Raw genomic sequence first — 57,671 nt, forward strand, 5'->3', positions numbered from 1 at the left:
TTTTTTGTGTCCGAAAGCGCTAACGCTTATCGGATCTACTCACATATACCCAAAGGATTTCAAATCACAGCAAGGCGGCAAGCTTGAGGAAGTCCTGGGAGCATAGATAACTATGTGACCAGGATTCGAAAGCGCAGCCAACACCGCTGTGGGTTGAAAGACGAAGGGTATTAGTGGCAACCGCAGCCGCCGCCGTTACCTTTACCGCCACCGCCGCAGCAGCCTTCGCCGCCGTGCTCGTGACCATGGTCGTGGCCGTGTCCACCGCAGCAACCGTCATGACCGTGGTCATGATCGTGGTCGTGACCGTGCGCACCGTGAACGTGGCCGTGAGCCAGTTCTTCTTCGGTCGCTTCGCGGATAGCAACAACTTCTACGTTGAATTTCAGATTCTGGCCAGCCAGCATGTGGTTACCGTCAACCACAACGTGGTCGTCTTCCACTTCGGTAATTTCTACCGGTACTGGACCCTGGTCAGTTTCAGCCAGGAAACGCATGCCAACCTGCAGTTCGTCAACGCCCATGAAGACGTCTTTAGGAACGCGCTGCACCAGGTTTTCGTCGTACTGACCGTATGCGTCGTTTGCGCCAACAGCAACATCGAATTTGTCGCCAACTTCATGACCGTCCAGCGCTGTTTCCAGGCCAGAAATCAGGGAACCGTGACCATGCAGGTAGTCCAGCGGTGCACTCACCGGAGACTCATCAACCAACACACCGTCTTCTGTACGTACCTGATAGGCCAGGCTGACCACCAGGTCCTTTGCTACTTTCATGATATCTCCTGAGCATGGAAAGAATAGTGGCGCAGATTGTAGCGGAATTCTGCACCCGTGTACCCTCTAGCTTAAAAAAAGCTGCGCCATATCGCTAGTCCGGATGAAAAATCCCGATCACTTGCTCTTCTTTGCGAACGTGCTCGCGCGCCTCTTTATCGGCTTCCCGCATCTGATGACCGCACTTAACACACTCAACAATATCGATATTATTTTCGCGCCACATCGCCAGCGTATCCTGCGACTGGCAGGACGGACATTTTGCGCCTGCGATAAAACGTTTACGAATTGCCATGATTATCCTCTACTCAAATTCATCCCAGCCATCCAGCTGACGTCGCTCTTGCTGCATCTCTCGTTGGAAAATTTCCTCCAGCTCGCGCCGGGCTTCCCTGGCTCGAGAGATTTGTACCGTATCTGTATGCATGGGGATCAGTTCCCGCAGCATGCGCATATCCAGCCGACGAAAATGCAGCTGAGCACGCTGTGCCTGGTGCGGATGCATCCCCAGTGTAACCAGCGTTTTACGCCCCAACTCCAGCGCACTGGAGAACGTTTCGCGGGAAAACTGCGTCACACCGGCCTGTAATAACTCATGCGCCTCTACACGTCCGCGCGCTCGCGCAAGAATATGCAAATGCGGAAAATACTGTTGGCACAGTTCCACCAGTTTCATTGTGTCTTCTGGCTCATTACAGGTAATAACAATAGACTGTGCCGCCTCTGCCCCTGCGGAGCGCAACAGTTCCACCTGAGTGGCGTCACCGTAGTAGACCTTGTAGCCATATTTGCGCATCAGATTCACCGCGCTGATATCTCGCTCCAGGACGGTAATACGCATTTTATTGGCCATCAACAGGCGACCAATAACCTGACCAAAACGCCCAAACCCCACCACAATCACCTGCGGTTTATCATCTTCCACCCAGGGTTTTTCGTCTTCCTCATCCGTGCCGTTAAACTGGCGGGAGAGCCATTTATCAATCAGCTTCATCACCAGCGGCGTGGTCATCATCGACAGCGTGACGGCCACCAGCAGCAACGCCATTTGGTCGCCCTGAAACAGCCGTTGCGAGGATGCCGTTGAAAACAGTACGAAAGCGAATTCACCGCCCTGACTTAAAACCCCGGCAAATTGCATCCGTTCAGAGCTTCTCATGCCGTTAAGACGCGCCAGTACATACAGCACCAGCATTTTTACGACCACCAGCACGATCACGCTCGCTGCCACCCACAGAATATGGGTGTAGAGCACGCCGAGATTGAGCGACATGCCCACGGAGATAAAAAACAGCCCGAGCAACAGACCTTTAAACGGATCGATTGCCGTTTCCAGCTCATGTCGGTATTCGCTTTCCGCCAGCAGCACACCCGCGATAAACGTTCCCAGCGCCATTGACAGCCCCAGCGCATCCATAAATAAAGCAGAACCCAGCACCAACAGCAGCGTGGCGGCGGTGAACACTTCCCGCACGCCAGAATCCGCAATAAAGCGGAAAACCGGACGCAGCAAATAGCGCCCGCCAATCAGCATACCGGCAAAGGCCAGCACCTTCATTCCCACTTTAATCCAGTCAAAATGTTCGTCAGCAGAACCCGCCAGCAGCGGAACCAGCGCCAGCGCAGGGATCACCGCCAGATCCTGAAACAGCAGCACCGAAAAACCCAACTGCCCGGATTCACTGCGGTTCATGCCTTTTTCGCGCATCAACTGTAGCGCCATCGCGGTCGATGACATCGCCAGACCAATGCCGCCAACCACTGCCGCCTGCCAGGAGAACGCAGTGAGCATCAATAACCCGGCCAGCACCACCGCGCTCAGCATCACCTGCGCGGCGCCGACGCCAAATATTGAACGCCGCAGTTGCCACAGTTTGGCCGGATTAAGTTCCAGCCCAATAATGAACATCAGAAACACCACGCCCAGCTCGGAAAAGTGCAGGATTTCATCCACATCGCTGATGAACCCTAATCCCCACGGGCCGATGGCAATACCCGCCAGCAAATATCCTAACACCGGGCCGATACCCAACCTGGACGCCAACGGCACCGCCGCCACCGCCGCGAAGAGAAACAACACTCCGGCTGTCAACAAATCTGAACCTTCCATCAGCGGCCTCCCACAGGGATCGGATTCGCCAGCCAGTCACCATACGCTTTCGCATGGCTGTCCAGCTCCTGCTTCGTTTGCCTTCTGGCCCAGTAAACGATAATAGGGCTCATCCAGTGCATGCGGCACATACCGGCCGTCAGCTCGAAAGGGCGCAGCACATCGCTCATTGGATAACGGTTTAGCGCGTCATAGCGGTAGGCACTTTCCGGTTCTCCGGTAGTGATAACGCTACGCCAGTACTTTCCCGCCAGTTGATTCCCTCCGGGACCGCTGGCAAATCCGCGGCTCAGTACGCGGTCAAGCCACTCCTTTAACAGCGCCGGACAGCTATAGGTATAGAGTGGGTGCTGAAAAACAATCACATCATGCTCACGCAGCAGCGCCTGTTCATGCGGAATATCGATAAAAAAATCAGGATAGTGCGCGTAAAGGTCGTGCACGGTAACATTGCTGAGCTGCATGGCCGGTTTAAGCAGAACACGGTTCGCGACCGAGTCCTGAGATTCCGGATGGGCATACAGCAGCAAGACTTTCGCTGGCTGGAACATCATCCCCCTCCCGGTTTTGTCTTTTGTCTATTTTCGACGTTTTGGGCTACCATTGCGCCTCGGTGCGGCAAACGGCCCGCACATTACATTATCATAATGATAAATTAACATAGTCTGAACATACGGCGCCTTATGATTGTTTTCTCATCGTTACAAATTCGTCGCGGCGTGCGCGTCTTGCTGGACAATGCCACGGCCACCATTAATCCAGGGCAGAAGGTTGGCCTGGTGGGTAAAAATGGCTGTGGTAAATCTACCCTGCTGGCATTGCTGAAAAATGAACTCAGCGCCGACGCTGGAGGATTTACCTATCCGGGAAACTGGCAGCTCGCGTGGGTGAATCAGGAAACGCCTGCGTTGCCACAGCCCGCGCTGGAGTACGTCATTGACGGCGACCGCGAATATCGTCAACTGGAAGCGCAGTTGAACGACGCCAACGAACGTAACGATGGACATGCCATTGCCACTGTCCATGGCAAGCTGGATGCCATCGATGCCTGGACCGTGCGTTCACGCGCCGCCAGCCTGCTGCATGGCCTCGGTTTCTCCAACGAACAGCTTGAACGGCCGGTCAGCGACTTCTCCGGTGGCTGGCGTATGCGCCTCAACCTGGCCCAGGCGCTGATTTGCCGTTCAGACCTGCTGCTGCTCGATGAACCTACCAACCACCTCGATCTCGACGCGGTGATCTGGCTGGAAAGATGGCTGAAAAGCTATCAGGGCACGCTGATCTTGATCTCCCACGACCGCGACTTTCTCGATCCGGTGGTGGATAAAATTATTCATATCGAACAGCAAACCATGTTCGAGTACACCGGCAACTACAGCGCGTTTGAAATCCAGCGTGCGACCCGCCTCGCGCAGCAACAGGCAATGTACGAAAGCCAGCAGGAGCGCGTGGCACATCTGCAAAGCTATATCGATCGTTTCCGCGCTAAAGCAACGAAAGCAAAACAGGCGCAGAGTCGTATCAAAATGCTGGAACGCATGGAGCTGATTGCCCCTGCGCACGTGGACAACCCGTTCCACTTCAGCTTCCGTGAACCGGAAAGCCTGCCAAACCCGCTGCTGAAGATGGAAAAGGTCAGCGCTGGCTACGGCGATCGCACAATCCTCGACTCCATCAAACTGAATCTGGTGCCGGGTTCTCGCATCGGCCTGTTAGGCCGCAACGGTGCGGGTAAATCAACGCTGATTAAGCTGCTGGCCGGCGAACTGGCCCCCATCAGCGGCGAGATTGGCCTGGCGAAAGGCATCAAGCTGGGCTACTTCGCTCAGCACCAGCTGGAGTTTTTACGCGCCGATGAATCGCCTATCCAGCACCTGGCGCGCATGGCGCCGCAGGAGCTTGAGCAGAAACTGCGAGACTACCTCGGCGGATTCGGCTTCCAGGGCGATAAAGTCAGCGAAGAAACCCGTCGCTTCTCCGGTGGCGAAAAAGCGCGTCTGGTGCTGGCGTTGATCGTCTGGCAGCGCCCGAACCTACTGCTGCTCGATGAACCGACCAACCACCTGGATTTAGATATGCGTCAGGCGCTGACCGAAGCGCTGATCGATTTCGAAGGCGCGCTGGTCGTGGTTTCGCACGACCGTCACCTGATTCGCTCCACCACCGACGACCTCTATCTGGTACACGACAAGAAAGTCGAGCCGTTTGACGGCGATCTGGAGGATTATCAGCAGTGGCTGAGCGATGTGCAAAAACAGGAAAGCCAGGGCGACGAACCGGCGAAAGAGAGCGTTAACAGCGCCCAGGCGCGTAAAGACCAGAAGCGTCGCGAAGCGGAGCTGCGCACCCTGACGCAACCGCTGCGTAAAGAGATTACTCGTCTGGAAAAAGAGATGGAGAAACTGCACGCACAGCTGGCACAGGCGGAAGAGAAACTCGGCGACAGCGAACTGTACGACCAAAGCCGTAAAGCTGAGCTCACGGCATGTCTGCAACAACAGGCAAGCGCGAAGTCCGGGCTGGAAGAGTGTGAGATGGCCTGGCTGGATGCGCAGGAACAGCTTGAGCAGATGCTGGCCGAGTAGCCCTGCCGGATAAAGCGAAGCTGCCATCCGTCACCGGAGCCGAAAATGCCTGATGGCGACGTTCGCGCGTCTTATCAGGCCTACGTTTCGGTCCTGGCTCGCGTAACCTGCTGACTGACTGGCGACAAAATCACATATTGGCTAACCCGCACGCGCTGTGCGCGGTATAGTTATTCTTTCCGATTATTAATTGCTCCGGTGTTATGGTTGAAATCACGTCCACAGAAATGACCCCACCTACCGACGATTCGCGAGAATTCCGCCCGATGCGCGGTATCAGTAACCGCCATCTGCAGACGATGCTGCCGCGATTAATTCGCCGTAAGGTGAAGTTCGACGCCCACTGGCAGCGTCTGGAATTGCCCGACGGTGATTTCGTCGATCTGGCGTGGAGTGAAGATCCGCAACAGGCGAAACACAAACCGCGCCTGGTGGTTTTTCACGGTCTGGAAGGTAGTCTGAACAGCCCGTACGCCCACGGCCTGATTGAAGCAGCACAAAAGCGCGGCTGGCTGGGCGTGGTAATGCATTTTCGCGGTTGCAGTGGTGAGCCCAATCGTTTGAACCGTATTTATCACTCCGGTGAAACAGAAGATGGCACCTGGTTTTTACACTGGCTGGAGCGTGAGTTCGGTCGTGTACCCACCGCTGCGGTTGGCTATTCGCTCGGTGGAAACATGCTGGCCTGCCTGCTGGCAAAAGAAGGGAACACGATCCCCATTGATGCCGCGGTTATCGTCTCCGCGCCTTTCGTGCTGGAAGCCTGTAGTTACCATATGGACAAAGGATTCTCCAAGGTCTATCAGCGCTACCTGCTTAACCTGTTGAAAGCCAATGCCTCGCGTAAGCTTGAGGCTTATCCTGGCTCGCTGCCGGTGAGTCTGGCCCAGTTGAAATCTTTGCGCCGCATTCGCGATTTTGACGATCTGATCACCGCCAAAATCCACGGTTTCGCCGATGCTATAGACTATTACCGCCAGTGCAGCGCCATGCCGTTGCTCAATCGGATCGCCAAACCAACGCTGATTATCCATGCTAAAGACGATCCGTTTATGGATCATCACGTGATCCCGAAACCGGAAAATCTGCCTTCGCAGGTGGAATATCAGCTGACTGAACATGGCGGCCACGTCGGATTTATTGGTGGCACAGTGCGCCGTCCTGAGATGTGGCTGGAATCAAGAATCCCGGACTGGCTGACAACGTATCTGGAGGCGTCATCATGATTATCCCATGGCAAGATATCTCTCCGGACGCGCTGGACAATCTGATTGAAAGCTTTGTCTTGCGTGAAGGCACCGATTACGGTGAACATGAACGCTCGCTCGAACAAAAAGTCGCCGACGTCAAACGCCAACTACAATCAGGTGAAGCCGTGCTGGTGTGGTCCGAACTGCATGAAACGGTCAACATTATGCCGAGGAAGCAGATTCACGAGTAATCCGTTGCCGCCGGCCGACTTTACTATAATTACAACCATTTCATGGAGTTGTTATGTCTGCCAAACATCCGGTGATTGCGGTAACAGGATCCAGCGGCGCGGGGACCACCACCACCAGCCTCGCGTTTCGTAAAATTTTCGCGCAGTTAAACCTGCGCGCCGCCGAGGTGGAAGGTGACAGTTTTCACCGCTATACCCGTCCGGAAATGGACATGGCGATTCGCAAAGCACGCGATGCCGGGCGGCATATCAGCTATTTCGGCCCCGAAGCTAACGACTTCGGTCTGCTGGAGCAAACCTTCATTGAATACGGCCAGACGGGCAAAGGTCAGTCGCGTAAATACCTGCACACCTACGATGAGGCCGTACCGTGGAATCAGGTTCCGGGGACATTTACGCCCTGGCAGCCGCTGCCTGAACCGACGGATGTCCTGTTCTATGAGGGACTGCACGGTGGCGTTGTCACCCCACAGCAAAACGTGGCCCGGCATGTCGATCTGCTGGTTGGCGTGGTGCCGATCGTAAACCTGGAGTGGATCCAGAAGCTGACCCGCGATACCAGCGAACGCGGGCATTCACGTGAAGCGGTAATGGACTCGGTGGTGCGCTCAATGGACGATTACATCAATTACATCACCCCACAGTTTTCCCGCACGCATATTAACTTCCAACGCGTACCGACCGTCGATACCTCTAATCCCTTTGCCGCCAGGAGCATTCCGTCACTGGATGAAAGCTTTGTCGTGATTCATTTTCGTAATCTGGAAGGCATCGATTATCCCTGGCTACTGGCCATGCTGCAGGGCTCATTCATTTCGCATATCAATACGTTGGTCGTGCCGGGCGGCAAGATGGGTCTGGCGATGGAATTGATTATGCTACCGCTGGTCCAGCGACTGATGGAAGGTAAAAAGATAGAGTGATATGTGGAAAGCGCCGGATGGCGCTTCGCTTATCCGGCCTACGACTCAACATCATCCTGTAGGCCGGATAAGGCAACGCCGCCATCCGGCATCAGCAATTACGCGGCAACGACTTCATAAGAATGGGTAATGTTCACCGCCTTTTCCAGCATCAGCGCTACGGAACAATACTTCTCCGCCGAGAGGTCAACTGCGCGAGACACAGACGCATCTTTCAGGTCGTTACCCGTTACAATGAAATGCAGGTTGATATGGGTGAACAGGCGCGGCGCTTCATCACGACGCTCGGAGGTCAGCTTCACTTCGCAGTTGGTCACATCCTGACGCCCCTTTTGCAGGATCGACACCACATCAATTGCGCTGCAACCGCCCGCAGCCATTAAGACCATTTCCATCGGGCTCGGCGCTTTATCACCAGAGTTACCGTCCATCAAAATTTGGTGGCCTGAGGCGGACTCACCGAGGAAGGTTAACCCCTCAACCCACTTTACACGCGCTTGCATATTTCGTAACTCCAATGTTTCAATTTTCCTGACAGATTACGCGTACATAACAATTCTCGCAATGGAAGGCGACCTGCGTCATGCTGAAGCGAGACACCAGGAGACACACGGCGAAAGCTATGCTAAAACAGTCAGGATGCTACAGTAATACATTGACGTACTGCATGTATGCAGAGGACATCACATTACAGGCCGTCGCACGTATTGACAGCCCCCTTCCCAGGTAGCGGGAAGCACATTTTTGCAAACCCAGAGACAGGTTGTTTTTTGGCTCTGGAGACAGCTTATAACAGAGGATAACCGCGCATGGTGCTTGGCAAACCGCAAACAGACCCGACTCTCGAATGGTTCTTGTCTCATTGCCATATTCATAAGTACCCATCGAAGAGCACGCTGATTCACCAGGGTGAAAAAGCGGAAACGTTGTATTACATCGTTAAAGGCTCAGTGGCAGTGCTGATCAAAGATGAAGAAGGGAAAGAAATGATCCTCTCTTATCTGAATCAGGGCGATTTTATTGGTGAATTAGGCCTCTTCGAAGAAGGCCAGGAACGTAGCGCCTGGGTACGTGCCAAAACCGCATGTGAAGTCGCTGAAATTTCCTACAAAAAATTTCGCCAATTAATCCAGGTCAACCCAGATATTCTGATGCGTCTGTCTTCTCAGATGGCTCGTCGTCTGCAGGTAACGTCTGAAAAAGTAGGCAACCTTGCCTTCCTCGACGTAACTGGTCGTATCGCCCAGACTCTGCTGAATCTGGCGAAACAGCCTGACGCAATGACTCACCCGGACGGCATGCAGATTAAAATTACCCGCCAGGAAATTGGCCAGATCGTTGGCTGTTCCCGTGAAACCGTTGGTCGTATCCTGAAAATGCTGGAAGATCAGAATCTGATCTCCGCGCATGGTAAGACCATCGTCGTCTACGGCACGCGTTAATCCCATCGACATGGCGTGTTACGTAGTAATGCGCCATTTTTGTTTGCTCCGATGTGGCGAAGACTGATTTATCACCCCGAGATCAACTACGCACTACGACAGACGCTGGTGCTATGTTTACCTGTGGCTGTCGGCCTTATCATTGGTCAGCTTCATCTGGGGCTCTTATTCTCCCTCGTCCCTGCCTGCTGCAATATTGCCGGTCTTGATACCCCGCATAAGCGCTTTTTCAAACGCTTAGTGATTGGCGCGTCTTTGTTTGCCGGATGCAGTCTGATCATGCAGTTACTGCTGGCAAAAGATATACCGCTGCCGCTGATCCTCACCGGCCTGACGCTGATTCTTGGTGTAACCGCAGAATTAGGCCCTCTGCATGCGCGACTACTACCTGCCTCGCTTATCGCGGCAATTTTCACGCTCAGCCTGGCCGGGAACATGCCCGTCTGGGAGCCACTGCTGATCTACGCGCTGGGCACATTGTGGTACGGCCTGTTCAACTGGTTCTGGTTCTGGATGTGGCGCGAGCAGCCGCTGCGTGAATCGCTCAGTTTGTTGTACCGCGAATTAGCCGATTACTGTGAGGCCAAGTACAGCATGCTGACCCAGCATGCCGATCCCGAAAAAGCGCTTCCTCCCCTGCTGGTGCGCCAACAAAAAGCGGTGGATTTAATTACCCAGTGCTATCAGCAAATGCATATGCTGTCGGCGCATCGCAACAACGATTATAAGCGCCTGCTACGTGCCTTTCAGGAGGCGCTCGATTTACAGGAACATATCTCCGTTAGCCTCCACCAGCCGGAAGAGGTGCAAAAGCTGGTTGAACGTAGCCACGCCGAACAGGTGATTCGCTGGAATGCGCGCACCGTCGCCGAACGCCTTCGCGTTCTGGCCGATGACATTTTGTATCACCGCTTACCGACCCGTTTCTCAATGGAAAAGCAGATTGGCACGCTGGAGAAAATCGCCAACCAGCATCCGGACAATCCGGTAGGACAGTTTTGCTACTGGCACTTCAGCCGTATTGCCCGCGTGCTACGCACCCAGCGACCACTGTATGCCCGTGATTTAATGGCTGACAAGCAGCGTCGGCTGCCGCTGATCCCTGCCCTGAAAAGCTATCTGTCGTTGAAATCCCCGGCGCTGCGTAATGCCGGACGCATCAGCGTCATGTTGAGCATTGCCAGCCTGATGGGCAGCGCCTTACACCTGCCAAAACCCTACTGGATTTTGATGACAATCCTGTTCGTCACGCAAAATGGCTATGGGGCGACCCGGGTACGTATTTTACACCGTTCAGTAGGGACGCTCGTCGGCCTGGTGATCGCCGGCGTCACACTGCACTTTCATATTCAGGAAGGTTACACGCTGGCAGGCATGCTGCTGATAACCCTGGTGAGTTATCTGACCATCCGCAAAAACTACGGCTGGGCTACCGTCGGCTTTACGGTCACCGCGGTATATACCCTGCAACTGCTGACGCTGAACGGGGAACAGTTTATCGTGCCGCGGTTTATCGATACGGTCACTGGCTGCCTGATCGCCTTTGGCGGAATGCTCTGGCTGTGGCCGCAGTGGCAGAGCGGTTTGCTGCGTAAAAACGCCCACGATGCGTTAGAAGCCGATCAGGAGGCTATTCGCCTGATCCTGAGCAACGATCCCCAGGCCACACCGCTGGCGTATCAACGCATGCGGGTCAACCAGGCGCATAACACGCTGTTCAACTCACTTAACCAGGCGATGCAGGAGCCTGGTTTCAACTCGCACTATCTGGCGGACATGAAACTGTGGGTTACGCATAGCCAGTTCATCGTCGAACACATCAACGCAATGACTACGCTGGCAAGGGAACATACGATGCTGACGCCGGATTTGGCGCAGCGGTATCTGGAATCCTGCGAAATTGCGATCCAGCGCTGCCAGCAGCGGCTGGAATATGACGGCCCCGGAAGCTCCGGCGATGTGAATATTCTCGAGGCGCCAGAGATGCTGTCCCATGGGCCTTTAAGCACCCTTGAGCAGCACCTACAGCGGATATTGGGGCATCTGAATACCATGCACACCATTTCGTCGGTAGCATGGCGTCAGCGACCGCATCACGGGATCTGGCTGAGCCGCCGACTGCGGGATATGAAGGGTTAAGAGAGTTGCCGGATGGCGGCGTAACGCCTTATCCGGCCTACGGGGTAAGGTGTGATTCGTAGGCCGGATAAGCGTAGCGCCATCCGGCAATCCATCAACCCACCACTTTCGCCACGGCCTGCGCGAAGCGCTGCATCCCTTCATCAATATCAGCCTGCTCCACCACCAGCGACGGTGCAAAACGCATCACGTCCGGCCCGGCATTCAGTACCATCACGCCTTCATTCGCCGCGGCGTACAAGAAATCACGCGCCCGGCCTTTAAACTGCGGCTTCAGTTCGGCGCCGATCAGCAGTCCCATACCGCGAATGTCGCTGAAAATGTCAAACTGCTGGTCAATTTTCTGCAAATGCTGAACAAACGCCTGGCGTTTGGCCTGAATACCTTCCAGCACTTCCGGCGTGTTGATGATATCAAACGCCGCTCCCGCAACCGCGCAGGCCAGCGGGTTACCGCCGTAAGTGGATCCATGCGAGCCCACGTGGAACGCCGAGGCAATCTCCTGGGTGGTCAGTACCGCGCTCACCGGGAAGCCGCCGCCGAGCGCCTTGGCGCTGGTCAGGATATCCGGCGTCACGCCGTAGTGCATATAGGCAAACAGTGAGCCGGTTCGCCCCATTCCGCTCTGTACTTCATCAAATACCAACAATGCCTGGTGCTGATCACAAAGTTCACGCAAACCTTGCAGGAATGCCGGCGTTGCCGCAGTAACGCCACCCTCGCCCTGAATAGGTTCGATCACCACCGCACAGGTATGATCGTCCATCACCGCTTTGACCGCATGCAGATCGTTAAACGGTACATGGATGATATCCGCCGGTTTGGGTCCAAAGCCGTCGGAGTATTTCGGCTGCCCGCCGACGGATACGGTAAACAGCGAACGACCGTGAAACGCGTTATGGAAGGCAATAATCTTGGTTTTGAACGGGCTATGGCGCACGCAGGCATAGTGGCGCGCCAGCTTAAAGGCGGTTTCGTTAGCTTCGGTACCGGAGTTCATGAACAGTACGCGTTCGGCGAAGGTTGCATCAATGATTTTACGGCCTAAGCGCAACGCCGGTTCGTTGGTAAAAACATTGCTGGTATGCCACAGGGTTTCGCCCTGAGTTTTTAACGCCTCAACCAGCGCCGGATGGCAATGCCCTAACGCGGTAACTGCAATACCACCCGCGAAATCAACGTACTCTTTACCCTGTTGATCCCATACTCGACTCCCTTTCCCTTTTACAGGGATAAACTCAGCCGGTGCATAAATCGGCAGAATCACTTCATCGAATGTCGCGCGTGTAATTGCAGTTTGTTCAGTTGCCATGTCATTACCACCCTGTTAAGCAGAAATGCCAGTGAAATTATAATCACAAAATATGAATAAAAAATCACTGAATAGCAACCACAAATCACCGGTTGAGGAAATTAGCCAGCAGCTGATGCCCCTGTTCGCTGAGAATACTCTCCGGGTGAAACTGCACCCCTTCCATATCCCACTCCCGGTGGCGAATACCCATGATCTCCTGCGTTTCACTCCAGGCGGTCACCTCAAAGCACTCAGGCAACGTCTCAGGTGCGACCACCAACGAATGGTAGCGCGTTACCGTTAATGGATTGGCGAGCCCCTGAAAAACGCCCTGCCCGTTATGCGTAATCGGCGACGTTTTACCATGCATCACTTTCGCCGCCCGCACAACGGTCGCGCCAAAGGCCTGCGCCATCGCCTGATGGCCCAGACAAACACCCAGCAGAGGGATCTTCCCTGCGAAATAGCGAATAACCTCCAGCGAAATACCGGCGTCATCCGGCGTACAGGGTCCCGGGGAAATCACTATTTTCTGCGGATTCAGCGCATCAATTTGCGCCAGCGTCAGCGCGTCGTTGCGCCTGACAAGGACATCTGCGCCCAGTTCGCAGAAGTATTGATACAGGTTCCAGGTAAAAGAATCGTAGTTATCGATAAGCAGGATCATGGCGGCTCCGGTACAGAAGAACCGCGCTATTCTACTCAGTTTCCAGGGCTTCGCTTACCACTTTACGAAATATCGCCTGCAGTGCGGACAGGTCCCCCATGGCACCGCTTTGATTTGCCTGGTTCCACTCCTCAACCTTGATGCCCTCCCAGTTGAGTATATACCCGGCATGAATCGCCAACTGTTCGAAGAAAATACGCTGCGCCAGACCACTGCCGATGCGAAACGGGTGCAGCACATTAATTTCACAGTAGTAGTGTGCGAGGCGGTCGACAAACTTTTCTTGCGACAACCCCACCAGCCAGGACTCGTCTTCCAGGTCCTGCATCAGCGCATTGCCCTCTTTCTCGATATAAGCGAAATGGCAAAAGCGGGTATCGCCCTGGTAGATATCGACTTCTCGCAGATGTCCCGCCCAGTCAAAAATATCCTGATAGAGTTGGCGATGAATAGCACACAGATGCGGCAAACCCCGTTTAAGCGGGCCCAATTCGATAGTCGCCGCACGCAGCGCCGTCAGTTCATAAGCCGCCTGCGCCAGACGCTGCGCCTGATGAATCCCCAGCCGGTTACGCATGACATTCAGGCCCGGATATAAATAGGGGTCACGTCCATCACCGAATTTATCGCTCATAGTGCCTCCGCAATTCTTCAAGACGCGCCAGGGCGTCTTCAGCGCTCAGAGTAACCCGTGGAATATCCACGCCTTCCAGTCGCCGGCTTGCCTGGAAATTGGCATTTCGCCGCTGTTCCCACAGCCTGGACTTTTGTTTATCGGTGAGTTTTTTCACGTGACCTCCCTGAATGAGCCGACACTTGCCACAAGTATAAGCAGCAATTTCGGGTTACGCAGAGAGAGGGGTGAACGCGGGCAAGAACTACCCGCGCGAGATACGATTACGGCAGAACTTTAGCAGAAAGGATAACAATCGGTTTTGACGGAACATTCTGGTAAGGACCGACATCGTGGGTCTGAACCTGAGAGATCTTATCCGCGACATCCATACCTTTCACAACTTTGCCGAAGACAGCATAGCCAAAGTCGCGCTGGCCGTGATCGAGGAAAGCGTTGTCTGCAATGTTGATAAAGAACTGGCTGGTTGCGCTGTCTTTATCCGCTGTACGCGCCATAGCAATCGTGCCGCGGGTGTTACGCAGTCCGTTATCGGCTTCATTCTTGATTGGCGGGTTAGGTTTCTTCTGCTGCATCTGCTCGGTAAAACCACCACCCTGCACCATAAATCCAGGGATCACACGGTGGAACGTGGTGTTGTTATAGAAACCGCTGTTGACATAATCGACAAAGTTTTGCACTGAAACCGGGGCTTTCTGACTGTTCAGCTCCAGCTCAATGTTACCGGCAGAAGTTGTCAGCAGGACATGCGGATCCCCTTTCGCTGCCAGCGCTGCGGGAGAGAGAGCAGAAAGAGCGAGAACAGCTGCAACAGCCGCCAGAGTCGATTTGAGCATGAGAATTCCTTAACAAGAGCAGAAATGAAGCAAGTGGATTGATTCTAAAGAGCCTTCATGAACAAGGCCATCCCTTTACCTAATTTTACGTACTTGAAACAAATGTAACCTCATAGCCGTAAATGTCTATGTGATCACGATCACATACAAAAATGTAACAGGCTCAGTAATTACCAAAAAACATTTAAATACATCACTAAAACGCCTAAAATCTGCCCGCTCACGGCGCCGTTAATGCGCCTTACACTTCTATACAGGCCAGTCATGACTAACAGCAATCGCATTAAGCTCACATGGATTAGCTTTCTCTCCTACGCCCTGACAGGTGCGTTGGTCATTGTCACCGGGATGGTGATGGGAAACATCGCAGACTATTTCCATTTGCCCGTTTCCAGTATGAGTAACACTTTCACCTTCCTGAATGCAGGTATCCTGATCTCTATTTTTCTGAATGCCTGGCTGATGGAAATCGTGCCGCTGAAAACGCAATTGCGTTTTGGCTTCATCCTGATGGTCCTGGCGGTCGCCGGACTGATGCTCAGCCACAGCCTGGCCTTGTTCTCTGCGGCCATGTTTGTGCTGGGTGTGGTGAGTGGTATCACCATGTCGATTGGTACATTCCTGGTGACCCAGATGTACGAAGGTCGCCAGCGCGGTTCCCGCCTGCTGTTTACTGACTCCTTCTTCAGCATGGCGGGGATGATTTTCCCGATGGTGGCAGCGTATCTGTTAGCACGCAGCATCGAATGGTATTGGGTCTATGCCTGCATCGGCCTGGTCTACGTCGCCATTTTCCTGCTGACCTTTGGCTGCGAATTCCCGGCGCTGGGTAAACACGCGCAGCAACCGGACGCCCCGGTAGTGAAAGAAAAATGGGGTATTGGCGTGCTGTTCCTGGCGATCGCCGCGCTGTGCTACATCCTCGGTCAGTTGGGCTTTATCTCCTGGGTACCGGAATACGCCAAAAGCCTGGGCATGAGCCTGAACGATGCGGGTAAACTGGTCAGCGACTTCTGGATGTCTTATATGGTTGGCATGTGGGCGTTTAGCTTTATCCTGCGATTCTTCGATCTGCAGCGCATCCTGACCGTACTGGCAGGTCTGGCCACCGTTCTGATGTATCTGTTCATCACCGGCACGCCGGAACATATGCCGTGGTTCATTCTGACGCTGGGCTTCTTCTCCAGCGCGATTTATACCACCATTATTACCCTCGGCTCACAGCAGACGAAGGTCGCCTCACCAAAACTGGTTAACTTCGTTCTGACCTGCGGCACCATCGGTACTATGCTCACCTTCGTGGTCACCGGTCCTATTGTGGCGCACAGCGGCCCGCTGGCGGCATTGCAGACGGCGAACGGTTTGTATGCCGTCGTATTCGTGATGTGCTTTATTCTTGGGTTCGTCACGCGTCATCGCCAGCATAACGCGCCAGCCACGCATTAATCTCACTGCCGGATGGTATCTGTGCTATCCGGCACACTCTCGCGCCCTCTTCCTTTCACTGGTCATGTAGGCCAATTCTTACAAAAACCCCTTAAATTGTGCGCTTTTTATACAAACACGAAAAGCCAGTTAATTCCGTAACTTATAAAAATGCAGTTAAATCAGTCATATACCCCTTAAGGAGTATATAAGGCCGAATTTGATTTGTATCAATAAGTGCGGTTGCTGAATCGTTAAGGTAGGCAGTAATAGAAAAGAAATCGAGGCAAAAATGAGCAAAGTCAGACTCGCTATTATCGGTAATGGTATGGTCGGCCATCGCTTTATTGAGGATCTTCTTGATAAATCCGACGCTGCCAATTTTGATATTACCGTCTTCTGTGAAGAACCCCGCAAAGCGTACGACCGTGTACACCTGTCTTCCTACTTCTCCCACCACACCGCCGAAGAGCTTTCTCTGGTGCGTGAAGGATTCTATGAGAAGCACGGCGTTAAGGTGTTAGTGGGCGAACGCGCAATTACCATCAACCGCCAGGAGAAAGTAATCCACTCCAGCGCGGGTCGTACGGTCTATTACGATAAGCTGATCATGGCGACGGGCTCTTACCCGTGGATCCCACCGATTAAAGGTTCGGAAACCCAGGACTGCTTCGTTTACCGTACCATTGAAGACCTCAACGCCATTGAATCTTGCGCGCGCCGTAGCAAACGCGGCGCCGTTGTCGGTGGCGGCCTGCTGGGTCTGGAAGCCGCCGGTGCCCTGAAAAACCTCGGCGTTGAAACTCACGTCATTGAATTCGCCCCGATGCTGATGGCTGAACAGCTGGATCATATGGGTGGCGAGCAGTTACGTCGCAAAATTGAAAGCATGGGCGTGCGTGTGCACACCAGCAAAAACACCAAAGAGATCGTCCAGGAAGGCACCGAAGCGCGCAAAACCATGCGTTTTGCCGACGGTAGCGAACTGGAAGTTGATTTCATCGTCTTCTCTACCGGTATTCGTCCACGCGACAAACTGGCAACTCAGTGCGGCCTGGACGTCGCGCCGCGCGGCGGGATCGTGATCAACGATTCTTGCCAGACCTCTGACCCGGATATCTATGCGATTGGCGAATGCGCCAGTTGGAACAACCGCGTGTATGGTCTGGTGGCCCCGGGCTACAAAATGGCACAGGTTGCCGTTGACCATATTCTCGAAACCGAAAACGCTTTTGAAGGCGCGGACCTGAGCGCCAAGCTGAAGCTGCTCGGCGTGGATGTCGGCGGGATTGGCGATGCGCACGGTCGTACACCGGGAGCGCGTAGCTATGTTTACCTCGACGAAAGCAAAGAAGTCTACAAACGCCTCATCGTTAGTGAAGATAACAAAACCCTGCTCGGTGCGGTTCTGGTCGGTGATACCAGCGATTACGGCAACCTGCTACAGCTGGTGCTGAACGCCATCGAACTGCCAGAAAACCCGGACTCACTGATTCTGCCAGCACACGCGGGCAGCGGTAAGCCGTCTATCGGCGTGGATAAACTGCCGGACAGCGCGCAGATTTGTTCCTGTTTTGACGTCACCAAAGGCATGCTGATTGCCGCTATCAACAAAGGTTGTCACACCGTTGCGGCGCTGAAAGCCGAAACCAAAGCCGGTACCGGCTGCGGCGGTTGTATCCCGCTGGTGACGCAGGTTCTGAACGCCGAACTGGCGAAACAGGGGATCGAAGTGAATAACAACCTGTGTGAACACTTCCCGTATTCACGTCAGGAACTGTTCCACCTGATCCGCGTAGAAGGCATTAAAACTTTCGAAGAGTTGCTGGCTAAACACGGTAAAGGTTACGGCTGTGAAGTGTGCAAACCTACCGTCGGTTCCCTGCTGGCGTCCTGCTGGAATGAGTACATCCTCAAACCACAGCACACGCCGCTGCAGGATACCAACGACAACTTCCTGGCGAACATCCAGAAAGACGGTACTTACTCCGTGATCCCGCGCTCTGCGGGCGGTGAAATTACCCCGGAAGGCCTGGTAGCTGTCGGTCGTATCGCGCGCGAATTTAACCTGTACACCAAAATTACCGGTTCTCAGCGTATCGGCCTGTTCGGCGCGCAGAAAGATGACCTGCCGGAAATCTGGCGTCAGCTGATTGAAGCCGGTTTTGAAACCGGTCACGCGTATGCCAAAGCGCTGCGTATGGCGAAAACCTGCGTAGGTAGCACCTGGTGCCGTTACGGCGTCGGCGATAGCGTCGGTTTCGGCGTGGAGCTGGAAAATCGCTACAAAGGCATTCGTACCCCGCACAAAATGAAATTCGGCGTCTCCGGTTGTACCCGCGAATGTGCGGAAGCTCAGGGCAAAGACGTGGGTATCATCGCCACTGAGAAAGGCTGGAACCTGTACGTTTGTGGTAACGGCGGGATGAAACCGCGTCATGCAGACCTGCTGGCGGCCGATGTCGATCGTGAAACGCTGCTCAAGTACCTTGACCGCTTTATGATGTTCTACATCCGTACTGCGGACAAACTGACCCGTACTGCACCGTGGTTAGATAACCTGGAAGGTGGCATCGAGTATCTGAAATCAGTCATCATCGACGACAAACTGGGGTTGAACCAGCACCTGGAAGAAGAGATGGCTCGTCTGCGTGAAGCGGTGGTCTGCGAGTGGACAGAAACCGTTAACACCCCATCCGCACAGGTTCGCTTTAAACACTTTATCAACAGCGATCAACGCGATCCGAATGTTCAGGTTGTACCTGAGCGCGAACAACATCGTCCGGCTACGCCTTATGAGCGTATTCCGGTGACTCTGGTGGAGGAAAACGCATGAGCCAGTGGAAAAACATCTGCAAAATCGATGACATTCTGCCTGCGACAGGCGTCTGCGCCCTGTTAGGTACTGAGCAGGTTGCTATTTTCCGCCCGTATCACAGCGATCAGGTGTTTGCGATCAGCAATATCGACCCATTCTTTGAGTCCAGCGTACTGTCGCGTGGGTTGATTGCTGAACATCAGGGCGAATTGTGGGTCGCCAGTCCGCTGAAGAAACAACGCTTTCGTTTAAGCGATGGGCTGTGCATGGAAGACGAACAATTCTCCGTGAAACATTACGAAGCGCGAGTGAAAGACGGCACGGTACAACTGCGCGGTTAATTAATTTTTGGGAGGCGCAACGCCTCCCCTTTTTTGTATTTTTTTCATTGTAATTGTTATCACAAAATCATTTGTGCTGCATCGCGGCGGCAACTGAGCAAACCCCCAGGAGCATAGTTCACTATGTGACTGGGGTGAGCGACAAATCTGTCAGGAACAGATTTGAACGTCGCACAGCGACGGCCCGTAAGGGCGAGTCTCAGGACGAGACGAGTAACTCAGTAGCCAACAAAGACGCAGTGCAAAGGATGAAGTGAGAAAAGGATAATCAACACATGTTCACAGACACTATCAATAAGTGTGCAGCTAACGCTGCGCGCATCGCACGCCTGTCGGCAAATAACCCGCTCGGATTCTGGGTCAGTTCGGCAATGGCGGGGGCCTACGTTGGCCTCGGCATCATTCTTATTTTTACGCTCGGTAATCTGCTTGACCCGTCCGTGCGTCCGCTGGTGATGGGTGCAACCTTTGGTATCGCCTTAACGCTGGTGATTATTGCCGGTTCAGAGCTGTTTACCGGTCACACCATGTTCCTGACGCTCGGCGTCAAAGCAGGCACCATCAGCCACGGTCAGATGTGGGCAATTCTGCCACAAACCTGGCTGGGTAACCTGGTCGGTTCCGTGTTTGTCGCCCTGCTGTACAGCTGGGGTGGCGGCAGCCTGTTGCCGGTTGATACCAGCATTGTCCATTCGGTCGCGCTGGCGAAAACCACCGCACCTGCAACGGTACTGTTCTTTAAAGGCGCGCTATGTAACTGGTTGGTTTGTCTGGCAATCTGGATGGCAATCCGCACCGAAGGCGCGGCAAAATTCCTCGCTATCTGGTGGTGTCTGCTGGCGTTTATCGCGTCCGGCTATGAACACTCCGTTGCCAATATGACGCTGTTTGCCCTTTCCTGGTTCGGTCATCACAGCGAAGCTTATACCCTGTCCGGAATTGGTCATAACCTTCTGTGGGTGACACTCGGTAATACTTTGTCCGGTGTCGTATTCATGGGATTGGGTTATTGGTATGCTACGCCAAAATCGGAGCGTCCGGCTCCGGCAAAAATCAATCAAGCTGAAAATCTTGCCCAGTAGGCGTATTCGATGCAGGCAGTTTGAACACGGACAGCGCGGAACAACCGGAACGTACATGCAGTACGTGAGGATTGTGAGCACTGCCCAGGGGCAAACTGACAAATAAGATAGCCTAATGGGTAGATTCTGAGGCTGCTGCCAATAATTAATTAAGGGGTAATGTCGTGGACCATTTGCCTATATTTTGTCAACTACGTGACCGCGACTGCTTGATCGTCGGCGGTGGTGATGTCGCAGAACGCAAAGCGCGGTTACTGCTGGAAGCTGGCGCCCGTTTAACGGTTAATGCGCTGGCGTTTATTCCGCAGTTCACCGTATGGGCAAATGAAGGCATGCTGACGCTGGTTGAGGGGCCATTCGATGAAGCCCTGCTCGACTCTTGCTGGCTGGCTATCGCCGCTACTGACGACGATGCCGTCAACCAAAGCGTCAGCACCGCCGCGGAGTCACGCCGTATCTTCTGCAACGTGGTCGACGCGCCAAAAGCGGCCAGTTTTATCATGCCCTCCATTATCGACCGCTCTCCGCTGATGGTGGCGGTCTCCTCTGGCGGGACATCCCCTGTTCTTGCCCGCCTGCTGCGTGAAAGACTCGAATCCGTGTTGCCTCAGCATTTGGGCCAGGTCGCACAATATGCCGGCAAGTTGCGCTCCCGGGTGAAGCAACAGTTTGCCAGCATGGGTGAACGTCGCCGCTTCTGGGAAAAATTGTTCGTTAACGACCGCCTGGCGCAGTCGCTTGCGAATAGCGATCAGAAAGCCATCGAGGAAACCACCGAGCAGTTGCTCAGTGAACCTCTGGACCATCGTGGTGAAGTGGTGCTGGTTGGCGCCGGTCCTGGCGATGCCGGCCTGCTGACGCTGAAAGGGCTACAGCAGATCCAGCAAGCTGATGTTGTGGTATATGACCGTCTGGTTTCTGACGACATCATGAACCTCGTACGCCGCGATGCAGATCGTGTGTTCGTAGGCAAACGTGCGGGTTATCACTGCGTTCCGCAGGAAGAGATCAACCAGATCCTGCTGCGTGAAGCGCAACAAGGCAAGCGCGTGGTGCGACTGAAAGGCGGTGACCCATTCATCTTTGGCCGCGGTGGCGAAGAGCTGGAAACCCTGTGTCATGCCGGTATTCCATTCTCTGTCGTGCCAGGCATTACAGCGGCTTCTGGCTGTTCTGCTTATTCCGGTATCCCACTGACTCATCGCGATTATGCGCAGAGCGTACGCCTGGTCACCGGGCACCTGAAAACAGGCGGTGAGCTGGACTGGGAGAACCTGGCAGCAGAGAAACAAACGTTGGTGTTCTATATGGGACTGAATCAGGCGGCAACGATTCAGGAAAAACTCATCGAGTTTGGTATGCAAGCCGATATGCCGGTTGCTCTGGTCGAGAATGGTACTGCCGTAACACAGCGCGTCGTCAGTGGTGTGCTGACACAGCTCGGTGAACTGGCAAAACAGGTTGAAAGCCCGGCGCTGATTATCGTGGGTCGTGTAGTGGGATTACGCGATAAGCTGAACTGGTTCTCGAACCATTGATTCACATCAGCGAAATAACCAACGGTATACCGTTCTGAAATCGTTCCGCTAATTAACACAAACGGCAGTCCTGGAATCTCTTTCCTGACTGCCGTTTTTATTTCTCACCTGTTTTTCAAAGCATATTTCCTTGTCTTTGAGTAGTCCTTATCTGGACTACCTCCTTGTTCCATTACTTGATATTTTCACCGGCGGAAAATGGATTTTTTCCATTTTTTTCATATATATAAATAGTTATATCTACAAGGATTTCGTTATGCTTAAGATTGCAAAAATTGCCCTTGTGGCAGGGATTCTGACGACGTTGACCGCTTGTACGGGTCATATTGAAAACCGTAATAAAACCTGCTCGTATGATTACCTGCTGCACCCGGCAATTTCAATTTCTAAAATGATTGGCGGTTGCGGCGCAGTGGCTGAATAATCAATAAATCTCTTTGCGCAGATACAAAAAAACCGGGAAATTCCCGGTTTTTTCAGCAATGCAAAAAGTATTACGGCTTGGCAACAAAGCCAATAGCCTCATACACGGCTTTCAGCGTAACAGAGGCACGCGCGCTGGCTTTTTCCGCGCCCTCTTTCATCACTTTCTGCAGGAAGGCTTCATCGTTACGGAAACGGTGATAGCGCTCCTGAAGCTCCGTCAGCATGCCGGAGACAGCTTCTGCGACTTCACCTTTCAGATGACCATACATTTTGCCTTCAAAGTGCTGTTCCAGCTCAGGAATGCTCTGGCCAGTAACGGCAGAGAGGATATCCAGCAGGTTGGAGACGCCCGCTTTTTCTTTCACATCGTAACGAACAACAGGCGGATCTTCCGAGTCGGTCATCGCGCGTTTGATTTTCTTAACCACTGATTTCGGATCTTCCAGCAAGCCGATCACGTTATTGCGGTTGTCATCCGACTTGGACATTTTCTTCGTCGGCTCCAACAGCGACATGACGCGCGCACCGGATTTCGGAATAAACGGCTCAGGCACTTTAAAGATATCGCCGTACAGGGCGTTAAAACGTTGAGCGATATCACGGCTCAGTTCCAGATGCTGTTTCTGATCTTCACCAACCGGTACCTGGTTGGTCTGATACAACAGAATATCCGCCGCCATCAGCACCGGGTAATCAAACAGCCCGGCGTTGATGTTCTCCGCATAGCGTGCGGATTTATCTTTGAACTGGGTCATACGGCTCAGCTCACCGAAATAGGTGTAGCAGTTCAGCGCCCAACCTAACTGTGCGTGTTCCGGCACATGAGACTGGACGAAAATGGTGCTTTTTTCAGGATCGATACCGCATGCCAGGTACAGCGCCAGCGTATCCAGCGTTGCTTTACGCAACTGCTGAGCGTCCTGACGAACGGTGATAGCATGTTGGTCAACGATGCAGTAGATGCAATGGTAGTCATCCTGCATGCTCACCCACTGACGCAGCGCACCCATATAGTTGCCAATGGTCAATTCACCTGAGGGCTGTGCGCCACTAAAAACGATGGGCTTAGTCATTTTTTGATTCCTGATTTTCGCTATGCGGAAGCCCGAGAGCGGGCAGTAGTTCATTAATACGGTCGTAAATAACGTCGGGCTGGCTCAGCGCGATCGACTCACCGTAGTTGTAGCCATAGGTCAGGCCAACGGACGGACAGCCAGCAGCTTTTGCCGCCTGAATATCATTGCGTGAATCCCCTACGAAGAGCATTTGCTCAGGCTTGATGCCAAGCTTGCTTGCCACCAGCAGCAGCGGATCCGGATGCGGTTTTTTGTTCTGTACGTCATCACCACCGATGACCACGCTAAAATATTTGGCAATATCCAGCGCATCAAGCAATGGCGCGACAAACGGCGTCGGTTTGTTGGTTACCAGACCCAGCGGTAATCCTTTCGCATGCAGCGCGCCCAGCGTGTCGGCAACATCAGGGAACAGGAATGTCCCCTCTTCTGCGACATCGCCGTAGTATCTGTCGAACAGCTTGCGCAAAATACGCACCTGTTCCTCGGCGGGAATATCATCATCAACGGGCGGTTTACCCATCGTTTTGCGTAAGGTCGCGCGCTCCTGACGAGACCACGCCAGCGCGCGCTCCATCAGTACGTCTGCGCCATTGCCAATCCAGGTGATAACGCGTTCTTCACCGGCTACCGGCAGTTCCAGCGCATACAGCGCCATATCCACCGCTGCGGCTAATCCCGGCGCACTGTCAACCAGCGTACCGTCGAGGTCAAATGCTACGCCCCGAATGTCCTGAAATTTATCCATGACTTACCTTCGCCAGTTCATTGCGCATTTCATCAATGACTTTTTTGTAGTCTGGTTGGTCGAAAATAGCAGAGCCTGCGACAAACATATCCGCACCGGCAGCCGCGATTTCACCAATGTTGTTCACCTTAACGCCGCCGTCCACTTCCAGACGGATGTCATAGCCAGATTCATCAATGCGACGGCGCACTTCGCGCAGCTTATCCAGCGTTTGCGGGATAAAGGACTGTCCACCAAAGCCTGGGTTAACGGACATCAGCAGGATCACGTCGAGCTTATCCATGACGTAGTCCAGATAACTCAGCGGTGTTGCCGGGTTGAACACCAGCCCCGCTTTACAGCCATGCTCTTTGATCAGCTGTAAAGTGCGATCAACATGCTCGGAGGCTTCCGGGTGAAAAGTAATGATGCTGGCGCCAGCGGCGGCGAAGTCCGGGACAATACGATCAACGGGCTTCACCATCAGATGAACATCAATCGGAGCGGTGATGCCATATTTACGCAGCGATTTCAGTACCATCGGGCCGATGGTCAGGTTCGGCACGTAGTGGTTGTCCATGACGTCAAAGTGAACGACATCAGCACCCGCGGTCAGCGCTTTCGCGGTGTCCTCACCCAGGCGGGCAAAATCAGCCGACAGAATTGAGGGGGCAATCAAATACTGTTTCATCCGCTTCTCCTTGAGAATTATTTTTTCGCAGGCGTTGCGACTCCTGGTTTGTATAGTGCCAGCAGTTCGTTCACCTTTTTACGTGTGCCGCCGTTGCTGCTTATACTGCGCCGCACTTTGACCTGAAAATGTTTCGCCGCTCGATACCATTCGCGGGTATCCGGCGTGTCATGATTCGAAATTAACACCGGGATCTGCTTACTGACCAGCTTTTCTGCCATCTCGGCCAGATGCGCCTGCTCTTTCGGGCTAAAGCTGTTGGTATGATACGCGGTGAAATTTGCCGTCGCCGAGAGCGGTGCATATGGCGGGTCACAGTAGACCACAGAGTTGCTATCCGCGCGATCCATGCACTCTTCATAGGAGAGGCAATGGAACTCTGCATTTTGCGCTTTTTCAGCAAAATGGTACAACTCGGCTTCCGGGAAGTAGGGTTTTTTATAACGACCAAAGGGGACGTTAAACTCACCACGCAGGTTATAACGGCATAACCCGTTATAGCCAAAACGGTTGAGATATAAGAACAGCACTGCACGTCGGAACGGGTCCTGGCAGGCATTAAATTCTTCCCGGAACTGGTAGTACACCTCAGCCTGATTCGTTTCAGGCATAAACAGCTCACGTGAAGCCTGCACATACTCATCGGTACGCGTCTTCACGATGTTATAGAGACTGATAAGGTCGCTGTTGATATCGGCAAGAATATAACGAGAAAAGTCGGTGTTGAGAAACACCGACCCTGCACCCACGAAGGGTTCAATCAGGCATTCACCCTGAGGTAAATGCCGTTTGATGTCATCAAGCAGGGGATATTTCCCCCCTGCCCATTTCAAAAAAGCGCGATTTTTTTTCATGCTGACTAACTAATTACACCTTCTCCGGCTGTGGAGAAAGCTCCGACAGCATCCTGCGCTTTAGTCTTTGTCCCGCAATTGGGCGAAACAGCAAACCATTGCAGAACATATCCTATCTTACTTCAAATCGGCCTGAACCTGGTGCAGCGGTTTTGCCCACGGGTTTTTCGCCTGAATGTCGGCGGGTAACGTAGACACTGCACGTTTCGCATCTTCTTTAGACGCATACACGCCCGTCACCAAAACATACCACGGTTGACCGTTACGCGTCGTCTGGTACACCACGTAGTTCTTCAGGTTCTCTTTCTTCGCCCAACCATTCAGGTTGTCGTAGTTAGAGGAACTGCTGAGCTGCAGCGTGTAGTGACTGGATGGCGCTGATTTTAACGCGCCAACGTTCCCTGCACTTTTCGCACCACCCGCAACCGGTGTTGCTGTCGTTGGTGCAGGTGTTGCAGTCTGGGCTGGCGTCGTCGCGGTTGCTTTAGGCTCAACAGTCGCTTTCGGCGTAGCGGTTACCACCGGCGCTTTGGTTGTGGTCGTCGGCGCAGTTGCGGTTGGTTTAGCCTGAGCAACAGGTTTTGGCTCTGTCGGCGTCGCTTTTACCGTGGTCTGCGGCTTGCTCTTCGGCTCAATAACAGCCTGTTTGCGTTCCTGATGTGCAACTGCAGTACGTTCTGCTGGCTCAGTCTTCGCAGTCTGACGCCCTGCATTGCCATTACGAACTGGTGCTACGGTAGCAGGTTCAGTTGGCAGCGTAGAGTTGACTACGACGTTGTTAACCTGTGCCTGACCTTGCGGCTGCGTCAGTGCATTGTTCAGATCGCCCTGAACTTCGACGCGCTGCTGACCTTCCGCTGTGGCAGGTGCCTGGCCTTGAGTCGGGGTAGAGGAAATCGGCGGCAGAGAAACATCCTGCTGCGTATTGCCAGCGGTCTGCTCAGCACCCGTCGCAGGCATTGTGGTGTTCGCCTGATCCGTCGCATTGCTGCCAGAAAGATCGATGCTCTTCTCACCAGACGCAGCCTGCTCACTGGAAGAGGAAGATGAGGGGGCCTTCAGCGCAGAACCGATACCGACAATTAGCAGCAGCAGTACCAGAACACCCACACCCATCATAATGTACTGACGGGAGGCTGGTTTACTGACCGCTTTTTTACGCTTGCGTGGGCGACGTTCTACACGTTCTTCATCCACAACATCGTCATCAGATTCATAGTCTTCTTCAATGTCCTGCTCTTCATCACGCTCTTTACGTGCCCGCGCAGGACGGCGATCGTCGGCATCCAGATCAACATCATCAAAATTGATTTGCGGCTCATTATCGCGTTCAGACGATTGACGAGAACGACCAGTACGACGATCGCTGGGATCGGGTTTCAGCTCGTCTTCTGGTTTGAATTCATCCATTTAACACCCCACTCAAAGGTTAATGCTTACGACTTTGCACATAACCTGAAGCTAAAAGACTTACGCTTTACAACGCAAGCCTGACCTTTCTTGTTGTTACGCCTGCTGGCAATCAGCAATCGCGTTAAGAACCACCTCGTGCGACACTCCGCCGCGCACTTCACTCTTCCCTATCGCCTGCGGAAGCACTAAACGAATCTCTCCCGCCAACACTTTTTTATCTCGCAGCATGTGCGGCAGATAAGCCTCAGTGGACATTTCACGCGGCCCATTCACCGGTAAGCCTGCTCGCTGTAACAGCGTAATGATGCGCTGCGTATCAGCGGAGGTGAACTGACCCAAACGTTCTGACGTGCGGGCAGCCATTACCATACCTGCTGCGACGGCTTCACCATGTAACCAATTGCCATAACCCATTTCAGCTTCGATAGCATGGCCAAACGTGTGTCCCAGATTCAGTAAAGCACGTAAGCCCATTTCGCGCTCGTCCGCTGCGACAACTTCTGCTTTCAGCTCACAACAACGGCGAATACAGTACGCCATTGCCGGACCATCCAGACGCAATAACGCATCCAGATTGTCTTCCAGCCAGCTAAAAAATTCACCGTCAAGGATGATGCCGTATTTGATCACTTCCGCCAGGCCCGATGCCAATTCACGCGCAGGAAGCGTTTTCAGACAGTCGAGATCCACCACCACGGAAGCAGGTTGGTAAAACGCGCCAATCATGTTTTTACCGAGGGGATGGTTTACGGCGGTTTTACCGCCTACGGAGGAGTCAACCTGCGACAACAGCGTTGTCGGGACTTGAATAAAACGAACACCACGCTGATAGCTGGCTGCTGCAAAACCGGTAAGATCGCCAATCACGCCGCCGCCAAGTGCGACCAGCGTGGTATCGCGACCATGCGGTTTTTGCAGTAACGCAGTGAAGACCGTATCCAGCACCGCCAGGCTTTTATACTGCTCGCCATCGGGAAGGATAACGCTATCAACGTTAACACCCGCCTGTTCAAGTACGCCGCGAACCTTATCGAGATAAAGGGGAGCCAGGGTTTCGTTGGTCACCAACATAACCTGATCGCCCGATTTCAGCGGCAAGAATGAAGCTGGCTCATCAAACAAACCAGCCGCGATGGTGATAGGGTAACTACGTTCCCCGAGAGTGACTGTAATCCTCTCCATTACGCGACATCCACCTTAGTTACTTGTACCCGCAGACGAGTGTGTATTCAGCCAGAATTAGTTGCTTTCCAGCATATGAATAATCTGGTTTGCTACGACTTTCGCGCTCTGATCGTCGGTGCGAATGGTCACGTCGGCAATCTCTTCATACAGAGGGTTGCGTTCGTCGGCCAATGCTTCCAGAACTTCACGCGGCGGCGATTCTACCTGCAGCAGCGGGCGTTTCTTGTCACGTTGAGTACGTGCAAGCTGTTTTTCAATTGTCGTTTCAAGATAGACCACGACGCCACGCGCGGAAAGACGGTTACGTGTTTCACGTGATTTTACAGAGCCACCGCCAGTTGCCAGCACAATACCCTGTTTTTCCGTCAACTCGTTGATGACTTTTTCTTCGCGATCACGGAAGCCGTCTTCACCTTCTACATCGAAGACCCAGCCCACATCAGCTCCGGTTCGTTTCTCAATCTCTTGATCAGAATCGTAAAATTCCATATTGAGTTGTTGAGCTAACTGGCGCCCAATAGTGCTTTTTCCGGCACCCATAGGCCCAACCAGAAAGATATTGCGTTTCTCTGCCATTTTTTCGGTACTACTAAGACTATTCGTTAATGGTAAACCCGCTTCGCAGACACCCAGCGCAGCAGGACATGAACTGAAACCTCATAAGATATTGCGAGAGTCAGACTGAAAATTATCTCAATACTCAAGCGGGTTTGGCAACTGAATAAATCACCAAACCTTACGCCTTTCTGGTCGTGGCAGGCATGCTACCCTGCAAACATCAGACCTGGCGACGTATCGCGCAGCCAAATGACGCCAAATAAGCCTATGACACACCACCGGAAAGGCAAAGCGTATTACTGCCGCATAAGTAAAGAAAAGTACCGACGCTCAAATCGGTACTCCTTGTATGCTAAATACACCCGCACGTCAAATCCCTGAAACGTGTTCAGTGCAAAAACAACGGTTTTTCATGCATAAGTTATTCCGTTGAAACCAGCCTTGGCGTAATAAAGACCACTAATTCGCGCCGTTCGTCTTCTTTACCATCGTGACGAAAAAGGGAGCCAAGCCAGGGAATGTCGCCTAACAGCGGCACGCTGTCGGCAGCGGATTTATTTTTATGTGAAAAAATCCCGCCAAGCGCAATCGTCTCGCCGCTTCTTACCTCGACCTGCGTTTCAATCTCTTGCTTGTCGATAGCCAACACTTCGCCATCTGCCTGCTGTAGAACCTGTCCCGGAACATTCTGGCTGATATGCAGTTTCAGCCTGATTCTCCCTTTCTGCAACACCGTTGGCGTCACCTCCATCCCCAGTACTGCTTCCTTGAACTCGACGGATGTCGCGCCGCTTTCACCGCTGGAGACCTGATACGGGATTTCACTGCCCTGCTTAATACTGGCAGGTTGCAGATGAGAAGCCAGTAATCGAGGACTGGCAATGATGTCGAGCTGCTGTTTTTGCTCCAATGCGGACAACTCAAGCTCCAGCAAACGACCATTAATGCGGCCAATATTAAATCCCACCCGCGATGTTGCAGTAGACACAGAAAGGTCGCTGGCAAGCGTGGTGACATTCCCCACCGCCCCTGGCAATTGTGCATCTGCCAGCGACCACTTAACCCCCAGCTCACGCAAACTTTTTTCATTAATCGTGACGATATGCGCCGCCAGCTCGACCTGTTCAACGGGCAAGTCCATTTGCGCCACCCACTGTTCCAGTGTGTTTAGCGCAACAGAATTGTCTCGCAGCAGTAAGCGGTTGGTACGTTTATCGACCGTTATACTTCCTTTAGTACTCAGCAGTTTTTCACCGGCTTTGGCCAACTCGGATGCATCGGCATAGTGCAAAATGATGCTGCGATGTTCCAGCGGCAGACTGGCCTGAATCCGCGCCTGCTCGTTTTCCTGACGGGCCGCATTTTCACTCTGCCATTGCACTGAATGCACATGCAGAATATTGCCCTCCTGACGTAATACCAGTCCGGCGCTTTTCACCACCGTCTGCAAGGCCTGTTTCCAGGGCACATCCGTCAAATGCAGCGACAGCGCACCGCTGACATCCGGCGAAACCACCAGATTTTTCTGTTCCTGCACCGCCAGCGCCTGCAGCACCTGTACAACGGGCACATCATCGACCACCAGCGTCACGTTTTGTGCTTTCCCAGCCAGCACGCTGGGTATTACGGTCATCAGCACGATGACTATCCACCGCTTCATTCGCCTCTCCTTGTCGTTGCCACTGCCACCGTGATGGCTCACAATCATTCCCTGTGTCGATAGTTACGCTTTGGGCTGTCACCTGAGATACCCTCCAGATGCCATTCAGAACATCTCGCTGCTCGACCCTCCGCCATTTGTGTTGACCATCCTGCATAAAACCAATTGAGCGTCCTCCCTGGATCACCGCCCCCTGATAACGCCATGCCGACAACTCAGCCATCCGGCAGAGATCCTCTGGCGGCTGAAAGGGATTGCGCATGCCGGTCAACAACAGCACGCTAAAACACGCGAACAGCCAGCGCTTAGTCATCATTCAGACGCTCCAGGTGTATCGTCAACAACACATCAGCATCTTCTGCACTAAGAGAAAACTGACTCGTACTCATTCCCTGTTCCGCCAGTAGGGCAAACACGTGTGGGACTGCATCCCACGCAGTTTTCAGCGCCAGTTCGCCTCCCCGTACGGAGGGCTGCCAGTGGATCAGACGTGTAAGAGAGCTTTGATATACCAATGGGGAAAAAGGAACCGGCCTCGCTTCAGAGGGAGAAAAGGGTTGTTCAACCGATGACGCCAGCAGATACAGATTGCGCCATTGATCTTGAATCGCCACGCGTTGACGGACTAATGCTGCCTGCTGCGCTTTCCGTTGTTGCTCTACAGGATAAAGGCACAACAGCGCAGCCGCGATCAGAACCAACATCCAGCCGCCCCAGCACAAAAGTCGAAACCGCGGCGTCTGCGCTAACCAGCCATCACAAAGCGCCTGCATGCATAACGCTCCGTATCAGACGATAGTGAAACTGCCAGTGTCCCTGCGCATCTTGTCGCGTTTCCCCTGAGCTTCCCAACTGAAACCCAGGGTGTTTACGTAATTGCGTCTCCAGTCTATGAAGCGCAGCAACGTTCAGCGTCAGCCCTGTCAGCTCCAGCGTATCCTGCTGCCAGGTCATTCCTGTTAACCACGCCTGTTCTGGCAGCAACTCGGCCACCCCTTGTAAAACAGACTGCCAGCTTCGCATCTGTTCACGCCGTTTTTCTCTTTGTTGCGCCTGCTGCCATTGTTGTTGACGCTGTTGCAGGCGCGGCTTGAGCGCTATCAGGGTTTCAGCCCGCATTTTTTCGGCATCAGCCAGCAGTAAATCGACCCGATTATCTACCCGAGAAAGCGCGTAATAACCCAACGCGATACCCACAATAACCAGTAAAGATCCACTCAATAATGCTCCCCACCATTGCAGACGGGCATACCGCCGCGACTGACGCCAGGGCAAAAGATTGATGTTCGCCGTCATCAGTACACACCTCCCATCGCCAGCCCAAGCGCAACAGCAAAGTTGTGGCTTTCCGTTGGAATCGGTGGCTGGCGGACGGACACCGCATTAAAGGGATCAAAGCCACCAGCGTCACATAGCGCAATATCCACAGGGCAAAGAGATAATGCCGCGGCAAGCGCGTCAATATCGTCAATTTCCCCCGTCGATTTACGTCCCCATGCCGTGCGGCTCGCCCAGAGCCATTGGGTATCGTCACGCCATGCCAGACACGATTGATGCACGGGTAAATAAGGAATTAATCGCTGCAAGGCGCTGGCATCCGGCGTAATGGCCGTAACCTGTACTTTCAGGGGATGCATCAGTGTCAGGAGTGCCGATATTTCTTTGCTTTGTGCCGCCGTCACGTTGAACGCCGGGCTTAGCGTGTCTTCGCTATAATCAAACTGCAGCGCATCCGGCTCCATATCCAGTTCGCGAGCCATTGCCCCAGACAACCATGCCGTTTGCTCTGGTTCGCGTAGGGTCATTGCTGGACGGGGTAACTTTTTTTGTAACGTCCTGTTGGCAGGAAAAGAAAGATGAATATGGTGCCTGTGCGGTAGTTCACGGCTCCACGGCAGGAGCACCGCAGTAAGCTGTTCCGGCTCACGAATGTGCCCATCGACGACAACCTGATGTGCCAGCGGCATACGCCACCAGCGTTGTAGGACCCAACCGGATGCGTCACGAACGATAGCGACAGCCAGCGCATCATGTTGCTGAATATGCAGACCAATTTTCCATATACGAAAAGCCATTGCTGATGATCTCCTTATCACCCGTTCCTTCAACGGGTATATCAATGCGTCTGGCTTGCCTTTATACTACCGCGCGTTTGTTTATAAACTGCCCAAATGCCACTAAATGGGAAATCTCCAGTGAAGTTCGTAAAGTATTTATTAATCCTTGCAGTATGTTGCATCCTGCTGGGAGCAGGCTCGATCTATGGCCTTTATCGCTATATCGAGCCACAATTACCTGACGTCGCGACGCTAAAAGATGTGCGTCTGCAGATCCCAATGCAGGTTTACAGTGCTGACGGCGAACTCATCGCGCAATATGGCGAGAAACGTCGAATTCCGGTTACGCTGGATCAAATGCCGCCGGTAATGGTTAAAGCCTTTATCGCCACAGAAGACAGCCGCTTCTATGAGCACCACGGGGTGGACCCGGTGGGGATCTTCCGTGCGGCCAGCGTCGCGTTGTTCTCCGGCCACGCCTCACAAGGGGCCAGTACCATTACCCAACAGTTGGCGAGAAACTTCTTCCTGAGTCCGGAACGTACGCTGATGCGTAAGATCAAAGAAGTGTTCCTGGCTATTCGTATTGAGCAATTGCTGAGTAAAGACGAGATCCTCGAGCTTTATCTGAACAAGATCTATCTGGGGTATCGCGCCTATGGCGTGGGTGCTGCCGCGCAGGTCTATTTCGGCAAGACAGTTGATCAACTCAGCTTAAGTGAAATCGCGGTGATCGCCGGTCTGCCAAAAGCGCCGTCAACCTTCAACCCGCTCTATTCGATGGACCGGGCAACTGCGCGCCGTAACGTTGTACTGTCGCGTATGTTGAGCGAAAACTACATCACCCAGGCCCAATACGATCAGGCACGTAGTGAAGCGATCGATGCCAACTATCACGCGCCGGAAATCGCTTTCTCAGCCCCTTATCTGTCTGAGATGGTGCGCCAGGAGATGTATAACCGTTATGGTGAGAAAGCCTATGAAGACGGGTATCGCATCACCACCACCATTACACGCAAAGTACAGCAGGCAGCTCAGCAGGCAGTACGCAACAACGTGATGGATTACGACATGCGCCACGGCTACCGCGGCCCGTCGAACGTGCTGTGGAAAGTGGGCGGGAGCAGTTGGGACAGCAAAAAAATCACCGATACGCTAAAAGCGCTACCGACCTACGGCCCGCTGCTGCCCGCGGTTGTCACCAGCGCCAACCCACAGGAAGCGACCGCTGCGTTGGCGGATGGAACATCGGTGTCATTACGTATGGAAGGTATGCGCTGGGCGCGTCCTTATCGTTCGGATACTCAACAAGGCCCAACACCGCGTAAAGTGACCGACGTAGTACAGACTGGCCAGCAAATCTGGGTACGCCAGGTGGGAGATGCCTGGTGGCTGGCGCAAGTGCCGGACGTTAACTCCGCACTGGTTTCTATTAACCCGCAAAACGGTGCAGTGCTGGCACTGGTGGGGGGTTTTGACTTCAACCAGAGCAAGTTTAACCGTGCAACCCAGGCGTTACGCCAGGTGGGTTCTAACATCAAACCTTTCCTGTATACCGCCGCGATGGATAAAGGCCTGACGCTGGCAAGTATGCTGAATGACGTACCGATTTCCCGTTGGGATGCCGGTGCAGGTTCTGACTGGCAGCCAAAAAACTCACCGCCACAATATGCTGGCCCTATCCGCTTACGTCAGGGGCTCGGCCAGTCGAAAAACGTGGTGATGGTTCGTGCCATGCGCGCAATGGGTGTGGATTACGCGGCAGAGTATCTGCAGCGTTTCGGCTTTCCGGCACAGAATATTGTGCATACTGAATCACTGGCGCTGGGTTCAGCCTCGTTCACTCCGCTGCAGGTTGCTCGCGGTTACGCGGTAATGGCAAACGGCGGGTTCCTGGTCGACCCGTATTTCATCAGTAAGATTGAAAGCGATATGGGTGGCGTTATCTTTGAGGCGAAGCCAAAAATTGCCTGCCCGGAATGTGATATCCCGGTAATTTACGGCGATACGCAGAAGTCTAACGTGCTGGAAAACAGTAACGTTGAAGATGTTGCGGTATCTCAGGAACAACAAAACGCCGCCGTGCCAATGCCACAGCTTGAGCAAGCTAACCAGGCGCTGGTCGCACAAAGCGGCACGCAAGAATACGCACCGCACGTCATCAACACGCCGCTGGCCTTCCTGATCAAGAGCGCGTTGAACACCAATATCTTTGGTGAACCAGGCTGGATGGGAACCGGCTGGCGTGCAGGACGCGATTTACAGCGCCATGACATCGGCGGGAAAACCGGGACAACCAACAGCTCGAAAGATGCATGGTTCTCCGGCTACGGCCCAGGGGTGGTGACCTCGGTATGGATCGGCTTTGATGATCATCGCCGCGATCTCGGACATACGACGGCATCCGGCGCGATCAAAGACCAAATCTCCGGCTACGAAGGCGGTGCCAAGAGTGCGCAGCCTGCATGGGATGCCTACATGAAGAGTGTATTAGAAGGTGTTCCTGAGCAGCCGCTGACACCACCACCGGGTATCGTTACGGTCAATATCGATCGTAGCACCGGCCAACTGGCAAACGGCGGTAACAGCCGTGCAGAGTATTTCATTGAAGGTACTCAGCCAACGCAACAGGCGGTACATGAGGTGGGGACAACCATTATTGATAATGGTGAGACGCACGAGTTGTTCTAATCTTTTGCCGGATGACGCTTCGCTTATCCGGCCTACATTTTCGGCACAATTATTTGATATTGCTGGATTTTGTAGGCCGGATAAGGCGACATCCACCATCCGGCAATGTCGATTAAAACCGCCCCTGCCCTTTCAGCCATTCGCGTACCAGGAACAGCGCACTGACATTACGCGCTTCGTGGAAGTCAGGGTCTTCTAACAGATCCATCAAATGCGCCAGCGGCCAGCGCACCTGTGGCAATGGCTCGGGCTCATCACCTTCCAGCGACTCAGGATAAAGATCCTCAGCGACCACAATATTCATCTTGCTGGAGAAATAGGAAGGCGCCATGCTGAGTTTTTTCAAAAACGTCAGGTCCTTCGCACCGTATCCCACTTCTTCTTTCAGTTCCCGGTTAGCCGCTTCAAACACGCTTTCACCCGGATCGATTAACCCTTTGGAAAAACCAAGCTCGTAGGATTCAGTTCCGACCGCATATTCGCGAATGAGGATCAGGTGGTCATCCACAATCGGCACAATCATTACCGCTTCGCGCGTGGATGGGCGCATACGCTCATAAACACGACGTACGCCGTTGCTGAACTCAAGGTCCACGCTTTCGACTTTAAATAGCCGGGATTGTGCGACGGTTTCCACTTTCAAAATCGTGGGCTTTTGTAATGATTTGCTCATCATGAGGATCTTTGCTGTGAAATCTGGGGTTATTGTGCGATATACAGCACGGTTTCGGCAATGTGAATTGCCGTTTATTTACATTTATGTAACGTACTAAAAGTTAATCCCTATTTCAAATTAAAAGTCAATAGGTTGAAATAACTCCAGGAATTTGCTGATATTCCGTTTTTGGTGATTTTGCTATTATTCGCATTTATTGGGCTGTACTTAAAGATGCTCAAGTTCAACTCCACACTTGCCGATAGCCAACCACAGAATCACGAATATTGAACAGGGTGCGACTGACCACGCCTGACAGACTAAGTAAGATGGGGAAAGCATGAGCACCATTCTGATTTTTTTAGCTGCTTTGCTGGCCTGCTCATTGCTTGCAGGGTGGCGATTCAGATCAAAATTCAGACAACAAAAATTACCGTTGAGCAACGTCTTCTCTGACGCCTCTAAGCGTAAACTAACACCCGAAGAACGTGGCGCGGTCGAAAACTATCTCGAAAACCTCAGTCAAATTCAGCAGGTACCTGGCCCAACAGGTGCCAGTTCGGCACCGGTATCGTTAACCCTGAATGCCCAAAGTAATAGCGTCATCGTACTGACGCATTCAATTACGCGCTATGGCATCACCACCGACGATCCGAATAAATGGCGCTATTATCTCGACTCCGTCGAAGTGCATTTGCCTCCCTTCTGGGAACAATACATCAATGACGAAAACAGCGTTGAGCTGATCCACACCAATACGCTGCCGCTGGTTATCTCGTTGAACGGTCATACGTTGAAAGAGTATATGCAGGAAGCGCGCGGCTACGCCCTACAGCACACCGCGTCTACTCAGGCATCTATTCGTGGTGAAGAAAGCGAGCAGATTGAACTGCTGAATATTCGTCAGGAAACGCATGAAGAATATGCTCTCAGCCGCCCGTCGGGATTGCGCGAAGCGTTACTGATTGCTGCCTCATTCCTGCTGTTCTTTTTCTGTTTAATCATGCCAGACACGTTCGTACCGTGGACCGCCGGTGGCGCGGTGTTGCTGCTGGCTGCGGGTCTGTGGGGCCTGTTTGCACCACCGTCTAAAACGGCTCTACGAGAAATCCACTGTCTGCGTGGCACTCCACGTCGCTGGGGGCTGTTTGGTGAAAACGATCAGGAGCAAATTAATAATATCTCCCTGGGTATTATTGACCTGATTTATCCACCACACTGGCAACCTTACATTGCACAGGACCTTGGCCAGCAAACGGATATTGATATCTATCTGGATCGCCATGTTGTCCGCCAGGGGCGTTTTTTATCTTTGCATGACGAGGTGAAAAACTTCCCGTTGCAACACTGGCTACGCAGCGCCGTCGTTGCCGGCGGTTCGTTGCTGGTATTGCTAATGCTGCTGTTTTGGGTCCCGTTGGATATGCCAATTAAACTTACGCTTTCCTGGATGAAAGGGGCGCAAACAGTTGAGGCCACCAGCGTAAAGCAACTGGAAAAGGCAGGCGTTCGCGTGGGCGACACGCTGCATCTGAGTGGCACAGGGATGTGTAACATCCACACTCAGGGGAGCTGGAACGCACAACCCGCGACACCTTTTATGCCATTTGATTGTTCGCAGATTATCTGGAATGACGCGCGCGCCCTGCCGCTGCCTGAGTCCGACCTGGTCAATAAGGCGACCGCACTGACCCAAAGCGTTAGCCGCCAACTGCATCCCAAACCCGACGATGACTCTCGCGTCAGCTCATCATTACGCTCAGCCATTCAGAAGTCCGGCATGGTATTGCTGGATGATTTTGGCGATATTGTCCTGAAAACCGCCGATTTGTGTGCCGCCGAAGATGAATGCGTACGCCTGAAAAATGCCCTGGTTAACCTGGGTAACAGTAAGGACTGGAACGCTCTGGTTAAGCGAGCAAACGCCGGGAAACTGGATGGTGTGAATGTGCTGTTGCGCCCGGTAAGCGCCGAATCACTGGATAACCTGGTGAATACCTCTACGGCACCGTTCATTTCACGCGAGACCGCCCGGGCGGCTCAGGCACTGAATAGCCCTGCCCCCGGTGGTTTCCTGATTATCAGTGACGAAGGCAGCGACCTGGTTGATCAGCCCTGGCCGGCGACCTCGTTGTACGACTATCCGCCACAAGAGCAATGGAACGCTTTCCAGCGCCTTGCCCAGATGTTGATGCAAACGCCATTTCGCGCTGAAGGGATTGTCACCAACATCTCGACCGACGCCAACGGTACCCAGCACATTGGCCTGCACCGGATCCCGGATCGTTCAGGTTTATGGCGTTACCTTGGCACCACGCTGCTGATGCTCTCCATGCTGGGATGCGCTATCTACAACAGCGTTCAGGCATTCAGACGCTACCAGCGTCATCGTTCGCGCATCGCGGAAATTCAGGAATATTACGAGAGTTGCCTGAATCCAACGCTGCTTGAAGACCCAGAAAGCCTGATTCGATAACACGCCCGCGCGACGGAATATGCTACCCTGTCGCGCATCTTATTTTCCTCTGGGGAGTTTCCATGCACATAGATATTGCCTGGCAGGACGTCGACACCGTTCTGCTGGATATGGACGGTACGCTGCTCGATCTGGCATTCGATAACTATTTCTGGCAAAAACTGGTGCCGGAAACCTACGGCGCGCAGCAGGGTATCTCTCCCCAGGAAGCCCAGGAATTTATTCGTCAGCAGTATCATGCCGTACAGCATACGCTAAACTGGTACTGCCTGGATTACTGGAGCGAACGCCTGGGTCTGGATATATGCGCCATGACAACCGCACAGGGACCACGCGCCGTACTGCGTGAAGATACGGTACCGTTCCTTGATGCCCTAAAAGCGAGCGGCAAACGTCGTATTTTGCTCACCAATGCGCATCCGCATAACCTGGCGGTGAAGCTTCAGCATACCGGTCTGGCCTCACACCTTGATTTATTACTTTCCACCCACACATTTGGTTATCCCAAAGAGGATCAGCGGTTATGGCACGCTGTCGCTGAAGAAACGGGAATGAGTGCAGAGAAGACGTTGTTTATTGACGACAGCGAACCAATTCTCGACGCCGCTGCTCAATTCGGCATTCGTTACTGCCTCGGCGTAACCAATCCCGACTCAGGTACAGCGGAAAAACAGTACGCACGCCATCCGTCACTGAATGACTACCGCCGACTGATCCCCTCACTGATGTGAAGGAGACGCCATGAAAGAGAAGCCCCCTGTCGAAGTCAGGCTGGATAAATGGCTGTGGGCAGCACGCTTTTATAAAACGCGCGCAGTCGCCCGCGAAATGGTTGAAGGCGGTAAGGTGCATTACAACGGGCAGCGCAGCAAGCCGAGTAAGATTGTCGAGCTAAATGCCACCCTCACCCTGCGCCAGGGAAATGACGAACGAACGGTCATTATTAAAGCCATTAGCGAGCAGCGTCGCCCGGCAACTGAAGCCGTTATGCTGTATGAAGAAACCGCGGAAAGCGTGGAAAAACGCGAAAAAATGGCGCTGGCGCGTAAACTTAACGCGTTAACCATGCCGCACCCGGACAGGCGACCGGACAAAAAAGAGCGCCGCGACCTGTTACGATTTAAACACGGCGACAGCGAGTGACTGTCACCTGCAAGAGAGATGATTATGCCGCAACATGACCAATTACATCGTTATCTGTTTGAAAACTTTGCCGTGCGCGGCGAACTGGTAACCGTTTCGCAAACCCTGCAACAGATCCTCGAAAATCATACTTACCCACAGCCGGTCAAAACCGTGCTGGCGGAGCTGCTGGTTGCCACCAGCCTGCTGACCGCGACGCTGAAGTTTGACGGTGATATCACCGTACAGCTGCAGGGCGACGGTCCGTTGAGCCTGGCGGTCATTAACGGCAACAACAACCAGCAGATGCGCGGCGTGGCTCGTATACAAGGCGATATCCCTGAAGATGCCGATCTGAAAACACTGGTTGGCAACGGCTATCTGGTGATCACTATTACACCGGAAGAAGGCGAACGCTATCAGGGCGTGGTCGGTCTGGAAGGTGACACGCTGGCGGCCTGCCTGGAAGATTACTTCATGCGTTCAGAACAGCTGCCGACGCGTCTGTTTATCCGCACTGGCGACGTCGACGGTAAACCTGCTGCTGGCGGTATGCTGTTGCAGGTCATGCCAGCGCAAAACGCACAGGCAGATGATTTCGATCACCTTGCCGCACTGACAGAAACCATCAAAGCCGAAGAGTTGCTGACGCTGCCAGCCAACGAAGTTCTGTGGCGTTTGTACCACGAAGAAGAAGTCACCCTCTACGATCCTCAGGATGTTGAGTTCAAATGCACCTGTTCACGCGAACGCTGCGCGGGCGCTCTGAAAACGCTGCCGGATGAAGAAGTTGACAGCATTCTGGCAGAAGAAGGTGAAATCGATATGCACTGCGATTATTGCGGTAGCCACTATCTGTTTAACGCCATGGATATTGCAGAGATCCGCAGCAACGCCTCCCCTGCCGATCCACAGGTGCATTAATCCCCGTTTTGCCCGGTGGCGCAACGCTTATCGGGCCTACGGTAAAACTTTTGTCGGCCGGATGAGGCGCTCGCGCCGCCATCCGGCAACAGATTCACTCATTGTAATAAGTCATCGGCAGTCGTTTGCCATTAATGGTGATATCCCGCCAGACTCTTGAAGCCGAATCCAGTTGATGATTCGCCAGCGCCTGCAGCAGTTGATCCTTATTGAATCCCTCCGGTAGCCGGGCTGTCGCGATCAACACCCATTTGTTTTCCTTAACGCCAAAGACCAGGCTCTCCCCATCGCCAAAAGCATACAATACTTGCTCGGGCTGCCCATCCGCGTTGAGATCCTGATCCACCAACACACACGCATCCTGCTCAATACAGGAGGCGATCCGGTAGCGCTGCCCCTTTAAAAACGACCAAAACGCGTCATCGGGCTTCTTGCTTCCCGGTGCAATCATCACCTTCGGCGCTAACTGCGTTGCCGTCAGCTCATTTACCGGATCGCGATGCCCCCGCAGGATGGCATTTAAATCACGCCTGCGCTTGCTGTCTTTGTTGAATACATCGTCTTTTTGCAATGCTTCCAGTGCGGCGCGACCGGGTTTTCCGCTGTGATCCAGCATATACAGACTGACCTGGTCAGCCGTAATTTTCCCGCTGTAGTAGCGCCCCATATGGCTGTTGACGCTAATACGCCAGACATCAATGACCGGCGACGTCAGCAGAATCAACAGGCCCAATGTCAGGAGCGAAACGCCAAGAATGACCTTTCCCTGAATATCGAGCGGGTTGCCTCCAGCGCGCAAAATACTGACCAGATAGCCGAGGGACCACACCAGTAATACAAAGACCACCAATGCGCCATACAAACGCTCAGGCGTCCAGCCATACTGATGAATTCTCAGCCACATGGCCCAACCGGCAATCAGCATATAGAGAGGAGCAACAACCAGTGAAGCGTTAATCAAGTAACGTAATGCGCCAGGATAAGGTAACGCCTCTTTGTGCGGCTCGCGCACAATGGCCATCAGCAACAGGAAGATCAGCGTCAACGTGGACATCAGGCCAGCCGCTGACACGCGCTGTGAGATAGCGTCCAGTCCGCTAAAAGGCAGGGTCAGCATAAACATCAGCGCTAACAGTGCAACCAGCGGGAGTAAACCTGTGGCAAGGAACGTCAGCAACTTTTGCACCGCAGCAACCAGACGCGACTGCGTACGTGCCAGCACTACTGCCAGTGCGGTGATCAGACCTAAAGCCAAATAAACAAACCAGTCAGTCTCAAAGAAAAGCGTGTTGAAGAAGGTGATTCCGACCAGTTGAAACATTTCACTCCACAGCAGGAGCACCAGCCAGAACAGGCCGTTGGCCACAAAAGCGATCAGCAGCGTCAGCGAGTTAAGCCACAGGCAGGTATAAAACTGCGGATAGCGAGCCTGTTCACGACGGGCATGAAGTTGATATTGAATCCACGGCAAAGCCAGCATCGCCATCAACAGTAAGCGCCAGCCGTAGGCAAAAAAAATGTCATCCTGCCGCCATCTGTCACTGTCTGCCACACTCCATTTCAGCCACACACTCATCGCCAGCACAACCACACAGATCAACGCCATCCAGCACCATAGAGCACGTTGCTTAAATGAGACGACAGTCAGCAAAAGCGCAGAGGAGAGCGCAATCGTTACGGGCATCCCGTAGAACAGCCAGTCACTGTTCTGCGGCGCAAGATACGCCATCAGCAGGTAGCACACACACCCTTGTAGCAGTCCGATAAAGATCATGCCCCAGCGGGTCGTTGGTGAAAGCTCAACACTGTCCATGTCGTTTTCCAGAAAGAAGAGAAAATCTAATTATCGCATCAACTTCACAAATATGAGTATTTGTCGGTCCATTTCGGAGCCCAGCTGCGCGAGGTGAATCGATATTGTTTATGTTTGAGTTACGTTTTTTTCTTACATGAATGCGATTACACTCACAAGATTCCCGCCAAAAACACTCTCTATTAACGTTTTAAGAACATTTTCCACAACAAAAAAGGGTTTCCTGCCATAATATCCGCCTCTTTGTGACAGGAGTCGCAGCGTATTCGGTTATTCGTGGAATCACCGGATGCGTAAATCTATGAGCCTTGTCGCGGTTAGCAATCCCTAAAAAACCTTACTATTCCAGGTAATACATATTGGCTAAGGAGCAGTGAAATGCGTGTGAACAACAGTTTAACCCCGCAAGATCTCAAGGCTTATGGTATCAATGACGTTCAGGATATCGTTTACAATCCAGACTACGACACGCTTTATCAGGAAGAACTTGATCCAAACCTGGAAGGTTATGAGCGTGGCGTGTTAACGAATCTGGGCGCCGTTGCAGTTGATACCGGTATCTTTACCGGACGTTCGCCAAAGGATAAGTACATTGTCCGTGACGACACCACACGAGATACACTCTGGTGATCCGACAAAGGTAAAGGTAAGAACGACAACAAACCGCTTTCCCAGGAAACCTGGCAGCATTTGAAAGGGTTAGTCACCCATCAACTCTCCGGCAAACGTCTGTTTATCATTGATGCTTTCTGCGGTGCTAATGCGGATACCCGTCTTTCCGTGCGCTTCATTACCGAAGTCGCCTGGCAGGCACATTTTGTCAAAAATATGTTCATCCGCCCGAGCGACGAAGAACTGGTTGATTTCAAACCTGATTTCATCGTGATGAACGGTGCAAAATGCACTAACCCGCAGTGGAAAGAACAAGGTCTGAACTCCGAAAACTTCGTGGCGTTTAACCTGACTGAACGCATTCAGTTAATTGGCGGCACCTGGTACGGCGGCGAGATGAAGAAAGGTATGTTCTCCGTCATGAACTACCTGCTGCCGCTGAAAGGTATTGCATCCATGCACTGCTCGGCAAACGTCGGTGAAAAAGGGGATGTGGCGGTCTTCTTTGGCCTGTCCGGTACCGGTAAAACCACGCTGTCCACCGACCCGAAACGCCGCCTGATTGGCGATGACGAACACGGCTGGGATGACGACGGCGTATTTAACTTCGAAGGCGGTTGCTACGCGAAGACCATCAAACTGTCTAAAGATGCTGAGCCGGAAATCTACAACGCAATCCGCCGTGATGCCCTGCTGGAAAACGTCACCGTGCGCGAAGATGGTTCTATCGACTTCGATGATGGTTCCAAAACCGAGAACACCCGCGTGTCCTACCCGATTTATCACATCGACAATATCGTTAAGCCGGTGTCAAAAGCGGGTCATGCAACCAAAGTCATCTTCCTGACCGCCGACGCATTTGGCGTACTGCCACCGGTTTCTCGCCTGACGGCGGACCAAACCCAGTACCACTTCCTGTCTGGCTTTACCGCCAAACTGGCTGGCACCGAGCGTGGCGTCACTGAGCCTACGCCAACCTTCTCTGCCTGTTTCGGCGCGGCATTCCTGTCGCTGCACCCAACGCAGTACGCAGAAGTACTGGTGAAACGCATGCAGGCGGCTGGTGCACAGGCTTATCTGGTGAATACCGGCTGGAACGGCACCGGCAAGCGTATCTCAATCAAAGATACCCGTGCGATTATCGACGCCATCCTGAACGGGTCTCTGGATAACGCGGAAACGTTCCGTCTGCCGATGTTTGACCTGGCAATCCCAACCGAGCTGCCGGGTGTGGATACGCGTATTCTCGATCCGCGTAATACCTACGCATCCCCGGAGCAGTGGCAAGAAAAAGCCAACGCACTGGCGAAACTGTTTATCGAGAACTTCGAGAAGTACACCGACACCCCTGCGGGCGAAGCGCTGGTTAGCGCCGGACCGAAGCTGTAACGAAAAGTGCCGGATGGCGGCTTCGCCTTATCCGGCCTACTGCAACTGATAAGCGCAGCAATATCAGTCGGTTAGCGAAATAAAAAGGGAGGCATTTAGCCTCCCTTTTTTCTACGCGTCTTTCGTTGTCCCCTGCGTGCGCGTGAATGGAACCGGAAGCCAGGCGCGTATCGACAGCCCGCCTCGCTCACTGGTCCCAATTTCCAGCATACCGTTATGGTTATCAATAATACGCTGTACAATCGCCAGTCCCAGGCCCGTGCCGCTGGTGCTACGCGCGCTGTCACCGCGCACAAACGGCTGGAACAGGTGTTGACGCTGTTCCGGTTTGATACCCGGCCCGTCATCTTCGACCTGGAACCAGGCGCGATGCGCTTCCATACCGCTACTGACCTTAATCCAGCCATTACCGTAGCGAGCGGCGTTAACCACCATATTAGCAACCGCGCGCTTGATAGACAGTGGGTGCATCTTCACCTGAATGACGCCTGGGCGTAATGCAGTATCAATTTCACGCTCGTAACCACTTTCTGCCGCGATCACTTCACCTAATACCGAGTTCAGATCGGCCATCTCCATCGGCATCTCCTGACCCGTCCGCAGATAATCGATGAACTGTTCGATAATGGCATTACACTCTTCAATGTCCTTATTGATGGACTCCGCGAGGTATCCGTCTTCTTCGCCCATCATTTCCGTCGCCAGACGGATACGCGTCAGCGGGGTGCGTAAATCATGGCTCACGCCCGCCATTAACAGCGTACGGTCATCGGCCAGCTGTTTTACGCCGGCGGCCATATGGTTGAAGGCTCGGGTAACAGAGCGTACCTCAGAGGCACCATACTCGCGCAGCGGCGGTGGAATAATGCCTTTCCCCACCTGTAACGCCGCATGTTCAAGATCCACCAACGGTCGGTTCTGAATACGGATAAACAGCCACGCGCCACCGATAGCCAGCAGCATAATCGCCAGCGTATAGCGGAACAGCGGTGAGAAATCACCCTGATGGATTTCCGTAAGCGGCACGCGTACCCAGATGTTGGGCGACAGCCAGGTTTTCAGCCACACGACCGGCGAGCTCTTGTTCACCTCAACGCGGACTTCCGTCGGGCCGCCCAGCTGCTGCGCCATCTGGTGGCTTAAGAATTCATAGTGTTGCGCCCAACGCAGACCGGCTTCTTCAGCGGCCTCGTTGGAATAGAGGGAAATACCGAGCTCACGGTAAATTTCCCGACGAAATGCAGGTGGTACTACCAGTTGCGTACCGTCCTCCAGTTGCAGTTTATCAGTCATCAGCATACGGACTTCGTAGGCCAGGACCTTATTAAACTGCTGGAGGCTCGGCAGAATCGCGAAGTTCAGCACCACAAGGTAGGTCGTCACCAGGCTTGCAAACAGCAAGGTGACGATAAGCAATAACGTGCGAGCAAACGAACTTCGTGGCGAGAAGCGCATTCGCCTCATGCTTTAGAACCGTCCGGAACAAAGACGTAGCCCAGACCCCATACGGTCTGAATATAACGAGGGTGCGCCGGGTCTTCTTCCACCATACGACGCAGACGGGAAATCTGGACGTCGATGGACCGCTCCATCGCCGAATATTCACGACCACGGGCCAGGTTCATCAACTTGTCGCGGGACAGCGGTTCACGTGGGTGGCTTACCAACGCTTTCAGCACCGCAAATTCACCGCTGGTGAGCGGCATAGGCTCATCTTCGCGGAACATTTCACGCGTACCGAGGTTCAGTTTGAACTTACCAAACGCAATGACCGCTTCTTCCTGGGAAGGCGCGCCCGGCAGTTCGTTCGCCTGGCGACGCAGTACAGCGCGGATACGCGCCAGCAGTTCACGCGGGTTAAACGGTTTCGGAATGTAATCGTCAGCGCCGATTTCCAGTCCAACGATACGGTCCACTTCTTCGCCCTTCGCCGTGACCATAATGATCGGCATCGGGTTGCTTTGGCTGCGCAGGCGACGGCAAATAGACAGGCCATCTTCTCCCGGCAGCATTAAATCGAGCACCATCAGGTGGAAAGACTCACGGGTCAGCAGACGATCCATCTGCTCAGCGTTTGCGACGCTTCGAACCTGGAAGCCCTGCTCGGTCAAATAACGTTCCAGAAGCGCACGCAAGCGCATGTCGTCATCGACCACCAGAATCTTATAGTTCTCTTGCATTGTTATTACTCCCAAAGGTTCGCAACAATTAAGTGTATATTCTTAAGAAAGCTAGCGTGAGTCACCAGCGAATTCTGGTATGAATTCCAGGCTAAATTGTTACAAAGCATATTAAACAGCAGCTTAAGTATACAATGTTTCTCGCAATACATTATTTATTCTGTTGATATGCTCATGTAATACTAATTGTGCGCATCATCACAGAGTCGAAGGCAAAACAATAAGATGAAAACGCCCCTGATAACCCGTGAAGGGTATGAAAAACTCAAACAAGAGCTGAATTATCTCTGGCGTGAAGAGCGCCCGGAAGTCACCAAAAAGGTTACCTGGGCCGCAAGTCTGGGTGACCGCAGCGAAAATGCTGACTACCAGTATAATAAAAAGCGCCTGCGTGAGATCGACCGCCGCGTCCGATATTTGACCAAGTGTATGGAGAATCTGAAAATCGTCGATTACTCCCCACAGCAGGAAGGCAAAGTCTTCTTTGGCGCATGGGTTGAGATTGAAAATGACGATGGAGACATCCGCAAATTCCGTATTGTTGGCTACGATGAGATCTTCGGCCGTAAAGATTACATCTCTATCGATTCGCCGATGGCGCGGGCGCTGCTGAAAAAAGAGGTCGGCGATCTCGCGGTGGTGAACACCCCTGGCGGGGAAGCCAGCTGGTACGTGAATGAGATTGAATACGTTAAGTGAGACCGGAACAATCCGAAGCCCCCGTAGATGACTGGCATTTTTTCCAGTCAATCCGTATAACTATCCCCTGATTTTTTATCCTATAGACGAAGCTATCCATGATGAATGATTCTTTCTGCCGCATTATCGCAGGTGAAATTCAGGCTCGTGCTGAACAGGTAGAAGCTGCCGTTCGCTTGCTTGACGAAGGGAACACCGTGCCGTTTATCGCACGTTATCGTAAGGAAATCACCGGCGGTCTGGACGATACGCAACTGCGTAATCTGGAAACCCGTCTGGGATATCTGCGTGAACTGGAAGACCGCCGTCAGGCAATCCTGAAATCTATCGGCGAGCAAGGCAAACTGACCGACGACCTGGCGAAAGCGATCAACGGCACGTTAAGTAAGACCGAACTCGAAGATCTCTATCTGCCGTACAAACCTAAGCGCCGTACCCGTGGGCAGATCGCCATTGAAGCAGGCCTTGAGCCGCTGGCAGACCTGCTGTGGAACGAGCCGTCTCACGACCCGGAAACGGAAGCCGCTAAATACCTCAACGCCGACAACGGCGTGGCGGATACCAAAGCCGCACTCGACGGCGCACGCTACATTCTGATGGAACGCTTCGCAGAAGACGCCGCCCTGCTGGCGAAAGTGCGTGATTACCTGTGGAAAAACGCCCACCTGGTCTCCACCGTGGTAAGCGGTAAAGAAGAGGAAGGCGCGAAGTTCCGCGACTACTTCGATCACCACGAACCGATCTCTACCGTGCCGTCTCACCGTGCGCTGGCCATGTTCCGTGGCCGTAACGAAGGCGTGCTTCAGCTTTCTCTGAATGCCGATCCGCAATTCGATGAGCCGCCAAAAGAGAGCCACGGCGAACAGATTATCCAGAACCACCTGGGACTGCGCCTGAACAACGCCCCTGCCGACAGTTGGCGTAAAGGCGTGGTCAGCTGGACATGGCGAATTAAGGTGCTGATGCACCTCGAAACCGAGCTGATGGGCACCGTGCGTGAACGTGCCGAAGATGAAGCGATTAACGTCTTCGCCCGTAACCTGCACGATCTGCTGATGGCCGCGCCTGCGGGGCTGCGCGCCACTATGGGCCTCGATCCCGGTCTGCGTACCGGCGTGAAGGTGGCGGTTGTTGACGGCACCGGCAAGCTGGTCGCGACCGACACCATTTATCCACACACCGGTCAGGCCGCCAAAGCCGCCGTTGCTGTAGCGGCGCTGTGTGAAAAATACAACGTTGAACTGGTGGCGATTGGTAATGGTACGGCGTCGCGTGAAACCGAACGTTTCTTCCTCGACGTGCAGAAACAGTTCCCGAAAGTCACCGCGCAGAAAGTGATCGTCAGCGAAGCCGGGGCATCGGTTTACTCTGCTTCCGAGCTGGCGGCGCAGGAATTCCCGGATCTCGACGTTTCATTGCGTGGCGCGGTGTCTATCGCCCGTCGTCTGCAGGACCCGCTGGCTGAGCTGGTGAAAATCGATCCGAAATCGATCGGCGTGGGCCAGTATCAGCACGACGTTAGCCAGACGCAGTTGGCGCGTAAGCTGGATGCGGTGGTGGAAGACTGCGTAAACGCCGTCGGCGTCGATCTCAATACCGCCTCCGTTCCGCTGTTGACCCGCGTGGCCGGCCTGACGCGCATGATGGCGCAAAACATCGTCGCCTGGCGCGATGAGAACGGTCAGTTCCAGAACCGTCAGCAACTGCTGAAAGTCAGCCGTCTGGGGCCAAAAGCCTTTGAACAGTGCGCGGGCTTCCTGCGCATCAACCATGGCGATAACCCACTGGATGCCTCCACCGTTCACCCGGAAGCCTACCCGATCGTGGAACGCATTCTGGCCGCCACCGAGCAATCGCTGCGTGACCTGATGGGCAACAGCGACGAACTGCGCAATCTGAAAGCTGCCGATTTCACCGATGAACGTTTCGGGGTACCGACCGTCACCGACATCATCAAAGAGCTGGAAAAACCGGGCCGCGACCCGCGTCCTGAATTTAAAACCGCACAGTTTGCCGATGGTGTAGAAACCATGAACGACCTGCTGCCGGGGATGATTCTGGAAGGGGCGGTCACCAACGTCACCAACTTCGGCGCGTTTGTGGATATCGGCGTTCATCAGGATGGACTGGTGCATATATCTTCATTGTCGAATAAGTTCGTCGACGATCCACACACCGTGGTGAAAGCGGGCGACATCGTGAAGGTGAAAGTGCTGGAAGTTGACCTGCAACGCAAGCGTATCGCGCTGACCATGCGCCTGGACGAGCAGCCGGGTGAAACCAATGCGCGTCGCGGCGGCGGGAATAACGATCGCACTCAGGGCAATCGCCCAGCGCCAAAAGCGGCGAAACCGCGTGGTCGTGACGCCCAGCCTGCGGGCAACAGCGCGATGATGGATGCGCTGGCGGCGGCAATGGGTAAAAAACGCTAAGTTTGGATCATGTGCCGGATGGCGGTGTAAACACCCTGTCCGGCATATTTAATATATTATCTTCTCTCCGCCCCTTATATTTATCACCTCATTAACAAATAAAACCTTAATTAAACATTAAGAAAGTCAATAATGACACTGCAGAAACATTCATTCCAAAGCGGAATAAATGTTGAGAAATATCAAAATTGGCTCAAATTATTGTTCAATTCTACATTCCGTCACATTTATTCTATTGATGATAGAAACCATTCTCATTATCATTGTTTTGTTGATTATTTACTCTTTCCTTACGTTGGCTAATCATCTGGTCTCATGCCGCCCTGTCGCCCCATGAGGTAATCATCCAGTTAGCGAGATATAAGTAGGTCCCTATGCAATTCACTCCTGACAGTGCGTGGAAAATTACCGGCTTTGCCCGTGAAATCAGCCCGGCTTATCGTCAGAAACTGTTGTCACTTGGCATGCTGCCCGGCTCCTCCTTCAACGTGGTACGCGTCGCCCCGCTCGGCGATCCTATCCATATCGAAACGCGTCGCGTAAGCCTGGTATTGCGTAAGAAAGATCTGGCGTTATTAGAAGTGGAAGCGGTTTCCTGTTAATACAGTGAGTCTATAAAAATGAAAAAACTAACCATTGGTTTAATTGGTAATCCTAATTCCGGCAAGACAACCTTATTCAACCAGCTCACCGGCGCGCGCCAGCGTGTAGGTAACTGGGCTGGCGTTACCGTTGAGCGTAAAGAAGGTCATTTCGCCACAACGGACCATCAGGTCACGCTGGTGGATTTACCTGGCACCTATTCACTGACGACAATCTCATCCCAGACCTCTCTCGATGAGCAAATTGCCTGTCACTATATTTTGAGCGGCGACGCAGATCTGTTGATCAACGTGGTCGATGCGTCAAACCTTGAACGCAACCTCTACCTGACGTTGCAACTGCTTGAGTTGGGCATCCCCTGCATCGTCGCGTTGAATATGCTGGATATCGCAGAAAAGCAGCAAATCCGTATCGATATCGACGCCCTCTCAGCACGTCTTGGCTGCCCGGTGGTTCCGCTGGTTTCCACCCGCGCCCGCGGCATTGAAGCGCTGAAACTGGCGATCGACCGCTACAAAGAAAACGACACCGTCGAGCTGGTCCATTATGCCCAGCCGCTGTTGCAGGAAGCGGATTCCCTCGCCGACGCGATGGCCAAAGACATGCCACTGAAACAGCGCCGCTGGCTGGGTCTGCAGATGCTGGAAGGCGATATCTACAGCCGCGCTTACGCCGGTGATGCCGCGCAAAACCTCGATGCTTCCATCGCACGCCTGAGCGAGACTATGGACGATCCGGCGCTGCACATCGCCGATGCGCGCTATCAGTGCATTGCCGCTATCTGCGATACCGTCAGCAATACTCTGACGGCAGAGCCGAGCCGTTTCACCACCGCGGTAGATAAAATCGTCCTTAACCGCTTCCTCGGACTGCCGATTTTCCTGTTCGTGATGTACCTGATGTTCCTGCTTGCCATTAACATCGGCGGCGCGCTGCAACCGTTGTTTGACGTCGGCTCCGTAGCGCTCTTTATCCATGGTATTCAGTGGATTGGCTACACGCTGCACTTCCCGGACTGGCTAACCATCTTCCTGGCCCAGGGCCTTGGCGGCGGGATTAACACCGTGCTGCCGCTGGTACCGCAAATCGGCATGATGTATCTGTTCCTCTCCTTCCTTGAAGACTCCGGCTACATGGCGCGCGCCGCGTTTGTGATGGACCGTCTGATGCAGGCGCTGGGACTGCCGGGCAAATCGTTCGTCCCGCTGATCGTCGGCTTTGGCTGTAACGTACCGTCCGTGATGGGCGCACGTACGCTGGACGCCCCGCGTGAGCGTCTGATGACCATCATGATGGCGCCGTTTATGTCCTGCGGCGCACGTCTGGCGATTTTCGCCGTGTTTGCCGCGGCGTTCTTTGGTCAGAACGGTGCACTAGCGGTCTTCTCGCTGTACGTACTGGGTATCGTGATGGCGGTGTTGACCGGCCTGATGCTCAAACACACCATCATGCGTGGTGAAGCAACGCCGTTCGTGATGGAGCTGCCGGTATACCACGTGCCGCACATCAAGAGTCTGATCATTCAGACCTGGCAGCGCCTGAAAGGCTTTGTTCTGCGTGCGGGTAAAGTCATCATCATCGTCAGCATTTTCCTCAGCGCGTTTAACAGCTTCTCGCTGAGCGGAAAAATCGTCGACAACATCAACGACTCTGCGCTGGCCTCCGTTAGCCGTGTTATTACTCCAGTGTTTAAACCGATTGGCGTTCACGAAGATAACTGGCAGGCAACCGTAGGTTTGTTCACCGGCGCGATGGCGAAAGAAGTGGTAGTTGGTACACTGAACACGCTCTATACCGCAGAAAACATTCAGGAAGAAGAGTTCAATCCGGCAGATTTCCACCTTGGCGACGAGCTGCTCGGTGCGGTGGATGAAACCTGGCAAAGCCTGAAAGACACCTTCAGCCTGAGCGTACTGGCCAACCCTATCGAAGCCAGCAAGGGCGACGGAGAAATGGCGACGGGCGCAATGGGCGTGATGGGTGAGAAATTTGGCAGCGCCGCCGCCGCGTACAGCTACCTGATCTTTGTTCTGCTGTATGTGCCGTGCATTTCAGTGATGGGCGCTATCGCACGTGAATCCAGCCGTGGCTGGATGGGCTTCTCGGTTTTGTGGGGGCTGAATATCGCTTATTCACTGTCAACGCTGTTTTATCAGGCGGTCAGCTACAAAGAACACCCGACCTACAGCCTGGTGTGCATTTTAGCGGTCATCCTGTTTAACATCGTGTTGCTGGGCCTGCTGCGTCGAGCACGTAGCCGTGTGGACCTCGCACTGCTGGCGACCAACAGAACGGCAAGTTCCTGCTGCTCCAGCACGACTGGCGATTGCCACTAAGGTTATCGACAATGGCATCACTTATTCAGGTTCGTGATTTATTGGCTTTGCGGGGGCGCATGGAGGCGACACAAATTAGCCACACACTGCACACCCCGCAGCCGATGATTGACGCCATGCTGAATCAGTTAGAAAAGATGGGCAAAGCGGTGCGGATTCAGGAAGATGCCGATGGGTGTCTTTCCGGAAGCTGCAAAAGTTGCCCGGAAGGTAAAGCCTGCCTGCGCGAATGGTGGGCTTTACGCTAATCAGATGCTCTTTGCCGGATGGCGCTACGCTTATCCGGCCTACAAATGGTGCAAACGTCCAGGCCGGATAATTCGTTTATGCAGATATCCGGCTTTTTTGCGTAATGGATTCCACATAGATTTCATTATTTCAGCAAAAAAGATCTATCCTCCAGCCAGCTACCCGCGAAGGTGATGGTTACATTTACACCATTATTGAACATCAAAGCAGCGCCGATGCTCACATGGCATTTCGGCTAATGCGTTATGCTATTGCGGTAATGCATCGTCATTTGGCTGCAGGCCACAAGAAACTCCCGCTGGTGATACCCATGCTTTTTTATCATGGTTCAGCAAGCCCATACCCCTATTCACTTTGTTGGCTGGACGAGTTTGATGACCCGGAGTCCGCCAGACAACTTTATAGCACCGCGTTTCCACTGATCGATATCACCGTTGTACCCGATGACGAGATTATGCAGCACCGCCGGATGGCGCTGCTGGAGCTCATCCAAAAACATATACGTAAACGCGATTTGATGGGGTTAGTAGAAAAACTCGCCATCCTGCTTGTTAAAGGACACGCTAATGACAACCAGTTGAAAGCCCTGTTTAATTACCTGATGCAGGCCGGGGACACCGCGCGTTTTAGCGAATTTATTCACCAGGTCGCCGAACGTTTACCTCAACACAAGGAAAAGTTGATGACTATTGCCGAAAGATTACGTCAGGAAGGGCACCTTAATGGTCTTCAGGAAGGTCACAGGAAAGGGTTACGAGAGGGATTACAAGAGGGGTTACGAGAGGGTTTGCAACAAGGCAAACGTGAGGAAGCTCTGCGCATTGCAACAACCATGCAGGTTGATGGCATAGACCCGCTGACTATCTGCAGAATCACCGGCCTGACTGCTGAGGATCTGGCTACGTGCAGCCATTAATCCCCAGCCCGGCAGCATGATTCTACCGGGCAAAACAGCGGATTTATAGCCGCTGTTTTAACGCCACCAGCGCTGAGCAGAACTCCGCCGGATGCGAGATAAACGGCGCATGCGCCGCCTTAGCAAACACCAAAGACTCGCTCTGCGGCCAGAGGGCATCGAGCATTGGGACGACTTTGCGCGGAACCAGCCCGTCAAGATAGCCGTACAACCGCAGGAAAGGCATTTCCACCGAGCACAACGGCTCACGCAAATCGACCGTTTTCAGGATCTCCAGCCCGCCATTAAGTACCTCGACGTCCGGCATGGGTAATGCCAACACCGTTTTCTTCAGCGCTCGCGCATCCTGACGTGCGGTTTCCGTGCCCATCGTTTGCAACGCCAGAAAACGCTCCACTGTACGCTGGAAATCTTCGCTCAGCTGCTGCTGGAAGCCTGCCAGCACTTCTGGCTTGATGCCTGGCCACTCCTCGCGCGCGCTAAAGCAAGGGGAAGAGGCCACGGTCACCAGCGCCTGAACACGCTCAGGATGGGTTAACGCCACCTGGCTTGCAACCAGCCCGCCCAGGCTCCAGCCGAGCCAAATGGCTTTCTCCGGTGCCTGTTTTAATACTCGCTCAGCCATCTCTTCCAGCGACATCGCGCCGAAACCCTGGCTGCGGCCAAATCCCGGTAAGTCGACAAGATGCAGCGTGAAATGCGAGCTCAGTTCCTCGCTTATGCAATGCCACACCTCTGCATTCAGTCCCCATCCGTGCAGCAGCACAAGATGGCAATTTCCCGAACCCTGGGTCTGCCACCAGATGTCATTCATCAGTTACTGTTCTCTTTTAGCTAACAAGGATGTCTCTATGCTAACAGTACCAGGATTATGCTGGCTATGCCGAATGCCGCTGAGGTTGGGGCATTGGGGAATTTGCTCTGTCTGCACACGGGCAGTACGCCAGCATGACAGCCTGTGCCCACAGTGCGGGCTACCGGCCATTTACACCTCGCTTCCCTGTGGTCGTTGCCTACAAAAACCGCCGCCGTGGCAGCGGCTGGTCACCGTCAGCGACTATGTTCCGCCGTTGAGCGGGCTTATCCACCAGCTCAAGTTTTCGCGACGCAGCGAAACAGCCTCCGCTCTTTCGCGTTTGCTGTTGCTGGAGGTACTACAGGCCCGGCGCGTCAGCGCTCTTCCTCTGCCGGACAGGCTCGTCAGCGTCCCGCTCTGGCAGCGACGGCACTGGCGCAGGGGGTTTAATCAGAGCGAATTACTGTGTCGCCCACTGGCGCGCTGGCTGGGCTGCGACTGGGACAGCCGGACCATATCGCGGGTTCGGGCAACCGCCACGCAGCACCATCTCAGCGCCCGATTGCGTAAACGTAACCTGAAAAACGCCTTTCGCCTTGAATTGCCGGTGCAGGGACTCCATATGGTTATTGTGGATGATGTCGTCACTACCGGAAGTACCGTCGCGGAAATCGCGCAGCTGCTTTTACGCAACGGCGCGGCGACTGTCCAGGTATGGTGCCTGTGTCGAACCTTGTAGAGCCTCGATGATGGGCGTATTATAACCAAGTAAAATAGTCAACTATTAGGCCATTACTATGATCCATATTTCCGATGCTGCACAAGCGCACTTTGCCAAACTGCTGGCAAATCAGGAAGAAGGGACACAAATCCGCGTATTTGTGATTAATCCCGGCACGCCTAACGCTGAATGCGGCGTTTCTTATTGTCCGCCGGACGCCGTGGAAGCAACCGACACCGCCATTAAATTTGACCTGCTGACCGCATATGTTGATGAACTGAGCGCACCGTATCTGGAAGATGCAGAAATCGATTTCGTTACCGACCAGTTAGGCTCCCAGCTGACCCTGAAAGCGCCAAACGCCAAAATGCGTAAAGTTGCCGATGATGCACCGCTGATGGAACGCGTGGAGTACATGCTGCAATCGCAGATCAACCCGCAGCTGGCAGGCCACGGTGGTCGCGTCTCTCTGATGGAAATCACCGATGAAGGCTACGCCATTCTGCAGTTTGGCGGCGGCTGTAACGGCTGTTCAATGGTCGATGTGACGCTGAAAGAAGGTATCGAGAAGCAGCTGCTGGCTGAATTCCCGGAACTGAAAGGCGTTCGCGATTTAACCGAACACCAGCGTGGCGAGCACTCTTACTACTAGCGACCAGACTTGTAGGCCCGGTAAGACGCATCCGCGTCGCCATCGGGCATTGATGCCGGATAGCAGCGTAAACGCTTTATCCGGCCTACGCCCTTACATTTCTCTGCACGTACCCTGCAACAATCCCCCTCATAATTTGACCAGCCTCTCATAATTTAAATTTTGCCTGTCCAGGTGATTCTCAAGCGCAGTATGTTACCCGTATCATTCGTATCAGCACCCAAGACGCACATAACAGCCAGCGAAACTGATTAGTTTTACGGGCAATCAGCATTGGTGCTGTGAATACGCTGTTCCCGGTCGGGACAATCTGAATTTGTCATCTAAACACTGACGTTACCCATAACAAAGTAAAGGCCAGGTAAATCATGCCATTAGTCATCGTTGCTATCGGTGTAATCTTGTTACTCCTCCTGATGATCCGTTTCAAAATGAACGGTTTCATCGCTCTCGTCCTGGTGGCGCTTGCTGTCGGATTGATGCAAGGGATGCCACTGGATAAAGTCATTGGTTCGATTAAAGCCGGTGTCGGCGGAACCCTTGGCAGCCTCGCCCTGATTATGGGTTTTGGCGCCATGCTGGGCAAAATGCTGGCGGACTGCGGCGGCGCACAGCGCATCGCAACCACCCTGATTGCTAAATTCGGCAAAAAACATATTCAGTGGGCGGTAGTATTAACCGGCTTCACCGTTGGTTTTGCCCTGTTCTACGAAGTTGGTTTCGTACTGATGCTGCCGCTGGTGTTCACCATTGCCGCTGCTGCCAATATCCCGCTGCTGTACGTTGGCGTGCCGATGGCTGCCGCGCTGTCCGTAACGCACGGCTTCCTGCCGCCGCACCCGGGTCCGACTGCTATCGCCACTATTTTCCATGCAGATATGGGTAAAACCCTGCTGTTTGGTACGATTCTGGCAATCCCGACCGTTATTCTCGCCGGTCCTGTTTACGCACGTTTCCTGAAAGGTATCGATAAGCCGATCCCGGAAGGTCTGTACAGCGCGAAAACCTTCACTGAAGAAGAGATGCCAGGCTTTGGCGTCAGCGTCTGGACCTCTCTGGTCCCGGTGATCCTGATGGCGATGCGCGCCGTGGCAGAGATGATCCTGCCGAAAGGACATGCTTTCCTGACTGTTGCAGAATTCCTCGGTGACCCGGTTATGGCAACGCTTATCGCGGTGCTGATTGCTATGTTCACGTTTGGTCTGAACCGTGGACGTTCGATGGATCAGATTAACGACACGCTGGTGTCCTCAATCAAAATCATCGCGATGATGCTGTTGATTATCGGTGGTGGCGGTGCCTTCAAACAGGTCCTGGTTGATAGCGGCGTGGACAAATACATCGCTTCAATGATGCATGGCTCTAACGTGTCTCCACTGCTGATGGCATGGTCTATTGCGGCGGTCCTGCGTATCGCACTGGGTTCAGCAACCGTTGCGGCAATCACCGCTGGCGGGATTGTGGCACCACTAATTGCAACGACCGGCGTAAGCCCTGAGCTAATGGTTATTGCAGTCGGTTCCGGTTCTGTCATTTTCTCCCACGTGAACGATCCTGGCTTCTGGCTGTTCAAGGAGTACTTCAACCTGACTATCGGTGAAACCATCAAGTCATGGTCAATGCTGGAAACCATTATTTCAGTATGCGGCCTGGTAGGGTGCCTGCTGTTAAATATGGCAATCTGATGTAAAAAAGCCGGGTGGCGCT

Annotated in this window: 51 protein-coding genes and 3 pseudogenes; 27 read left to right on the forward strand and 27 right to left on the reverse strand. The window is 53.4% G+C overall.

Annotated features, from left to right (window positions below; genetic code table 11):
• Positions 1-170: 170 nt before the first annotated feature.
• The 4 genes from slyD to kefG all read right to left on the reverse strand — a co-directional run bounded on the left by slyD (position 171) and on the right by kefG (position 3,437).
• Positions 171-776 carry a peptidylprolyl isomerase gene (gene slyD, locus EHN13_RS19640; RefSeq protein ID WP_003023634.1) on the reverse strand — a complete coding sequence of 202 codons (606 nt, stop codon included), beginning with the start codon at positions 774-776 and terminating at the stop codon, positions 171-173.
• A 94-nt stretch (positions 777-870) separates the two neighbouring features.
• The gene (locus tag EHN13_RS19645) at positions 871-1,071 is read right to left on the reverse strand and encodes a YheV family putative zinc ribbon protein (protein ID WP_003023632.1); all 201 of its coding nucleotides are present in this window, start codon (positions 1,069-1,071) and stop codon (positions 871-873) included.
• Positions 1,072-1,080: 9 nt separating this feature from the next.
• On the reverse strand, positions 1,081-2,886 hold the full coding sequence (gene kefB, locus EHN13_RS19650) for a glutathione-regulated potassium-efflux system protein KefB (RefSeq protein ID WP_124021945.1): 1,806 nt from the start codon (positions 2,884-2,886) through the stop codon (positions 1,081-1,083).
• Entirely contained in the window at positions 2,886-3,437 is a 552-nt protein-coding gene (gene kefG / locus EHN13_RS19655) for a glutathione-regulated potassium-efflux system ancillary protein KefG (RefSeq protein ID WP_003023629.1), read from the reverse strand. The genes kefB and kefG overlap by 1 nt, the downstream gene beginning before the upstream one ends.
• Before the next feature lie 132 nt (positions 3,438-3,569).
• On the opposite strand from kefG, the gene EHN13_RS19660 reads away from it, so the two are divergent.
• The 4 genes and pseudogenes from EHN13_RS19660 to EHN13_RS19675 all read left to right on the forward strand — a co-directional run bounded on the left by EHN13_RS19660 (position 3,570) and on the right by EHN13_RS19675 (position 7,835).
• Complete coding sequence (locus EHN13_RS19660) at positions 3,570-5,471, forward strand: ABC transporter ATP-binding protein (protein WP_124021946.1); 1,902 nt, start codon at positions 3,570-3,572, stop codon at positions 5,469-5,471.
• A 157-nt stretch (positions 5,472-5,628) separates the two neighbouring features.
• Positions 5,629-6,697: pseudogene (locus tag EHN13_RS19665) on the forward strand (hydrolase).
• Complete coding sequence (locus EHN13_RS19670) at positions 6,694-6,912, forward strand: YheU family protein (RefSeq protein WP_003023615.1); 219 nt, start codon at positions 6,694-6,696, stop codon at positions 6,910-6,912. The pseudogene EHN13_RS19665 and the gene EHN13_RS19670 overlap by 4 nt, the downstream one beginning before the upstream one ends.
• A gap of 53 nt (positions 6,913-6,965) precedes the next feature.
• Complete coding sequence (locus EHN13_RS19675) at positions 6,966-7,835, forward strand: phosphoribulokinase (protein WP_048213534.1); 870 nt, start codon at positions 6,966-6,968, stop codon at positions 7,833-7,835.
• Between the two features lie 98 nt (positions 7,836-7,933).
• Here EHN13_RS19675 and EHN13_RS19680 read toward each other — a convergent pair whose 3' ends face one another.
• The gene (locus EHN13_RS19680; protein ID WP_043018552.1) at positions 7,934-8,338 is read right to left on the reverse strand and encodes an OsmC family protein; all 405 of its coding nucleotides are present in this window, start codon (positions 8,336-8,338) and stop codon (positions 7,934-7,936) included.
• A 306-nt stretch (positions 8,339-8,644) separates the two neighbouring features.
• Here EHN13_RS19680 and crp point away from each other — a divergent pair, with 306 nt between their 5' ends.
• A complete protein-coding gene (gene crp, locus EHN13_RS19685; protein ID WP_000242758.1) occupies positions 8,645-9,277 on the forward strand; it encodes a cAMP-activated global transcriptional regulator CRP in 633 nt (210 codons plus the stop codon).
• A gap of 51 nt (positions 9,278-9,328) precedes the next feature.
• Complete coding sequence (locus EHN13_RS19690) at positions 9,329-11,416, forward strand: YccS/YhfK family putative transporter (protein ID WP_124021977.1); 2,088 nt, start codon at positions 9,329-9,331, stop codon at positions 11,414-11,416.
• A 94-nt stretch (positions 11,417-11,510) separates the two neighbouring features.
• On the opposite strand, the gene argD is transcribed toward EHN13_RS19690, so the two are convergent.
• The 5 genes from argD to ppiA all read right to left on the reverse strand — a co-directional run bounded on the left by argD (position 11,511) and on the right by ppiA (position 14,847).
• Entirely contained in the window at positions 11,511-12,728 is a 1,218-nt protein-coding gene (argD, locus tag EHN13_RS19695) for a bifunctional acetylornithine/succinyldiaminopimelate transaminase (RefSeq protein ID WP_048213535.1), read from the reverse strand.
• A gap of 85 nt (positions 12,729-12,813) precedes the next feature.
• Entirely contained in the window at positions 12,814-13,377 is a 564-nt protein-coding gene (gene pabA / locus EHN13_RS19700) for an aminodeoxychorismate synthase component 2 (RefSeq protein WP_124021948.1), read from the reverse strand.
• A gap of 31 nt (positions 13,378-13,408) precedes the next feature.
• Entirely contained in the window at positions 13,409-14,011 is a 603-nt protein-coding gene (locus EHN13_RS19705) for a putative adenosine monophosphate-protein transferase Fic (RefSeq protein WP_124021949.1), read from the reverse strand.
• Positions 14,001-14,168 (reverse strand): YhfG family protein, encoded by a 168-nt coding sequence (locus tag EHN13_RS19710; protein WP_003827708.1) that lies wholly within the window; start codon positions 14,166-14,168, stop codon positions 14,001-14,003. Before EHN13_RS19710 ends, EHN13_RS19705 begins: the two co-directional genes overlap by 11 nt.
• 106 nt (positions 14,169-14,274) lie before the next feature.
• Complete coding sequence (ppiA, locus tag EHN13_RS19715; protein WP_003023595.1) at positions 14,275-14,847, reverse strand: peptidylprolyl isomerase A; 573 nt, start codon at positions 14,845-14,847, stop codon at positions 14,275-14,277.
• 264 nt (positions 14,848-15,111) lie between these two features.
• Between ppiA and tsgA the strand changes: the two genes are divergently transcribed.
• The 6 genes from tsgA to EHN13_RS19745 all read left to right on the forward strand — a co-directional run bounded on the left by tsgA (position 15,112) and on the right by EHN13_RS19745 (position 22,475).
• Positions 15,112-16,293, forward strand: coding sequence for an MFS transporter TsgA (tsgA, locus tag EHN13_RS19720; protein ID WP_048213538.1), 1,182 nt, complete (start codon positions 15,112-15,114; stop codon positions 16,291-16,293).
• Between the two features lie 271 nt (positions 16,294-16,564).
• Positions 16,565-19,108, forward strand: coding sequence for an NADPH-nitrite reductase large subunit (gene nirB / locus EHN13_RS19725; RefSeq protein ID WP_101743306.1), 2,544 nt, complete (start codon positions 16,565-16,567; stop codon positions 19,106-19,108).
• Entirely contained in the window at positions 19,105-19,431 is a 327-nt protein-coding gene (gene nirD / locus EHN13_RS19730) for a nitrite reductase small subunit NirD (RefSeq protein WP_005121659.1), read from the forward strand. The genes nirB and nirD overlap by 4 nt, the downstream gene beginning before the upstream one ends.
• Before the next feature lie 275 nt (positions 19,432-19,706).
• Positions 19,707-20,513, forward strand: coding sequence for a nitrite transporter NirC (nirC, locus tag EHN13_RS19735; RefSeq protein ID WP_101743305.1), 807 nt, complete (start codon positions 19,707-19,709; stop codon positions 20,511-20,513).
• A gap of 164 nt (positions 20,514-20,677) precedes the next feature.
• Positions 20,678-22,051, forward strand: coding sequence for a siroheme synthase CysG (gene cysG, locus EHN13_RS19740; RefSeq protein WP_116360428.1), 1,374 nt, complete (start codon positions 20,678-20,680; stop codon positions 22,049-22,051).
• Positions 22,052-22,307: 256 nt separating this feature from the next.
• Positions 22,308-22,475: a YhfL family protein gene (locus EHN13_RS19745; RefSeq protein WP_048213798.1), complete on the forward strand. Its 168-nt coding sequence runs from the start codon at positions 22,308-22,310 to the stop codon at positions 22,473-22,475.
• 70 nt (positions 22,476-22,545) lie between these two features.
• On the opposite strand, the gene trpS is transcribed toward EHN13_RS19745, so the two are convergent.
• The 12 genes from trpS to EHN13_RS19805 all read right to left on the reverse strand — a co-directional run bounded on the left by trpS (position 22,546) and on the right by EHN13_RS19805 (position 32,716).
• Positions 22,546-23,550 (reverse strand): tryptophan--tRNA ligase, encoded by a 1,005-nt coding sequence (gene trpS / locus EHN13_RS19750; protein ID WP_124021950.1) that lies wholly within the window; start codon positions 23,548-23,550, stop codon positions 22,546-22,548.
• Positions 23,543-24,301: a phosphoglycolate phosphatase gene (gph, locus tag EHN13_RS19755; protein ID WP_115642758.1), complete on the reverse strand. Its 759-nt coding sequence runs from the start codon at positions 24,299-24,301 to the stop codon at positions 23,543-23,545. The genes trpS and gph overlap by 8 nt, the downstream gene beginning before the upstream one ends.
• Entirely contained in the window at positions 24,294-24,971 is a 678-nt protein-coding gene (gene rpe, locus EHN13_RS19760) for a ribulose-phosphate 3-epimerase (RefSeq protein WP_040231743.1), read from the reverse strand. Before rpe ends, gph begins: the two co-directional genes overlap by 8 nt.
• 17 nt (positions 24,972-24,988) lie before the next feature.
• Entirely contained in the window at positions 24,989-25,825 is an 837-nt protein-coding gene (gene dam / locus EHN13_RS19765) for an adenine-specific DNA-methyltransferase (protein ID WP_048213543.1), read from the reverse strand.
• 117 nt (positions 25,826-25,942) lie between these two features.
• Entirely contained in the window at positions 25,943-27,235 is a 1,293-nt protein-coding gene (gene damX / locus EHN13_RS19770) for a cell division protein DamX (RefSeq protein WP_061068727.1), read from the reverse strand.
• A gap of 96 nt (positions 27,236-27,331) precedes the next feature.
• Entirely contained in the window at positions 27,332-28,420 is a 1,089-nt protein-coding gene (gene aroB / locus EHN13_RS19775) for a 3-dehydroquinate synthase (protein WP_124021951.1), read from the reverse strand.
• Between the two features lie 57 nt (positions 28,421-28,477).
• On the reverse strand, positions 28,478-28,999 hold the full coding sequence (aroK, locus tag EHN13_RS19780; RefSeq protein ID WP_003023552.1) for a shikimate kinase AroK: 522 nt from the start codon (positions 28,997-28,999) through the stop codon (positions 28,478-28,480).
• Between the two features lie 403 nt (positions 29,000-29,402).
• A complete protein-coding gene (hofQ, locus tag EHN13_RS19785) occupies positions 29,403-30,641 on the reverse strand; it encodes a DNA uptake porin HofQ (RefSeq protein WP_124021952.1) in 1,239 nt (412 codons plus the stop codon).
• Entirely contained in the window at positions 30,553-30,957 is a 405-nt protein-coding gene (locus tag EHN13_RS19790) for a HofP DNA utilization family protein (protein ID WP_075551437.1), read from the reverse strand. The genes hofQ and EHN13_RS19790 overlap by 89 nt, the downstream gene beginning before the upstream one ends.
• On the reverse strand, positions 30,947-31,414 hold the full coding sequence (locus EHN13_RS19795; protein WP_061068729.1) for a HofO family protein: 468 nt from the start codon (positions 31,412-31,414) through the stop codon (positions 30,947-30,949). The genes EHN13_RS19790 and EHN13_RS19795 overlap by 11 nt, the downstream gene beginning before the upstream one ends.
• Positions 31,398-31,937, reverse strand: a complete 540-nt coding sequence (locus tag EHN13_RS19800) for a PilN domain-containing protein (RefSeq protein WP_101742609.1) — start codon at positions 31,935-31,937, stop codon at positions 31,398-31,400. Before EHN13_RS19800 ends, EHN13_RS19795 begins: the two co-directional genes overlap by 17 nt.
• Entirely contained in the window at positions 31,937-32,716 is a 780-nt protein-coding gene (locus tag EHN13_RS19805; RefSeq protein WP_048213549.1) for a type IV pilus biogenesis protein PilM, read from the reverse strand. The genes EHN13_RS19800 and EHN13_RS19805 overlap by 1 nt, the downstream gene beginning before the upstream one ends.
• 120 nt (positions 32,717-32,836) lie before the next feature.
• Here EHN13_RS19805 and mrcA point away from each other — a divergent pair, with 120 nt between their 5' ends.
• The gene (gene mrcA / locus EHN13_RS19810) at positions 32,837-35,389 is read left to right on the forward strand and encodes a peptidoglycan glycosyltransferase/peptidoglycan DD-transpeptidase MrcA (protein ID WP_167469972.1); all 2,553 of its coding nucleotides are present in this window, start codon (positions 32,837-32,839) and stop codon (positions 35,387-35,389) included.
• Between the two features lie 112 nt (positions 35,390-35,501).
• Here the strand turns inward: mrcA and nudE are convergent, their stop codons facing one another.
• The gene (nudE, locus tag EHN13_RS19815) at positions 35,502-36,062 is read right to left on the reverse strand and encodes an ADP compounds hydrolase NudE (RefSeq protein WP_048213799.1); all 561 of its coding nucleotides are present in this window, start codon (positions 36,060-36,062) and stop codon (positions 35,502-35,504) included.
• Positions 36,063-36,384: 322 nt separating this feature from the next.
• On the opposite strand from nudE, the gene igaA reads away from it, so the two are divergent.
• From igaA to hslO, 4 genes are all read left to right on the forward strand, one after another.
• Positions 36,385-38,520 carry an intracellular growth attenuator protein IgaA gene (gene igaA, locus EHN13_RS19820; protein WP_124021954.1) on the forward strand — a complete coding sequence of 712 codons (2,136 nt, stop codon included), beginning with the start codon at positions 36,385-36,387 and terminating at the stop codon, positions 38,518-38,520.
• 62 nt (positions 38,521-38,582) lie between these two features.
• Positions 38,583-39,251 (forward strand): GMP/IMP nucleotidase, encoded by a 669-nt coding sequence (yrfG, locus tag EHN13_RS19825; protein WP_048213552.1) that lies wholly within the window; start codon positions 38,583-38,585, stop codon positions 39,249-39,251.
• Positions 39,252-39,261: 10 nt separating this feature from the next.
• Entirely contained in the window at positions 39,262-39,663 is a 402-nt protein-coding gene (hslR, locus tag EHN13_RS19830; protein WP_048213553.1) for a ribosome-associated heat shock protein Hsp15, read from the forward strand.
• 24 nt (positions 39,664-39,687) lie between these two features.
• Positions 39,688-40,566 carry an Hsp33 family molecular chaperone HslO gene (gene hslO / locus EHN13_RS19835; protein WP_061068864.1) on the forward strand — a complete coding sequence of 293 codons (879 nt, stop codon included), beginning with the start codon at positions 39,688-39,690 and terminating at the stop codon, positions 40,564-40,566.
• A gap of 94 nt (positions 40,567-40,660) precedes the next feature.
• On the opposite strand, the gene EHN13_RS19840 is transcribed toward hslO, so the two are convergent.
• Positions 40,661-42,379, reverse strand: a complete 1,719-nt coding sequence (locus tag EHN13_RS19840; protein WP_124021955.1) for a DUF4153 domain-containing protein — start codon at positions 42,377-42,379, stop codon at positions 40,661-40,663.
• Positions 42,380-42,757: 378 nt separating this feature from the next.
• Between EHN13_RS19840 and pckA the strand changes: the two are divergent.
• Positions 42,758-44,380 (forward strand): annotated as a pseudogene (gene pckA / locus EHN13_RS19845) (phosphoenolpyruvate carboxykinase (ATP)).
• 111 nt (positions 44,381-44,491) lie between these two features.
• Here pckA and envZ read toward each other — a convergent pair.
• Complete coding sequence (gene envZ / locus EHN13_RS19850; protein WP_048213556.1) at positions 44,492-45,844, reverse strand: two-component system sensor histidine kinase EnvZ; 1,353 nt, start codon at positions 45,842-45,844, stop codon at positions 44,492-44,494.
• On the reverse strand, positions 45,841-46,560 hold the full coding sequence (gene ompR, locus EHN13_RS19855) for an osmolarity response regulator transcription factor OmpR (RefSeq protein WP_001157751.1): 720 nt from the start codon (positions 46,558-46,560) through the stop codon (positions 45,841-45,843). The genes envZ and ompR overlap by 4 nt, the downstream gene beginning before the upstream one ends.
• Before the next feature lie 225 nt (positions 46,561-46,785).
• Here ompR and greB point away from each other — a divergent pair, with 225 nt between their 5' ends.
• From greB to EHN13_RS19885, 6 genes and pseudogenes are all read left to right on the forward strand, one after another.
• Positions 46,786-47,259, forward strand: a complete 474-nt coding sequence (gene greB / locus EHN13_RS19860; protein ID WP_003023524.1) for a transcription elongation factor GreB — start codon at positions 46,786-46,788, stop codon at positions 47,257-47,259.
• 98 nt (positions 47,260-47,357) lie between these two features.
• Entirely contained in the window at positions 47,358-49,691 is a 2,334-nt protein-coding gene (locus EHN13_RS19865) for a Tex family protein (RefSeq protein WP_124021956.1), read from the forward strand.
• A gap of 374 nt (positions 49,692-50,065) precedes the next feature.
• A complete protein-coding gene (feoA, locus tag EHN13_RS19870; RefSeq protein ID WP_003023519.1) occupies positions 50,066-50,293 on the forward strand; it encodes a ferrous iron transporter A in 228 nt (75 codons plus the stop codon).
• A gap of 18 nt (positions 50,294-50,311) precedes the next feature.
• The gene (gene feoB / locus EHN13_RS19875; protein WP_048213558.1) at positions 50,312-52,630 is read left to right on the forward strand and encodes a Fe(2+) transporter permease subunit FeoB; all 2,319 of its coding nucleotides are present in this window, start codon (positions 50,312-50,314) and stop codon (positions 52,628-52,630) included.
• A gap of 11 nt (positions 52,631-52,641) precedes the next feature.
• Positions 52,642-52,878 carry a [Fe-S]-dependent transcriptional repressor FeoC gene (gene feoC, locus EHN13_RS19880; protein ID WP_003023516.1) on the forward strand — a complete coding sequence of 79 codons (237 nt, stop codon included), beginning with the start codon at positions 52,642-52,644 and terminating at the stop codon, positions 52,876-52,878.
• Positions 52,879-53,039: 161 nt separating this feature from the next.
• Positions 53,040-53,795 (forward strand): annotated as a pseudogene (locus EHN13_RS19885) (Rpn family recombination-promoting nuclease/putative transposase); the annotation flags it as partial.
• A 43-nt stretch (positions 53,796-53,838) separates the two neighbouring features.
• Here the strand turns inward: EHN13_RS19885 and bioH are convergent.
• A complete protein-coding gene (gene bioH / locus EHN13_RS19890) occupies positions 53,839-54,609 on the reverse strand; it encodes a pimeloyl-ACP methyl ester esterase BioH (protein WP_101742599.1) in 771 nt (256 codons plus the stop codon).
• A 37-nt stretch (positions 54,610-54,646) separates the two neighbouring features.
• Here bioH and gntX point away from each other — a divergent pair, with 37 nt between their 5' ends.
• From gntX to gntT, 3 genes are all read left to right on the forward strand, one after another.
• Positions 54,647-55,330 carry a DNA utilization protein GntX gene (gene gntX / locus EHN13_RS19895; protein ID WP_124021957.1) on the forward strand — a complete coding sequence of 228 codons (684 nt, stop codon included), beginning with the start codon at positions 54,647-54,649 and terminating at the stop codon, positions 55,328-55,330.
• 58 nt (positions 55,331-55,388) lie between these two features.
• On the forward strand, positions 55,389-55,964 hold the full coding sequence (gene nfuA / locus EHN13_RS19900) for a Fe-S biogenesis protein NfuA (protein ID WP_003023509.1): 576 nt from the start codon (positions 55,389-55,391) through the stop codon (positions 55,962-55,964).
• Positions 55,965-56,332: 368 nt separating this feature from the next.
• Entirely contained in the window at positions 56,333-57,649 is a 1,317-nt protein-coding gene (gntT, locus tag EHN13_RS19905) for a gluconate transporter (RefSeq protein WP_032950402.1), read from the forward strand.
• Positions 57,650-57,671 lie beyond the last annotated feature (22 nt).

It is taken from the genome of Citrobacter youngae, assembly GCF_003818115.1.
In the GTDB taxonomy this organism is placed as follows: domain Bacteria; phylum Pseudomonadota; class Gammaproteobacteria; order Enterobacterales; family Enterobacteriaceae; genus Citrobacter; species Citrobacter youngae.

What these genes read in the sequence shown, in the direction of transcription:
- kefB (WP_124021945.1), bottom strand. Translation starts at nt 2,886, where the DNA reads ATGGAAGGTTCAGATTTGTTGACAGCCGGAGTGTTGTTTCTCTTCGCG.
- hslO (WP_061068864.1), top strand. Translation starts at nt 39,688, where the DNA reads ATGCCGCAACATGACCAATTACATCGTTATCTGTTTGAAAACTTTGCC.
- nudE (WP_048213799.1), bottom strand. Translation starts at nt 36,062, where the DNA reads ATGAGCAAATCATTACAAAAGCCCACGATTTTGAAAGTGGAAACCGTC.
- aroB (WP_124021951.1), bottom strand. Translation starts at nt 28,420, where the DNA reads ATGGAGAGGATTACAGTCACTCTCGGGGAACGTAGTTACCCTATCACC.
- ompR (WP_001157751.1), bottom strand. Translation starts at nt 46,560, where the DNA reads ATGCAAGAGAACTATAAGATTCTGGTGGTCGATGACGACATGCGCTTG.
- bioH (WP_101742599.1), bottom strand. Translation starts at nt 54,609, where the DNA reads ATGAATGACATCTGGTGGCAGACCCAGGGTTCGGGAAATTGCCATCTT.
- argD (WP_048213535.1), bottom strand. Translation starts at nt 12,728, where the DNA reads ATGGCAACTGAACAAACTGCAATTACACGCGCGACATTCGATGAAGTG.
- greB (WP_003023524.1), top strand. Translation starts at nt 46,786, where the DNA reads ATGAAAACGCCCCTGATAACCCGTGAAGGGTATGAAAAACTCAAACAA.
- gntT (WP_032950402.1), top strand. Translation starts at nt 56,333, where the DNA reads ATGCCATTAGTCATCGTTGCTATCGGTGTAATCTTGTTACTCCTCCTG.
- feoA (WP_003023519.1), top strand. Translation starts at nt 50,066, where the DNA reads ATGCAATTCACTCCTGACAGTGCGTGGAAAATTACCGGCTTTGCCCGT.
- EHN13_RS19645 (WP_003023632.1), bottom strand. Translation starts at nt 1,071, where the DNA reads ATGGCAATTCGTAAACGTTTTATCGCAGGCGCAAAATGTCCGTCCTGC.
- EHN13_RS19660 (WP_124021946.1), top strand. Translation starts at nt 3,570, where the DNA reads ATGATTGTTTTCTCATCGTTACAAATTCGTCGCGGCGTGCGCGTCTTG.
- gntX (WP_124021957.1), top strand. Translation starts at nt 54,647, where the DNA reads ATGCTAACAGTACCAGGATTATGCTGGCTATGCCGAATGCCGCTGAGG.
- crp (WP_000242758.1), top strand. Translation starts at nt 8,645, where the DNA reads ATGGTGCTTGGCAAACCGCAAACAGACCCGACTCTCGAATGGTTCTTG.
- EHN13_RS19675 (WP_048213534.1), top strand. Translation starts at nt 6,966, where the DNA reads ATGTCTGCCAAACATCCGGTGATTGCGGTAACAGGATCCAGCGGCGCG.
- EHN13_RS19690 (WP_124021977.1), top strand. Translation starts at nt 9,329, where the DNA reads ATGTGGCGAAGACTGATTTATCACCCCGAGATCAACTACGCACTACGA.
- pabA (WP_124021948.1), bottom strand. Translation starts at nt 13,377, where the DNA reads ATGATCCTGCTTATCGATAACTACGATTCTTTTACCTGGAACCTGTAT.
- kefG (WP_003023629.1), bottom strand. Translation starts at nt 3,437, where the DNA reads ATGTTCCAGCCAGCGAAAGTCTTGCTGCTGTATGCCCATCCGGAATCT.
- nirB (WP_101743306.1), top strand. Translation starts at nt 16,565, where the DNA reads ATGAGCAAAGTCAGACTCGCTATTATCGGTAATGGTATGGTCGGCCAT.
- EHN13_RS19805 (WP_048213549.1), bottom strand. Translation starts at nt 32,716, where the DNA reads ATGGCTTTTCGTATATGGAAAATTGGTCTGCATATTCAGCAACATGAT.
- ppiA (WP_003023595.1), bottom strand. Translation starts at nt 14,847, where the DNA reads ATGCTCAAATCGACTCTGGCGGCTGTTGCAGCTGTTCTCGCTCTTTCT.
- dam (WP_048213543.1), bottom strand. Translation starts at nt 25,825, where the DNA reads ATGAAAAAAAATCGCGCTTTTTTGAAATGGGCAGGGGGGAAATATCCC.
- nfuA (WP_003023509.1), top strand. Translation starts at nt 55,389, where the DNA reads ATGATCCATATTTCCGATGCTGCACAAGCGCACTTTGCCAAACTGCTG.
- EHN13_RS19790 (WP_075551437.1), bottom strand. Translation starts at nt 30,957, where the DNA reads ATGATGACTAAGCGCTGGCTGTTCGCGTGTTTTAGCGTGCTGTTGTTG.
- EHN13_RS19865 (WP_124021956.1), top strand. Translation starts at nt 47,358, where the DNA reads ATGATGAATGATTCTTTCTGCCGCATTATCGCAGGTGAAATTCAGGCT.
- slyD (WP_003023634.1), bottom strand. Translation starts at nt 776, where the DNA reads ATGAAAGTAGCAAAGGACCTGGTGGTCAGCCTGGCCTATCAGGTACGT.
- EHN13_RS19680 (WP_043018552.1), bottom strand. Translation starts at nt 8,338, where the DNA reads ATGCAAGCGCGTGTAAAGTGGGTTGAGGGGTTAACCTTCCTCGGTGAG.
- nirD (WP_005121659.1), top strand. Translation starts at nt 19,105, where the DNA reads ATGAGCCAGTGGAAAAACATCTGCAAAATCGATGACATTCTGCCTGCG.
- feoC (WP_003023516.1), top strand. Translation starts at nt 52,642, where the DNA reads ATGGCATCACTTATTCAGGTTCGTGATTTATTGGCTTTGCGGGGGCGC.
- aroK (WP_003023552.1), bottom strand. Translation starts at nt 28,999, where the DNA reads ATGGCAGAGAAACGCAATATCTTTCTGGTTGGGCCTATGGGTGCCGGA.
- tsgA (WP_048213538.1), top strand. Translation starts at nt 15,112, where the DNA reads ATGACTAACAGCAATCGCATTAAGCTCACATGGATTAGCTTTCTCTCC.
- EHN13_RS19745 (WP_048213798.1), top strand. Translation starts at nt 22,308, where the DNA reads ATGCTTAAGATTGCAAAAATTGCCCTTGTGGCAGGGATTCTGACGACG.
- EHN13_RS19840 (WP_124021955.1), bottom strand. Translation starts at nt 42,379, where the DNA reads ATGGACAGTGTTGAGCTTTCACCAACGACCCGCTGGGGCATGATCTTT.
- hslR (WP_048213553.1), top strand. Translation starts at nt 39,262, where the DNA reads ATGAAAGAGAAGCCCCCTGTCGAAGTCAGGCTGGATAAATGGCTGTGG.
- hofQ (WP_124021952.1), bottom strand. Translation starts at nt 30,641, where the DNA reads ATGAAGCGGTGGATAGTCATCGTGCTGATGACCGTAATACCCAGCGTG.
- envZ (WP_048213556.1), bottom strand. Translation starts at nt 45,844, where the DNA reads ATGAGGCGAATGCGCTTCTCGCCACGAAGTTCGTTTGCTCGCACGTTA.
- rpe (WP_040231743.1), bottom strand. Translation starts at nt 24,971, where the DNA reads ATGAAACAGTATTTGATTGCCCCCTCAATTCTGTCGGCTGATTTTGCC.
- nirC (WP_101743305.1), top strand. Translation starts at nt 19,707, where the DNA reads ATGTTCACAGACACTATCAATAAGTGTGCAGCTAACGCTGCGCGCATC.
- igaA (WP_124021954.1), top strand. Translation starts at nt 36,385, where the DNA reads ATGAGCACCATTCTGATTTTTTTAGCTGCTTTGCTGGCCTGCTCATTG.
- EHN13_RS19800 (WP_101742609.1), bottom strand. Translation starts at nt 31,937, where the DNA reads ATGACGGCGAACATCAATCTTTTGCCCTGGCGTCAGTCGCGGCGGTAT.
- damX (WP_061068727.1), bottom strand. Translation starts at nt 27,235, where the DNA reads ATGGATGAATTCAAACCAGAAGACGAGCTGAAACCCGATCCCAGCGAT.
- EHN13_RS19705 (WP_124021949.1), bottom strand. Translation starts at nt 14,011, where the DNA reads ATGAGCGATAAATTCGGTGATGGACGTGACCCCTATTTATATCCGGGC.
- gph (WP_115642758.1), bottom strand. Translation starts at nt 24,301, where the DNA reads ATGGATAAATTTCAGGACATTCGGGGCGTAGCATTTGACCTCGACGGT.
- yrfG (WP_048213552.1), top strand. Translation starts at nt 38,583, where the DNA reads ATGCACATAGATATTGCCTGGCAGGACGTCGACACCGTTCTGCTGGAT.
- EHN13_RS19670 (WP_003023615.1), top strand. Translation starts at nt 6,694, where the DNA reads ATGATTATCCCATGGCAAGATATCTCTCCGGACGCGCTGGACAATCTG.
- EHN13_RS19795 (WP_061068729.1), bottom strand. Translation starts at nt 31,414, where the DNA reads ATGCAGGCGCTTTGTGATGGCTGGTTAGCGCAGACGCCGCGGTTTCGA.
- trpS (WP_124021950.1), bottom strand. Translation starts at nt 23,550, where the DNA reads ATGACTAAGCCCATCGTTTTTAGTGGCGCACAGCCCTCAGGTGAATTG.
- feoB (WP_048213558.1), top strand. Translation starts at nt 50,312, where the DNA reads ATGAAAAAACTAACCATTGGTTTAATTGGTAATCCTAATTCCGGCAAG.